Annotated in this window: 57 protein-coding genes, 1 tRNA gene and 1 pseudogene (2 of these 59 only partly in view); 28 read left to right on the top strand and 31 right to left on the bottom strand. The window is 68.4% G+C overall.

Annotation, left to right across the window (positions count from 1 at the left end; all coding sequences use genetic code 11):
* From ACQP0P_RS46865 to ACQP0P_RS46830, 8 genes are all read left to right on the top strand, one after another.
* Window positions 1-941: the 3' portion of a metallophosphoesterase gene (locus tag ACQP0P_RS46865; protein ID WP_433369455.1), read on the top strand. 466 nt of this gene lie to the left of the window's left edge; 941 of the gene's 1,407 nt are visible here — the last part of the coding sequence; the start codon falls outside the window, past its left edge; its stop codon occupies window positions 939-941.
* Between the two features lie 179 nt (window positions 942-1,120).
* Window positions 1,121-3,184 carry a dTMP kinase gene (gene tmk, locus ACQP0P_RS46860; RefSeq protein WP_433369452.1) on the top strand — a complete coding sequence of 688 codons (2,064 nt, stop codon included), beginning with the start codon at window positions 1,121-1,123 and terminating at the stop codon, window positions 3,182-3,184.
* 98 nt (window positions 3,185-3,282) lie between these two features.
* Complete coding sequence (locus ACQP0P_RS46855; protein ID WP_433369449.1) at window positions 3,283-4,464, top strand: DNA polymerase III subunit delta'; 1,182 nt, start codon at window positions 3,283-3,285, stop codon at window positions 4,462-4,464.
* A gap of 51 nt (window positions 4,465-4,515) precedes the next feature.
* Complete coding sequence (locus tag ACQP0P_RS46850) at window positions 4,516-5,037, top strand: SigE family RNA polymerase sigma factor (protein ID WP_433369446.1); 522 nt, start codon at window positions 4,516-4,518, stop codon at window positions 5,035-5,037.
* On the top strand, window positions 5,034-6,350 hold the full coding sequence (locus ACQP0P_RS46845; protein WP_433369443.1) for a hypothetical protein: 1,317 nt from the start codon (window positions 5,034-5,036) through the stop codon (window positions 6,348-6,350). The genes ACQP0P_RS46850 and ACQP0P_RS46845 overlap by 4 nt, the downstream gene beginning before the upstream one ends.
* Before the next feature lie 194 nt (window positions 6,351-6,544).
* Entirely contained in the window at window positions 6,545-7,297 is a 753-nt protein-coding gene (locus ACQP0P_RS46840) for a hypothetical protein (RefSeq protein WP_433369441.1), read from the top strand.
* Window positions 7,294-8,448: a glycosyltransferase family 4 protein gene (locus ACQP0P_RS46835; protein ID WP_433369438.1), complete on the top strand. Its 1,155-nt coding sequence runs from the start codon at window positions 7,294-7,296 to the stop codon at window positions 8,446-8,448. The genes ACQP0P_RS46840 and ACQP0P_RS46835 overlap by 4 nt, the downstream gene beginning before the upstream one ends.
* 174 nt (window positions 8,449-8,622) lie before the next feature.
* Window positions 8,623-8,790, top strand: coding sequence for a hypothetical protein (locus ACQP0P_RS46830; protein ID WP_433369435.1), 168 nt, complete (start codon window positions 8,623-8,625; stop codon window positions 8,788-8,790).
* A 104-nt stretch (window positions 8,791-8,894) separates the two neighbouring features.
* Here the strand turns inward: ACQP0P_RS46830 and ACQP0P_RS46825 are convergent, their stop codons facing one another.
* On the bottom strand, window positions 8,895-9,053 hold the full coding sequence (locus ACQP0P_RS46825) for a hypothetical protein (protein ID WP_433369432.1): 159 nt from the start codon (window positions 9,051-9,053) through the stop codon (window positions 8,895-8,897).
* Between ACQP0P_RS46825 and ACQP0P_RS46820 the strand changes: the two genes are divergently transcribed.
* Window positions 9,054-9,911 (top strand): PSP1 domain-containing protein, encoded by an 858-nt coding sequence (locus ACQP0P_RS46820; protein ID WP_433369429.1) that lies wholly within the window; start codon window positions 9,054-9,056, stop codon window positions 9,909-9,911.
* A gap of 130 nt (window positions 9,912-10,041) precedes the next feature.
* Here ACQP0P_RS46820 and ACQP0P_RS46815 read toward each other — a convergent pair whose 3' ends face one another.
* Genes ACQP0P_RS46815 through ACQP0P_RS46800 form a run of 4 tightly spaced genes read right to left on the bottom strand, consistent with a single transcriptional unit; the run spans window position 10,042 to window position 15,311 of the window.
* Window positions 10,042-11,430 carry a DUF4407 domain-containing protein gene (locus ACQP0P_RS46815; RefSeq protein WP_433369426.1) on the bottom strand — a complete coding sequence of 463 codons (1,389 nt, stop codon included), beginning with the start codon at window positions 11,428-11,430 and terminating at the stop codon, window positions 10,042-10,044.
* The gene (locus tag ACQP0P_RS46810) at window positions 11,423-12,415 is read right to left on the bottom strand and encodes a hypothetical protein (protein ID WP_433369423.1); all 993 of its coding nucleotides are present in this window, start codon (window positions 12,413-12,415) and stop codon (window positions 11,423-11,425) included. The genes ACQP0P_RS46815 and ACQP0P_RS46810 overlap by 8 nt, the downstream gene beginning before the upstream one ends.
* Window positions 12,416-12,432: 17 nt before the next feature.
* Window positions 12,433-14,508: a hypothetical protein gene (locus ACQP0P_RS46805; protein ID WP_433369420.1), complete on the bottom strand. Its 2,076-nt coding sequence runs from the start codon at window positions 14,506-14,508 to the stop codon at window positions 12,433-12,435.
* Complete coding sequence (locus ACQP0P_RS46800) at window positions 14,505-15,311, bottom strand: hypothetical protein (RefSeq protein WP_433369417.1); 807 nt, start codon at window positions 15,309-15,311, stop codon at window positions 14,505-14,507. The genes ACQP0P_RS46805 and ACQP0P_RS46800 overlap by 4 nt, the downstream gene beginning before the upstream one ends.
* Before the next feature lie 125 nt (window positions 15,312-15,436).
* Between ACQP0P_RS46800 and ACQP0P_RS46795 the strand changes: the two genes are divergently transcribed.
* Window positions 15,437-15,955, top strand: a complete 519-nt coding sequence (locus ACQP0P_RS46795) for a hypothetical protein (RefSeq protein ID WP_433369414.1) — start codon at window positions 15,437-15,439, stop codon at window positions 15,953-15,955.
* Between the two features lie 23 nt (window positions 15,956-15,978).
* Here ACQP0P_RS46795 and ACQP0P_RS46790 read toward each other — a convergent pair whose 3' ends face one another.
* Window positions 15,979-16,707: a Crp/Fnr family transcriptional regulator gene (locus tag ACQP0P_RS46790; RefSeq protein ID WP_433369411.1), complete on the bottom strand. Its 729-nt coding sequence runs from the start codon at window positions 16,705-16,707 to the stop codon at window positions 15,979-15,981.
* Window positions 16,708-17,033: 326 nt separating this feature from the next.
* Here ACQP0P_RS46790 and ACQP0P_RS46785 point away from each other — a divergent pair, with 326 nt between their 5' ends.
* Window positions 17,034-18,530: an alpha/beta hydrolase gene (locus ACQP0P_RS46785; protein WP_433369408.1), complete on the top strand. Its 1,497-nt coding sequence runs from the start codon at window positions 17,034-17,036 to the stop codon at window positions 18,528-18,530.
* 62 nt (window positions 18,531-18,592) lie between these two features.
* A tRNA-Thr gene (locus ACQP0P_RS46780) sits at window positions 18,593-18,669 on the top strand.
* 140 nt (window positions 18,670-18,809) lie between these two features.
* Here ACQP0P_RS46780 and ACQP0P_RS46775 read toward each other — a convergent pair.
* The 3 genes from ACQP0P_RS46775 to ACQP0P_RS46765 all read right to left on the bottom strand — a co-directional run bounded on the left by ACQP0P_RS46775 (window position 18,810) and on the right by ACQP0P_RS46765 (window position 20,669).
* On the bottom strand, window positions 18,810-19,490 hold the full coding sequence (locus ACQP0P_RS46775; RefSeq protein ID WP_433369405.1) for a hypothetical protein: 681 nt from the start codon (window positions 19,488-19,490) through the stop codon (window positions 18,810-18,812).
* A gap of 154 nt (window positions 19,491-19,644) precedes the next feature.
* Complete coding sequence (locus ACQP0P_RS46770; protein WP_433369402.1) at window positions 19,645-20,289, bottom strand: tyrosine-type recombinase/integrase; 645 nt, start codon at window positions 20,287-20,289, stop codon at window positions 19,645-19,647.
* Window positions 20,286-20,669 carry an N-terminal phage integrase SAM-like domain-containing protein gene (locus ACQP0P_RS46765; RefSeq protein ID WP_433369398.1) on the bottom strand — a complete coding sequence of 128 codons (384 nt, stop codon included), beginning with the start codon at window positions 20,667-20,669 and terminating at the stop codon, window positions 20,286-20,288. Before ACQP0P_RS46765 ends, ACQP0P_RS46770 begins: the two co-directional genes overlap by 4 nt.
* A 252-nt stretch (window positions 20,670-20,921) precedes the next feature.
* Between ACQP0P_RS46765 and ACQP0P_RS46760 the strand changes: the two genes are divergently transcribed.
* The 3 genes from ACQP0P_RS46760 (at window position 20,922) to ACQP0P_RS46750 (ending at window position 22,161) form a co-directional block, all read left to right on the top strand.
* A complete protein-coding gene (locus tag ACQP0P_RS46760; protein WP_433369395.1) occupies window positions 20,922-21,689 on the top strand; it encodes a hypothetical protein in 768 nt (255 codons plus the stop codon).
* Window positions 21,690-21,813: 124 nt separating this feature from the next.
* Window positions 21,814-21,963, top strand: a complete 150-nt coding sequence (locus ACQP0P_RS46755; RefSeq protein ID WP_433369392.1) for a hypothetical protein — start codon at window positions 21,814-21,816, stop codon at window positions 21,961-21,963.
* A 24-nt stretch (window positions 21,964-21,987) separates the two neighbouring features.
* On the top strand, window positions 21,988-22,161 hold the full coding sequence (locus tag ACQP0P_RS46750; protein WP_433369389.1) for a hypothetical protein: 174 nt from the start codon (window positions 21,988-21,990) through the stop codon (window positions 22,159-22,161).
* Window positions 22,162-22,702: 541 nt separating this feature from the next.
* Here ACQP0P_RS46750 and ACQP0P_RS46745 read toward each other — a convergent pair.
* Genes ACQP0P_RS46745 through ACQP0P_RS46735 form a run of 3 tightly spaced genes read right to left on the bottom strand, consistent with a single transcriptional unit; the run spans window position 22,703 to window position 25,277 of the window.
* Window positions 22,703-23,185 (bottom strand): hypothetical protein, encoded by a 483-nt coding sequence (locus ACQP0P_RS46745; RefSeq protein WP_433369386.1) that lies wholly within the window; start codon window positions 23,183-23,185, stop codon window positions 22,703-22,705.
* Window positions 23,182-24,606, bottom strand: a complete 1,425-nt coding sequence (locus tag ACQP0P_RS46740; protein ID WP_433369383.1) for an ATP-binding protein — start codon at window positions 24,604-24,606, stop codon at window positions 23,182-23,184. Before ACQP0P_RS46740 ends, ACQP0P_RS46745 begins: the two co-directional genes overlap by 4 nt.
* Entirely contained in the window at window positions 24,603-25,277 is a 675-nt protein-coding gene (locus ACQP0P_RS46735; protein WP_433369380.1) for a response regulator, read from the bottom strand. The genes ACQP0P_RS46740 and ACQP0P_RS46735 overlap by 4 nt, the downstream gene beginning before the upstream one ends.
* Window positions 25,278-25,415: 138 nt before the next feature.
* Here ACQP0P_RS46735 and ACQP0P_RS46730 point away from each other — a divergent pair, with 138 nt between their 5' ends.
* Window positions 25,416-25,925, top strand: a complete 510-nt coding sequence (locus tag ACQP0P_RS46730; protein ID WP_433369377.1) for a hypothetical protein — start codon at window positions 25,416-25,418, stop codon at window positions 25,923-25,925.
* A gap of 92 nt (window positions 25,926-26,017) precedes the next feature.
* Here ACQP0P_RS46730 and ACQP0P_RS46725 read toward each other — a convergent pair whose 3' ends face one another.
* A complete protein-coding gene (locus tag ACQP0P_RS46725; RefSeq protein ID WP_433369374.1) occupies window positions 26,018-26,164 on the bottom strand; it encodes a hypothetical protein in 147 nt (48 codons plus the stop codon).
* A 316-nt stretch (window positions 26,165-26,480) separates the two neighbouring features.
* On the opposite strand from ACQP0P_RS46725, the gene ACQP0P_RS46720 reads away from it, so the two are divergent.
* A complete protein-coding gene (locus ACQP0P_RS46720) occupies window positions 26,481-27,503 on the top strand; it encodes an RDD family protein (protein WP_433369372.1) in 1,023 nt (340 codons plus the stop codon).
* Between the two features lie 201 nt (window positions 27,504-27,704).
* On the opposite strand, the gene ACQP0P_RS46715 is transcribed toward ACQP0P_RS46720, so the two are convergent.
* The 3 genes from ACQP0P_RS46715 to ACQP0P_RS46705 all read right to left on the bottom strand — a co-directional run bounded on the left by ACQP0P_RS46715 (window position 27,705) and on the right by ACQP0P_RS46705 (window position 29,355).
* Window positions 27,705-28,010, bottom strand: coding sequence for a DsbA family oxidoreductase (locus ACQP0P_RS46715; protein WP_433369369.1), 306 nt, complete (start codon window positions 28,008-28,010; stop codon window positions 27,705-27,707).
* A gap of 326 nt (window positions 28,011-28,336) precedes the next feature.
* Window positions 28,337-28,486: a hypothetical protein gene (locus ACQP0P_RS46710; RefSeq protein WP_433369367.1), complete on the bottom strand. Its 150-nt coding sequence runs from the start codon at window positions 28,484-28,486 to the stop codon at window positions 28,337-28,339.
* Window positions 28,487-28,710: 224 nt separating this feature from the next.
* A complete protein-coding gene (locus ACQP0P_RS46705; protein WP_433369364.1) occupies window positions 28,711-29,355 on the bottom strand; it encodes a TetR/AcrR family transcriptional regulator in 645 nt (214 codons plus the stop codon).
* A 215-nt stretch (window positions 29,356-29,570) separates the two neighbouring features.
* On the opposite strand from ACQP0P_RS46705, the gene ACQP0P_RS46700 reads away from it, so the two are divergent.
* From ACQP0P_RS46700 to ACQP0P_RS46690, 3 genes are all read left to right on the top strand, one after another.
* A complete protein-coding gene (locus ACQP0P_RS46700) occupies window positions 29,571-29,945 on the top strand; it encodes a nitroreductase family deazaflavin-dependent oxidoreductase (RefSeq protein ID WP_433369361.1) in 375 nt (124 codons plus the stop codon).
* Window positions 29,946-30,170: 225 nt separating this feature from the next.
* Complete coding sequence (locus tag ACQP0P_RS46695; RefSeq protein WP_433369358.1) at window positions 30,171-30,419, top strand: RDD family protein; 249 nt, start codon at window positions 30,171-30,173, stop codon at window positions 30,417-30,419.
* Between the two features lie 355 nt (window positions 30,420-30,774).
* Complete coding sequence (locus tag ACQP0P_RS46690) at window positions 30,775-31,194, top strand: hypothetical protein (protein ID WP_433369355.1); 420 nt, start codon at window positions 30,775-30,777, stop codon at window positions 31,192-31,194.
* 276 nt (window positions 31,195-31,470) lie between these two features.
* On the opposite strand, the gene ACQP0P_RS46685 is transcribed toward ACQP0P_RS46690, so the two are convergent.
* Window positions 31,471-32,235: a maleylpyruvate isomerase family mycothiol-dependent enzyme gene (locus ACQP0P_RS46685; protein ID WP_433369352.1), complete on the bottom strand. Its 765-nt coding sequence runs from the start codon at window positions 32,233-32,235 to the stop codon at window positions 31,471-31,473.
* Between the two features lie 421 nt (window positions 32,236-32,656).
* Here ACQP0P_RS46685 and ACQP0P_RS46680 point away from each other — a divergent pair, with 421 nt between their 5' ends.
* Window positions 32,657-34,255, top strand: a complete 1,599-nt coding sequence (locus tag ACQP0P_RS46680) for a serine/threonine protein kinase (protein ID WP_433369349.1) — start codon at window positions 32,657-32,659, stop codon at window positions 34,253-34,255.
* A gap of 226 nt (window positions 34,256-34,481) precedes the next feature.
* Here the strand turns inward: ACQP0P_RS46680 and ACQP0P_RS46675 are convergent, their stop codons facing one another.
* A complete protein-coding gene (locus tag ACQP0P_RS46675) occupies window positions 34,482-35,369 on the bottom strand; it encodes a hypothetical protein (protein WP_433369346.1) in 888 nt (295 codons plus the stop codon).
* A 260-nt stretch (window positions 35,370-35,629) separates the two neighbouring features.
* Window positions 35,630-36,598, bottom strand: coding sequence for a zinc-binding dehydrogenase (locus ACQP0P_RS46670; protein ID WP_433382454.1), 969 nt, complete (start codon window positions 36,596-36,598; stop codon window positions 35,630-35,632).
* Between the two features lie 313 nt (window positions 36,599-36,911).
* Here ACQP0P_RS46670 and ACQP0P_RS46665 point away from each other — a divergent pair, with 313 nt between their 5' ends.
* Complete coding sequence (locus tag ACQP0P_RS46665) at window positions 36,912-39,077, top strand: transglycosylase domain-containing protein (protein ID WP_433369344.1); 2,166 nt, start codon at window positions 36,912-36,914, stop codon at window positions 39,075-39,077.
* Window positions 39,078-39,116: 39 nt separating this feature from the next.
* On the opposite strand, the gene ACQP0P_RS46660 is transcribed toward ACQP0P_RS46665, so the two are convergent.
* Window positions 39,117-40,019 (bottom strand): TetR/AcrR family transcriptional regulator C-terminal domain-containing protein, encoded by a 903-nt coding sequence (locus ACQP0P_RS46660; protein WP_433369341.1) that lies wholly within the window; start codon window positions 40,017-40,019, stop codon window positions 39,117-39,119.
* Between the two features lie 141 nt (window positions 40,020-40,160).
* On the opposite strand from ACQP0P_RS46660, the gene ACQP0P_RS46655 reads away from it, so the two are divergent.
* Window positions 40,161-41,363, top strand: a complete 1,203-nt coding sequence (locus ACQP0P_RS46655; RefSeq protein WP_433369338.1) for an FAD-dependent monooxygenase — start codon at window positions 40,161-40,163, stop codon at window positions 41,361-41,363.
* A 59-nt stretch (window positions 41,364-41,422) separates the two neighbouring features.
* Here ACQP0P_RS46655 and ACQP0P_RS46650 read toward each other — a convergent pair whose 3' ends face one another.
* The 3 genes from ACQP0P_RS46650 to ACQP0P_RS46640 form a co-directional block, all read right to left on the bottom strand.
* Window positions 41,423-42,319 (bottom strand): sigma-70 family RNA polymerase sigma factor, encoded by an 897-nt coding sequence (locus ACQP0P_RS46650; protein WP_433369336.1) that lies wholly within the window; start codon window positions 42,317-42,319, stop codon window positions 41,423-41,425.
* Between the two features lie 237 nt (window positions 42,320-42,556).
* Window positions 42,557-42,829, bottom strand: a complete 273-nt coding sequence (locus ACQP0P_RS46645) for a DUF6295 family protein (RefSeq protein WP_433369334.1) — start codon at window positions 42,827-42,829, stop codon at window positions 42,557-42,559.
* A gap of 14 nt (window positions 42,830-42,843) precedes the next feature.
* Complete coding sequence (locus ACQP0P_RS46640) at window positions 42,844-43,587, bottom strand: dienelactone hydrolase family protein (protein ID WP_433369331.1); 744 nt, start codon at window positions 43,585-43,587, stop codon at window positions 42,844-42,846.
* A gap of 140 nt (window positions 43,588-43,727) precedes the next feature.
* Here ACQP0P_RS46640 and ACQP0P_RS46635 point away from each other — a divergent pair.
* Window positions 43,728-44,919: pseudogene (locus tag ACQP0P_RS46635) on the top strand (RNA-guided endonuclease InsQ/TnpB family protein); the annotation flags it as partial.
* 510 nt (window positions 44,920-45,429) lie between these two features.
* Here the strand turns inward: ACQP0P_RS46635 and ACQP0P_RS46630 are convergent.
* The 4 genes from ACQP0P_RS46630 to ACQP0P_RS46615 form a co-directional block, all read right to left on the bottom strand.
* On the bottom strand, window positions 45,430-45,825 hold the full coding sequence (locus ACQP0P_RS46630) for a hypothetical protein (RefSeq protein WP_433382532.1): 396 nt from the start codon (window positions 45,823-45,825) through the stop codon (window positions 45,430-45,432).
* 45 nt (window positions 45,826-45,870) lie between these two features.
* Window positions 45,871-46,395, bottom strand: coding sequence for a hypothetical protein (locus ACQP0P_RS46625; RefSeq protein WP_433369328.1), 525 nt, complete (start codon window positions 46,393-46,395; stop codon window positions 45,871-45,873).
* 868 nt (window positions 46,396-47,263) lie between these two features.
* Window positions 47,264-47,932, bottom strand: a complete 669-nt coding sequence (locus tag ACQP0P_RS46620; protein WP_433369326.1) for a GNAT family N-acetyltransferase — start codon at window positions 47,930-47,932, stop codon at window positions 47,264-47,266.
* Window positions 47,933-48,091: 159 nt separating this feature from the next.
* The gene (locus tag ACQP0P_RS46615; RefSeq protein ID WP_433369324.1) at window positions 48,092-50,440 is read right to left on the bottom strand and encodes a transketolase-like TK C-terminal-containing protein; all 2,349 of its coding nucleotides are present in this window, start codon (window positions 50,438-50,440) and stop codon (window positions 48,092-48,094) included.
* Window positions 50,441-50,588: 148 nt separating this feature from the next.
* Between ACQP0P_RS46615 and ACQP0P_RS46610 the strand changes: the two genes are divergently transcribed.
* A complete protein-coding gene (locus ACQP0P_RS46610; protein ID WP_433369321.1) occupies window positions 50,589-51,047 on the top strand; it encodes an Lrp/AsnC family transcriptional regulator in 459 nt (152 codons plus the stop codon).
* Window positions 51,048-51,053: 6 nt separating this feature from the next.
* Here ACQP0P_RS46610 and ACQP0P_RS46605 read toward each other — a convergent pair whose 3' ends face one another.
* Window positions 51,054-51,308: a hypothetical protein gene (locus ACQP0P_RS46605; protein ID WP_433369318.1), complete on the bottom strand. Its 255-nt coding sequence runs from the start codon at window positions 51,306-51,308 to the stop codon at window positions 51,054-51,056.
* A gap of 295 nt (window positions 51,309-51,603) precedes the next feature.
* Between ACQP0P_RS46605 and lepB the strand changes: the two genes are divergently transcribed.
* A complete protein-coding gene (gene lepB, locus ACQP0P_RS46600; protein ID WP_433369315.1) occupies window positions 51,604-52,059 on the top strand; it encodes a signal peptidase I in 456 nt (151 codons plus the stop codon).
* A gap of 24 nt (window positions 52,060-52,083) precedes the next feature.
* Entirely contained in the window at window positions 52,084-52,239 is a 156-nt protein-coding gene (locus ACQP0P_RS46595; RefSeq protein WP_433369313.1) for a hypothetical protein, read from the top strand.
* Between the two features lie 60 nt (window positions 52,240-52,299).
* On the opposite strand, the gene ACQP0P_RS46590 is transcribed toward ACQP0P_RS46595, so the two are convergent.
* Window positions 52,300-53,547, bottom strand: a complete 1,248-nt coding sequence (locus ACQP0P_RS46590; protein ID WP_433369310.1) for an alkyl sulfatase dimerization domain-containing protein — start codon at window positions 53,545-53,547, stop codon at window positions 52,300-52,302.
* Window positions 53,548-53,636: 89 nt separating this feature from the next.
* Between ACQP0P_RS46590 and ACQP0P_RS46585 the strand changes: the two genes are divergently transcribed.
* Window positions 53,637-53,975 (top strand): DUF418 domain-containing protein, encoded by a 339-nt coding sequence (locus ACQP0P_RS46585; protein WP_433369307.1) that lies wholly within the window; start codon window positions 53,637-53,639, stop codon window positions 53,973-53,975.
* Between the two features lie 117 nt (window positions 53,976-54,092).
* Here the strand turns inward: ACQP0P_RS46585 and ACQP0P_RS46580 are convergent, their stop codons facing one another.
* Together ACQP0P_RS46580 and ACQP0P_RS46575 are read right to left on the bottom strand one after the other, a co-directional pair.
* Window positions 54,093-54,665, bottom strand: coding sequence for a maleylpyruvate isomerase family mycothiol-dependent enzyme (locus ACQP0P_RS46580; protein WP_433369304.1), 573 nt, complete (start codon window positions 54,663-54,665; stop codon window positions 54,093-54,095).
* Window positions 54,652-54,833, bottom strand: the 3' end of a protein-coding gene (locus tag ACQP0P_RS46575; RefSeq protein ID WP_433369302.1) for an SRPBCC family protein. The gene runs 301 nt beyond the window's last position; only the last 182 of its 483 coding nucleotides appear in the window; the start codon falls outside the window, past its right edge; its stop codon occupies window positions 54,652-54,654. Before ACQP0P_RS46575 ends, ACQP0P_RS46580 begins: the two co-directional genes overlap by 14 nt.

Below are 54,833 nucleotides of genomic sequence, written 5' to 3'. Positions count from 1 at the left end.
CGGACCGTGGGGAGTCCGCGGTCGGTGGGCTGGTCGTCGTACCGGGCCCTGGAGGCACACCGCGCGGCGGAGGGGCGAAGGACACGGCAGGCGGGCTGAGCAGGAGGCTGTTCATCGCCCGTACGGCGGCGGTCGCCGCCGGGGCGGGGGCGCTCGGCACGATCGGGTTCGGGATCAGGACCGCCCTCGGCGACCCGGTGATCGAGTCGGCCGGGGTGGTGCTGCCCAGGCTGGATCCGCGCCTGAACGGCCTGCGGTTCGCGGTTGTCAGCGACATCCACCTGGGCCCGCTCACCGGTACGGAGCACACCCGGCGCATCGTCCGCATGATCAACTCGCTGGAGGCCGACGTGGTCGCCGTCGTCGGCGACCTGGTCGACGGCACGGTGGCCGAGCTCGGCCCGCTGGCCAGGCCGCTGAAGGATCTCGAATCCCGCTACGGTGCCTACTTCGTCACCGGCAACCACGAGTACTACACCGCAGGCGGCCCGCAGGAGTGGATCGAGGAGCTCCGCGAGCTCGGCATCCGCCCGCTGGGCAACGAGCGGGTGGAGATCGCTCACGGGGGAGCCGTGCTCGATCTCGCCGGGGTCAACGACGTCGGTGGTGTCGCGTCGGGTGACGGTCCGGACTTCGAGCGGGCGCTGGGTGGCCGTGACCGCTCCCGGTCCACGGTCCTGCTCGCCCACCAGCCGGTCCAGGCGGTCCAGGCGGCCACCTACGGGGTGGACCTCCAGCTGTCCGGCCACACGCACGGTGGGCAGATGGTGCCCTTCAACCTGATCATCCCGATGCAGCAGCCGGTCGTCTCCGGTCTCGGCGAGGTGGACGGCACCCAGGTCTACGTGACGCGGGGCGCGGGTTTCTGGGGGCCGCCGGTGCGAGTGGGCGCCCCACCCGAGATAACCCTGCTGGAAGTCAGGAACGAGAAGCTCCGGTAGCCCGGCACCGATCGGGAGGTAGGCATATCACTGGAAACACGAGCATCTGACGCTTCTTTTCGGGTGTGGCACCTGCGGGGCACAGGGCGGAGGCATTACCCTCATGCGACGGGCAGCCGGGCATTTCCGCCTGGCTCATGTTCTCCCCAGCCCAGCGAGCACCTGGATACGCTGACACTATGACCACCCTTGGCCGGAGCACCGCGCGACGCAAGCCCCCCCACGTGCTGGCCAACACCCCGTTCCGCAAGCTGTGGACGGCGATGTCGGTGTGCAGCCTCGGAGACTGGCTCAACCTGCTGGCACTGACCGCCCTGGCGGGCAACCTCACGGCGGGGTCCGGCTACAAGGTCCAGAGCCTGGCCATCGGAGGCGTCTTCGTGGCGAAGATGCTCCCCGCCATCCTGCTGGGCCCGCTCGCCGGCGCGTTCGCCGACCGGTTCGACCGGCGGATGACGATGTTCTTCTGCGACTTCCTGCGCTTCGCGCTGGTGTTGTCGATCCCGCTGATCGGCAACTACCAATGGGTGATCATCGCCACCTTCCTGGTCGAGTGCGTCAACCTCTTCTGGGTTCCGGCCAAGGACGCCACGGTGCCCAACCTGGTGCCCAAGGAGCGACTGGAGGAGGCCAACCAGCTCAACCTCCTGGTCACCTACGGGACCGCGCCGATCGCCGCGCTGCTGTTCGCGGTGCTGTCGGTCGCCGACGACGTCCTGGGCAACCTGGTGCCGTTCTTCGCCCAGCGGGAGACCTACCTGGCGCTGTTCATCAACGCGCTCGCCTACCTGGTCTCGGCCTTCATCATCCTCTCGCTCAAGGACATCCCGAAGGCCGGCGCGCGGGCCGCGACCTCCACGCCGTCGGTGCTGCGGCAGATCTTCGAGGGCTGGCGGTTCGTCGGCGGCAACCGGCTGATCCGCGGTCTGATCATCGGCATGCTGGGCGCGTTCGCCGCCGGCGGCGCGGTGGTCGGGGTGGCCAAGATCTACGTGGACGCGCTGGGTGGCGGCGACGCGGCGTACGGCGTGGTCTTCGGGGCGGTCTTCGTCGGCATGGCGTCCGGCATGTTCTTCGGGCCGAGGCTGCTGCGGGAGCTGTCGCGGCGGCGGTTGTTCGGCCTGTCGATCGTGGTGGCCGGGGTGGTCCTCGTCGCGATCGCGCTCGTCCACAACCTGGTGATCGTCGTCCTGCTGACCGTGCTGCTCGGCGCGTGCGCGGGAATCGCCTGGATCATCGGCTACACGATGATCGGGCTGGAGGTGGACGACAACCTGCGGGGCCGCACGTTCTCCTTCCTGCAGTCGCTCGCCCGGGTGACCCTGCTGCTGGTGGTCGCGGTCGCGCCGACCCTGGCGGGTCTGTTCGGCGAGCGGGAGATCAGGGTCGGGCAGGAGCCGGTCTACCAGTTCGACGGCTCCAACCTGGTGCTGCTGGTCGGCGGGTTGCTCGCGGTGGTCGTCGGGACCGTCGCGCTACGGCAGATGGACGACCGCAGGGGCGTCTCGATCGCCGCAGACCTGATCGCCGCGGTGCGCGGGGAGCGGTTCACCCCCGAGAGCGTCGAGCAGGCACGCGGGATGTTCATCGCCTTCGAGGGCGGTGAGGGGTCGGGTAAGACCACCCAGTCCAGGCTGCTGGCGATCTGGCTGCGCGACCAGGGGTTCGACGTCGTACAGACCCGTGAGCCGGGCTCGACCAAGGTGGGCATGCGGCTGCGCGCGATCCTGCTCGACGCGGTGCACCAGGGACTGTCCGCGAGGTCGGAGGCCCTGCTGTACGCGGCCGACCGGGCCGAGCATGTGGAGAAGGTCATCCGCCCGGCCCTCCAGCGGGGCTCCATGGTGATCTCCGACCGGTACGTCGACTCGTCGCTGGCCTACCAGGGCGCGGGCCGGGCGCTGGACATCGAGGACGTCAAAAGGATCAACGGCTGGGCCACCGGTGGGCTCGTTCCCGATCTCACCGTGCTCATCGACACCCCGCCGTCGGTGGGGCTGACCCGGCTGGGCGGGGCCGCCGACCGCATCGAGTCGGAGCCGCTGGAGTTCCACGAGCGCGTCCGCCGCGAGTTCCGGGCGCTGGCCGCCGCAGAGCCGGATCGCTACCTGGTCGTCGACGGGACCCTGACCCAGGAACGGATCTCCTCGCTCATCTACGACCGGGTCCGCGAGATCATGCCCGACCCAGTGCCACAGGAGTCGGAGGACGTCACCGGGACCATCCCGGCGATCCGTGACTGACCCGGTGCCTCCGCGAGCCGTGAGCGGAGCCGAGGTCGCGGGGAGTCCTCTCCGTGAGCTCCTGACCCGGCGATCGGCACCGGCGGTAGGTTGGGTCCGTGGGAGTCTTTGATGATCTTGTAGGGCAGGAGCGGGCCGCGGTAACGCTCCGCCGGGCCGCGGCGGCCGGGGCCGACCTGCTGGCCGGGGGGCGCGGCGCCGGGATGACCCACGCGTGGCTGTTCACCGGGCCGCCCGGGTCCGGGCGTGAGGAGGCCGCGCGGGCGTTCGCCGCCGCGCTGTTCTGCCACGAGCAGGGGTGCGGCCACTGCGACATGTGCCATCAGGTGTCGGTCGGCTCCCACCCGGACCTGGAGATCGTCCGCCCGCAGGGACTCTCGTACGGCATCAAGGACACCCGCAGGCTCATCCTGCGCGCGGCCGGGGCGCCGACGCTGGGCCGCTGGAGGGTCGTGCTGTTCGAGGACGCCGACCGGGCGACCGAGGGGGCGTCCAACGCGCTGCTCAAGGCCATCGAGGAGCCGCCGCCGAAGACCGTCTGGCTGCTCTGCGCGCCTGCTCCGGACGACATGATGATCACCATCAGGTCCCGTTGCCGGATCGTCACGCTCGTCACCCCGCCCACCTCGGCGGTCGCCCACGTGCTGGCCACGCGCGAGAACGTGCCGCCGGCGATGGCGGAGTTCGCGGCCAGGGCCGCCCAGGGGCACATCGACCGCGCCCGCAGGCTGGCCCTGGACGAGGAGGCGCGCTCGCGTCGCGAGGCGGTGCTGTCCATCCCCAGGTCGCTCACCGGCGTCGGCGAGTGCGTGATGGCCGCCGAACGCCTGGTGAAGACCGCCGAGGACGAGGCCGCCGCGGTCACGGCGGTGCTGAACGAGGCGGAGATCACCGAGCTGCGCCAGGTCTACGGCGAGGGCTCCACCGGAAAGGGGCTCAACAGGGGGCTGATCCGCGGCGGTGCCGGGGCGCTCAAGGACCTTGAGGACCGGCAGAAGTCCCGGGCGACCCGCACCAAGCGCGACGTCATCGACGCGGCACTGCTCGACCTGGTGGCGTTCTACCGCGACGTGCTGGCCGTGCAGTTCGGTGCGCACGTGGAACTGGCCGGCGAGGACCGCCGTGCCGATCTGGAAGACCTGGCCCGTGCCTCCACCCCGGAGGACACCCTGCGCAGGATCGACGCCATCATGCGCTGTCGGAGGCGACTGGCGGCCAACGTCAGCCCGCAGATGGCCGTCGAGTCGATGACCCTCTCACTGCACCGGCCAGGCGTCTGATCCGCCTCGCGACGGGAGGCAACCCGGGGACGGTTTTCGCGTCTCTTGGTCATGCAGGCCGAAATGTTGGAACTGGGCAGAGCGGAGCCCGTTGAGACGATCAGCGGGCTCTACGCCGAGCACGCGCTCGGGCTGACCCGGCTCGCCCTGGTCATGATCGGGGATCGCGAGTCCGCCGAAGACGTGGTGCAGGAGGCGTTCCTCGGCCTTCATCGCAGATTCGGCCGGTTGAGGGACCCGGAGAAAGCGCTCGTCTATCTGCGCAGCGCCGTGCTGAACAACGCGCGCACCGTGCTGCGCCGCAGGCGGCTGCCCTCGTGGTTCGCCGGTACCTACACACCGCCCGTCTGGTCGGCCGAGTCCGAGGCGATGCTCGGCGCCGAGCGCCGGGCCGTCATCGAGGCACTCCACAGGCTGCCGAGGCGGCAACGCGAGGTGCTGTTGCTGCGCTTCTACGCCGACCTGTCCGAGGAGGAGACCGCCAATGCCATGGGGATCAGCCGCGGCACGGTCAAGTCCACCACGCACCGGGCGCTGAACGCGCTCGGTCGTCTCCTGGGAGAGAACCAGTGAACGAGATCGTCAACCGGCTGCGGGACGCGGCGGGGGCCCTCGGGGAGACCGTTCAGGACGTCCCCGACTTCAGGCGGTACCCGTCCCATACGAGAAGACCCTGGGCTATGCCGCTGGTGGCCGCGGCGGCGGTGACCACGGTGGTCGCCGCCGGGGTCACGGTGGTCCAGGGCGACGGGCGAGGGGACGGCGGCGTCGTATCGGCGGTGGGCACCGCTCCGGAGCGCTTCGCCGTGGTCGGTGACAGCTCGGTCACCTTCCACCGGTCGGACACGGGTCACCTGGCCGCCAGGCTCTCACTGGGCCCCGAGCAGCGCTTCTCACTGGTGGACGCCGCCAGAGGTGCCTTCTACGTCACGGTGAGGTCGGGTTCCTGCGAGACGTTGTTCCTGCGCGTGACGTTCCAGCCGGACGGGGCGTTGCGCAGGGAGACGCTGCCGATCACCCCGCCGAAGGGTAGCGTGCCCACGTCGCTCGCGGTCAGCGCGGACGGCACCAGGCTCGCCTACGGCCTGGTGCCGTGCCAGGGCGGCACCCTTCCCGCGCGGCTCGGTGTGACCGATCTGACCACGGGGAAGAGCCGGGTGTTCGGCTCGCCGCGCGGGGGCGACGTCAGAAACGTGTCGATCACCGCGGACGGCGGCTCCGTCGCCTTCCAACGCGGTCCGGGTACGAACCCCACGAGTCCACCCACCCGGCTTCCCGCTCCGGCGAAACCTCCCTCTTCGAGGCCGGTTCTCGAGGCGACGCCCATGCCAACGGTGACGGTCACGCCGGCGCCTCGCCGGTTGGAGGTTTCGCCGTCCGCGGTGCCGAGGCCGACTCTGACCGTGACGGTCACGCCGGTGCCCGCCGGCCGCCGGGTGTCTGGCGGGGACGGGCCCGAGGTGACCTTCCTCGGCCCCGATCCCTCGGAGGTGTGGGTGCTCGACACCGCGGCGGAGGGCGACGATCTGGACGGGGCAAGGAAGGTGCTGCTCAGGACCGCTTCCGGTACGCCCGCCGGTGTGCAGGGGGTGCGGATCGGCGCCGACGGCCGCTCGTTCGTCGCGGCGCTCGGCCGGATCGTCGAGAGGGCCGCAGGTGGGGGCTCCCAGGTTGTGGCCGAGATCGCGCGTTTTGGCGCCGGGGACGGCAGAAAGACGGGGGCGCTCTACCACGACGATCGGGGTGGTCTCCAGCTGGTCGACACGGATGGTTCGGGCGAACACCTCCTGGTCCGGCGGGGGCCGGAGTTCGGGGTGGTCAACTCTGGCCGATATCGGACACTTCGGAGTTTCCGGCAACCTGCTATGGCGGATATCGGCTGGTGAGGGGATGGGGCCGTCGCGACTGCGCGGCCCCATCCCGTCTTTTTTCGATTAGATGGAACCATTCCTCGCTAAATCACCTCAAAGCATGAGTGTGGGTCGTTAGGATTCACGGGCAAAAATCAATGCTTTTGTTATAAAACAACGGGAAGTGTCCTGCTCTACGGGGATGAGCAGCGAAGGCCGGGGGAATTTTGGTGAGCACCGAGGCGCGCCACGGGGGGGTTCCGTCCGTGAGCGGGCGGGCCGTCACAAGCCGGGTAGGCGATGACGACACGCTGAGGATCGAATGGTCGGTGCCGACGGACGCGGAGATCGTCCTGCGGCACGTGGAGACCGGTGAGGAGTGCGGGGCGGCGGACCTGACGGTGCTGGCCCCAGGTCTCTGGATGGCCTCGTACCGGGGCGAGCCCGTCGCCACCGACGACCCGGGGTTCTCGCTCGACGGGCTCTGGTCCTACGCCGAGACCCGCCGCAACCGGGAGATCAGGGCGTTCCGCACCTCCCTCGGCACGCTGGGCCTGCGGGTCCGCGAGGTCGAGCCGTACGTCGAGGTGATCCGGGTGACCGCGGACGACGGGGTGATCGCCGTCGAGGGCGCCGTCGCGTACGGCGACCCGATCCGGGGGGAGGCCAGGCTGGTGGCGGTGGCCCGCCGGGGACCGGAGCCGGTGAGCGGGCCGGCGACCTTCCAGGGGCGGTGGTTCGAGGGAGCGATCGAGATCGCGCCGATGGCCGAGGCACAGGTGCGGCGCCGGGTCTTCTGGGACCTGTACGCGGAGATCTCCGGGGTCCGGCTGCCGCTGGCGACCCGTCTTGATGACATAACAGACAAGAAGATCAAAGTTCGTTTTCCTGCCCAGCATGTCGGGCAGGTGAGGGTCCGCCCGTACTACACCGAGACCGACAGCCTCGCCGTCGCGCTCAGCATCGAAGAGGAGAAGTCATGAAGATCTCCTTTCTCATTCTCAACGCCTACGGCATGGGCGGCACCATCCGCGCCACCTTCGACCTCGCCACCGCCATGTCCGAGCGGCACGAGGTCGAGATCGTCAGCGTCTTCCAGCACACCGACACCCCCTTCCTGCCGCTGGGCTCCCGGGTCAGGCTCCGTTCGCTGGTGGACCTGCGGGAGAGGGCCAGGGTCCGCTGGCCGTACACGAAGAGGGCCGAGCGGCTGGGCGCGCGGGAGAGCGCGCTGATCCACCCCGAGGAGCGCGCCTACGCGTCCTTCAGCGCCTGGAGCGACGAGGTCCTCGTCCGCGAGCTGCGCAGGCTCCGCAGCGACGTCCTGATCACCACCCGCGCGGGGCTCAACATCATGGCCGCGAGGTACACCCGCAGGAAGGTCGTCACGATCGCCCAGGAGCACCTGCACTTCGAGGCACACCAGCCCGGGATCTTCGAGGAGATCCGGACCTGGTACCCGAAACTGGACGCGGTCGTCACCCTCACCGAGGCCGACGAGCACGACTACCGGAACATGCTCAACGGGTCGCCCACCCGGGTGTTCACCATCGGCAACGGGCTGCCCGGCGGGCCGCGTCCGCGCTCCAGGCAGGAGAACCGGATCGTGCTGGCCGCGGGCAGGCTGGTGCCGGTCAAGGGGTACGACCGGCTGCTGAAGGCGTTCGTCCGGGTGGCCAGGGAACGTCCCGACTGGAAACTGCGGATCTACGGCGAGGGCCGGGTCGGCGACAAGCTGGTCAGGCAGGCGGTCAAGCTGCGGCTGCACAACAACGTCACGTTCATGGGCCCCACCGGTGACATCGAGGGCGAGCTCGCCAAGGCGTCGATCCACGCGGTCAGTTCCCGCTTCGAGGGCTTCGGCATGACCATCATCGAGGCGTTCGCCTCCGGGGTGCCGGTGGTCAGCTTCGACTGTCCCCGTGGACCTCGCGAGATCATCACACCCGGGATCGACGGACTGCTGGTTCCCGCCGACGACGTGGACGCCCTGGCCGACGGGTTGATCCAGATGATCGACGACGAGGAGGGCCGCCGCAGGATGGCCAAGAACGCCATCCAGACGGCCCGGAGCTACGACATCTCCATGATCGCCCAACGCTGGGAGAAGTCCTTCGCCGAACTCGGCCGCTGAGCGGGGGGCGGGCGCGGTCGTACACCGACCCGGACCGGTCGCCGCCGTTGAGCCGAGCCGGTGCGCCGGGTGGAACTCACCGGATGGGACACGTGGGCCGGACGGGGTTTACGAGCCCGCCCGCTCGCAGCCCCCGCCCGCCACCGCTCCAGCGCTTCCTTCCGGATCGCCGCTGTGGCCCTGGCCGTCGCCGTGACGGTCTTCGGAGTCGTACGGCTCACCGCGCCCTCCCCGCTTCTCCAGGAGAACATCGTTGCCGTGGCGATGAGCGTTCCTGAGCAGTCCGGAGACGCCGACGTGTCGGTCTTCCTCTGCAAGCGGTCGATGTCCCCTGCATGCTGAGAAGGGCGTCGCTGTGGTCGCTCGTCGAGCGCGTCCTTCCGTGGTCGAACGAGCCGGAGCAGTGCTCGTTCCCGGGGGTCAAGCCCCCGGAGTCCTGAGAGGGGTCAGAGCGAGCGGCTGACGCTGGTACGGGCGGTTCGCGAGCGCGGCCGGGCGATGCCGAGGTCGGATGGCTTGTCCGTGATCGTCCCCGGGTGGCACCGCACATCCGGGGGCATGACACATAGGGTGAGCACGAGCCGTACCCCCAGGTTTGGAGCCATATGGGCATGATCATGGCGGTGAGTTTCACCCGCTACGGCAGGCTGTACTACCTCGACCCCGGTGAGCACAGCCCCAAGGTCGGCGACAAGGTGCTGGTGCCCACCGAGGCCGGGCCCGAGGTCGCCGAGTGCGTCTGGGCGCCGCAGTGGACGAGCGAGGAGATCGACGGGCTGCCGATGTGCGCGGGCATCGCGACCGAGGAGCACCTCACCCGCGACGAGGGCAACAAACGGCGTCGCGCCGAGGCCCGGAGCGTCTCCAAGCGCCTGATCAAGCGGCACACGCTGCCGATGAAGGTCGTCGGCGTCGACTACCTGGACGCGGAGAACGTCTACACGGTCTACTTCTCCGCCCCGCACCGGGTCGACTTCCGCGCCCTGGTCCGTGACCTGGCCCGCAACCTGCGCGCCAGGGTGGAGCTGCGCCAGATAGGCCCGCGCGACGAGGCCCGCCTCCAGGGCGGCATCGGCCCCTGCGGCCGTGACCTGTGCTGCGCCACCTTCCTCAAGGACTTCGAGCCGGTCTCCGTCCGGATGGCCAAGGACCAGGACCTGCCGGTCAACCCGCTGCGCATCGCGGGGGCATGCGGGCGGCTGATGTGCTGCCTGAAGTACGAGCACCCCCTCTACCTCGACGCCCAGAGCAGGATGCCCCGGATCGGGCTGAAGGTCGACACCCCCGAGGGCGCCGGAACCGTCGTGGGCCGCAACGTACCCTCGGACTCCGTCGTGGTCCGCCTGGATGACGGCGGCCGCCGCTGCGCCTGCCCGTCGGCCTCGGTCTGCTCCCCGCGCAAGCAGCACGACGAGGCGTACGGTGGCGCGGTGCGGGTCGCCGAGAGCGGACCGGAGGGGTGACCACCCGCCCGCGGGGCCCTGCGGGCGGGTGGAGGTATGAGAGCCCTTCATCCCGAAGGGTTCCCGGTTCTGTCGGAAGGACTCGGTCCTGTTCGAGGGCTCGCCCGGACGGGATTCCGTCCGGGGGCGGTCAGTTCTGAGAACCCGTCAGATCGGTGTGCGGGTGGGAGCCGTTGCGCCGCTCTTCCTTGACGACGTTCTTGATGTCCTGGAAGCGCAACTCCTCGGCCCGCTTTTTGATCATTTTTTCCACTGTGGCCCGTGCGTCGGCGTCGGCGGCCTTGCTGTCGATGTCTATCAGCCGGCGTCGCCGGCAGCGGTCCTCGGCATCGCGGTGAGCCTGGAGCTCTAGCTCGCCGATGCGCGTGTCCGCGTCGAACTGCAGACGCTTCTCGTGGGTCCTCTCCTGGACGCGGTTCGTGTGCTCCACCATCCGGTCATAGGGGGTGGTGCCGCCCATGAGCTTGACCAGGACGGGCAGGCAGTCGATCAGGATCAGGAAGAGCCGGAGCAGCCAGCTCGCCCCGAACAGGTAGACGTTCTCCGCCGTCAACTCGTGCAGCGCCCGCATGCGTTCCAGGAGCCCGACGGGGTCGTCCTTCCCCGGTAGCGCGTCCACCCGCTCCCGTATGCCGGCCTCGACCTGTTGCCCGAAGTCGGCCTGCTTGTCGGCGAGAGGCCCGCGCAGCGCGGATATCCGATCATCCAGGGAGCGGAGCCTTTCCTGGTTCTCGGCCAGCTTGCTTCGGGTGTCGAAGGCCTTCACCGCCGCGTCCAGGCGTTCGCAGAGCGGCCCTATGCCTCTTCTGCCACTCGTTCCGTCCACCTTGACGCCTTGGCACTCGTTCGTCGCCTGGGTGGAGAGCCTGTCGCGCCGCGCGTTGTCGGCCTTGACCCGGGTGCGGAGTTTCTCGGCGTCACCCTCCAGGGCACGCAGTTCGGCCTCGTCCGACGCGGCGGTCGGGGCCAGGAGTCCGGCGTTCCGGCAGTCCTGGGACTCCCGGACATCGGCGGGCTCCTGCGGGTTGCACTTCAGGAGCAGGGCCCGTTCCGCGCTCCGGTTCGCCTGACGTTCGTCCAGAACGTGCTGGACCACCGCGGTCTCGAAAACCCGCAGGACCAGCGGCTCGGCGATGATGAAGCCCAGCACCATGGCGACGAGCAGGCGGGGAATCAGCATCAGGAGCTTGCGCTGCCACATGCCGGTCACGGTCGAGACGAGCCATCGGTCGAGGTTGAGCACGATGAGCATCCAGATCACCGTGGGGACGATCAGTCCGATGTGGGAGCCGCCCAGAACCTGGCTCAGGGCGAACCACATCGAGATCGCGGCGACGACCGCGGTGCCCAGCACCACGCCGCCGAGACCCACGTACCGGGTCCGTTCCAGCGGCACCTGGTCCAGGATGCCCTCGTCGACCCCGGAGAGGACCCGAAGCCGCCGCCCCAGGTCGAGCCGCCTGCCCGGCCTGGCGTGCGGGGACTTCGAATGTCTGCCGAGCAGCCCGTCGTCAGTCATCGAGCTCCTCCAGCCCGATTCTGCGCGGGCCGTCGTTCCCGTTCTGGAACGACCTGCCGCCGCCCAGCACGGGCGGCTCCGAGGTCTTCGGTGTCTCGACGAACGGGTCGTCTCCGGCGACCGATGTGATCATCCTGTTGATGAGCTTGTGCGTGTCGATGGGCAGGAAGTCCAGCGCCCCTTCGGGCATGCGGTTGATCAGTTCGGACAGCGCCCTCAGCCGGGTCTCCTGGGCCTCGCGGGTGATGCCGACGGCGTCGGCCACCAGCAACTGCTCGCGGCTGACGCCGAACGCCGCGGTGGCCTCGACGCCGCGCTTGAAGATCTCCTCGATCCTGGAGACGTCCCGGTTCTCGATCGCCCATCGCAGTTCCCTGCTCTCCCCGTCCCACTTGAGCTGTTTGATCCGCTGACCGTGGGTGAGGATGTCGTTGGGCGCCAGGAGGGCCACGTTGACCAGGACCACCTCCAGCCCGTCGACCTGGGGCGGGTAGAACTCCAGATAGGCCCGGATTCTGTTGGTGACCTCCACCGACAGCAGGTGCACCTCCTCGATCGGCCGCGTCGTGCCGAGCTGCATCAGCTGCGCGTCGTTCCGGAGGTGGTTGGCCAGGACGTCCGTGGCGTTCTCGACCCCGGCGGAGACGACCGCCTCCGCGTCGGTCACCTTGCACCTGAAGGCGACCTTCAGCAGGAAGGCATAGCCCATGTCCTGCGACGGCATCTCGATCGCCACCGTGACCTGCCGGTTGCGCATGTAGACGACGCTCACGGACCTCGCCTCCACGACGGCGTCCTCGGACCCCCTCAGGTGCTGACCCTCCGTGTACGCCTTGTAGCCCCCGTTCAGGGCGAAGACGAGGACGGTTCCCACCGGGGTCTCGGGAAGCTCGCCGGGGTCGCGGCGAGGGAAGAGTCCCAGCCGTCGCCGGGGAGGCCGGAGGGCGCGTTCCTCAACGATCGGGTACTCGCTGTGCGCGGGCATCACTGTTCTCCTTGATGTCATGGGTGGTTTCGCCGTGTGCCCGCGTTGAGCAGGGCGAGGACGATCTCCTTGGCGGGAGGGGAGTCCCGCCGCACGTGGCTCCCACTGCAGGCGCGATCGATCGCGCGCTTGACCAGCACCGTCACGGCACTGGGAAGGGTCGACCAGATCGCCTGGCCGAGCGCCTCCGCGGCGGCCACGGCGCCGTCCTGGTCCTCTAGGGCGAGGAGGGTACGGCAGAGCGCCCGGACCGCCTCCGCGCGGTGGTGGGCGTTGTGGAGGGTCCACGCCCACAGGACGCCGATCGGTCCGGCACTCGACGGCTGGGCCAGGAGCAGCCATGCCATGAGCGGCCTCTCGCTCTCCAGCCGGTCGGAGCTCAGCACACCGAGCACGGCTTCGAGGGCCCTTCTGACCAGCCGGTGATCCATGCCCTCGCCCAGGTCGCGCTCCAGGTGCCTGGCGAGCAGTTGCAATCCGGTGAGCGCCTCGCCGTCCCGCTCCGCGGCGGTCTGGAACATGAGCGTCAGGGCTCTCTGGGCGACGTTGCTCACCCGGATGCCGCGCAGTGACAGGTACCAGAGCCAGTCGACGGCCTCGGCCGGATACCGGATGGAGAGGCCGCCCGCGAAGGCGAGCGCCGCGGTCATGGCCTGTGGTTGCCCGGCGTTCTCCACCCATTCCAGAGCTGTGCCGAAGGCGACGGCCGCGGTGGTGTCGTCGACGCACATCATGGAGAGCGTGTTGGCCGCGGTGAGCCGCTCCTGGACCAGGCCCCCGGCCCAGGGGCGCAGGAACGACTCCCGGACCTCCTCCGGCCGGGTCCTGGCGAGCAGGGCGAGCCCCGCCGCGACCTGCACCTGGATCTCGGGAAGTTCCATGGCCAGCTCGCGGATCCATTCGCGCAACGGCTCCCACACCCTGTACCCGTACTGCAGGCAGAGCTGGGTGATCACATGCTCGCGGTGGCGGGGGCCACAGAAGACCACCCTGGGTTCGCCCTCCCCGGTGGATATCCCGATCAGCGGGTGCCGGCTGTTCCACAGCTTCCGGCTCCGCGGGAGCTCCTCATCGATCGGGCGTGTCTCGGGTTCGGCTCCCTGGCGCTCGACCTCGTCCGCGATGCTCGTCAGCCGTACCACCAGGCGCTCGAAAACCCGCTCGGGCAGGCCGTACGCGAAGGCGAGAGCCGCCACGACCAGCACGTCGGAGCGCTTAGGCCCGCCGTCGAACCACTGGGCGACGGCACTGCCGTCCAGGTCGGCCAGGATCTCCCACGCGGGCTGGGTGCTGCCGAGCATCTGCCCGGCGAGCTCGACGACCTGCCGCGGTGAGCGCAGCCCCGCGACGTGTTCACAGAACTCGGGCTCCAAGAGGGCGGAGTGGTCCGAGCCGAGGTGGGCGTCGAGCAGTTTCAGGGAGTCGGGAGGTTCCCAACCGATCTCGAAGGCCTCGAGTTCGCGGCGCACCTCCGCGCGGTTGAGGGTGATCACCAGATGCGCCTCCGCCTGGGTCAGCCTGGCGCTCAGGGTGTCGAAGGTGAAGCGCCGCAGGCTCTTCTCGGCCCTCCCTCCGCTCCAGTCATGGATGAAATAGACGCGGTCCTTCTTGAACGAGGTCGCCAGCAACTCCTCCGGGTCGCGGCTGGGAGAGAAGACGACGACCTTGTCTGCGGGCAGCTTGACCTGGGCCAGGAGCGCGGTCCCGCTCGTCCACTTGCCGATGCCCTCGCTGCCGACGAGAACCACCACGCGCCGTTCGCGCAAGGTTCGTGCGGCAGCGTCGAACCCCGGAGGCCTGACGAAGTGCCTGAGAGCACGCTCGATCTCCTTCTCATCGAGCCGTCTCGATGTGGAGCGGGCGGTTTTGGTGCCGGGCATCCCGAATGTCGCCTTCTGTGCCTGGACCTCGGCGAAGAAGTTGTTGATCACGGTGGCCGTCTGGCCGAGGGCGCCCTCGTCGAAGTCCTCGTCCACGTGCTCGGCGGCCGGTTCGCCTGGGCCGGGCTGTTGTGCTTCCCCCTGTTCCTGCTCCGGCTTGGCGGGAGGGTCGGCCGGTGAATCGTCGATCGGAGGATTTTCCGGTGTCGTCATTTACGGTTGATCCCGAAGATCGCGCGGCGCGCGTCGACGGAGCCGCTCAGGTTGTTGATCACTTCCGCCTGCTGGGAGGTGTCGGCCCTGATCTTTTCAGCCTGACCTTCCTCCGTGAAATCGGACAGTAGGCACAGATCTCCGGAATTAAATTCCGGACTCCATACCCATGCCGGGCCGGAGAACTCCTTCTCCTGGACCGTCACCCTGTGGAAATCGCCGGTTTTGTAGGAGGTGTGCCCCTGCTGCACAACGTCCTCGAAAACCCGCTGGGAGAGAATGAGAGCGATGTTCATGTCCGCTCTCTTTTTGAAGATCCTTTTGAGTGGCTGCCAGTCAACCAGCCGGCTCGCCTCGACGACCGCCTGGCCGGCATACCCGTTGACCGAGGGGTAGGCGGTGCCGAAGGCGAGGGCCACCCTGAGCCGGAGCCGTTCCTTCTCCGCGCGCCCTTCGTTGTGGCCGGTGAGCTCCTGGTGAAGTGCGCGTATGTACTGGTCGACGACGAGGGGGTCGGGTTCGCTTGACGGCAGCACCGCGAGTTCGCCGTCGCCTCCCGGTTGGATCGCCCACCGATCCCGATTGAGCCCCGCTCGGGCGGCCGCGTGCTCATGGATATCAACGAAGCCGTGCTGCATGGCCTCGTGGCGTTTGTCGGTCCCCTGCCCGTAACCTCTTAGATCGCTCGTCATGATGAGGGCGCGTCCGAAATCGCCGCTTTCCATGGATTCTTCCGATTCCTTACGGTCTGGTAGTAACTCCAGCTTGAAGCCATCAGTATGGGGGAATGTCGAGTGCCACATCCCCTATCAGTAGGGGATGTGGCCCTAGCAAATATGGATAATAGGTCTCAAGGTGGATTAATCCATACTCGCACCCTGGTTCGCATCCTTTCCTGGAGTCCGATCTCAAGAGACGAGGGCGAAAAATGATGCGCTGGGTGCGGCAAAAGCCCCATAAGTTCACTAAACAGGATCTAGATGACGCGCTGGCGGTGACAATCTCATTCCAGAACTACGTTCAGCACGCAGACGGGAAGGTGGGTGTCCTTGTCGTGTCGCACGCGGGGGCCGCGGCGATGGTCACAGCCCAGATCGAAGCGGCTACCAAGCTCGGCCACGTGGGGCTCGTCCTGGGCTTGGTGCTGCTCGGTCTTTTCCTACTGGGTTTCCTTGTGTCCGGGTATCACATGCTCCAGACCATCAGGCCGGTTCTTCGGGCGCCGGACGCACGGAGCCGATACGGCATCACCGGGGTCGGCGCTCACGTTTCCACGATGGCTGTCGAAGACGTCGAAACCAGGATCGGCGAGGCGCAGGCGATGACCCGCCTACTGGCTCGGATCGCCGAGCGCAAGTACCGTCACGTGTCCAGGGCCCTGCCCTGGACCGGATTGATGCTCGTCTCGGCGATGTCGTGGACGGTACTCGTCGCGGCGTGGCGGTGACGGCGGTGACACCGTCACCGGGCTCAGCTCGCGAAGCCGAAAGCGCGGAGTGCCGCGAGATCCGTGATAACGATCTTCCTGTAGTCGGTCAGCAGCAGCCCGTTCTGCTTGAGAAGCCGGACCGCGTTGTTCACCGCGGCCTCTTTCGCCCCGATCAGCCGTCCCAGTTCGGGCTGCGACAGCCTGATGCCGAGATCCGTACCGCCATCGACGGCGAATCCGTGGCGTGCCGCCAGGTCACCGAGGACTCGTGCCAGCCGGACCGGGACCTCGAAGGCACCGAACTCAAGCCTGCGCTGGTTGGCCCATTCCAGCCGTTCCGCGATCATGGAGGCCAGCGCGTGCCAGAGGTGTGGGCGCTCGTTGAGATAGGCGAAAAACGTGGCCGTGGGGATCCTGAAAGCCACCAGCGGGGTGCATGCCATGACCGTCGCAGAGCGGTCCATCCCCCTGAGCGTGGCCATCTCGCCTACCAGGTCACCGCTCAGCCTTATACCGAGCAGTGCCTCCGCACCGTTGTCGAGAATCGCCGTGATCTTCGCACAGGCGGGCGACGTGGACCGGATGGAACGCAGTAGCAGAACATGATCGCGCCGAGGGTCGCCCTGCCGGATCAGGATCGCCCCCGCTTCGTGGCGCTGTGGTTCGCCCAGGTTGAAGAGCTCGTTGCGCTCCAAGCCGTCAACGGCGGACATCAGGGTCCCCGCGGGCCAGTGAGGGCTGAGGTCCCGGCGGGATGTTCTGTCAGACATGGGGCCTCCTCGACGGTGAGGGTGCACGCTCCGTCCGGTCGTCGGTTGTCATGCTCGCCCAGAGGAACGCGAAGGACAACCTCTGGTATGAGGCTGATTGGCTAGGATGCAACCGGTACGCATTCAGCCAGTGGTCACTGGAAGGACATACTGCTCTTCTGAGGGACGCATGGCGACCGTCTTCCACAACCGGAATACTGCATCTTCGGGAAGGCGAAGGGGCTGGGTGCGTCTCAGAGGTACGGAGGCACACAGTGCCGGGAGTCCTGTGATCAAACACCCTGTGCCGGATGGGCATGCGACTCGACCTACGGAGCGGACAAGGCGTGAGATCCCGTGTGACCGCCGTACTGGCGGCGGTGGCCCTGCTCGCGAGCGCGTGCACCGGCACCGACGTCCCCGCCGACGCCAGTGGCGGCACCGGAGCCGGCCGTGGTGTGGCGGGAGCGGCTCTCGGCTGGAACGAGTGCGAGGACGGTTTCGAGTGCGCCAAGCTCGCCGTACCGCTCGATCACAGCAAGCCGGACGGTGAGAAGATCGAACTCAGCGTGATCCGGCTCCCGGCCTCGGGGGAGCGGATCGGTTCGATGCTCCTCAATCCCGGCGGGCCGGGTGCCTCCGGAGTGCAGTACGCGCGAAGCGCCCGTACCGCGGTGAGCGAGGCGGTTCGCGAGCGCTTCGACGTCGTGGGCTTCGACCCGCGCGGGGTCGGCGAGTCCGCGCCCGTCCGGTGCCTGTCGCCGAGCGAACTGGACACCTTCGTCGGCCTCGACAACTCGCCCGACTCGCCGGGGGAGGCCACCGTGCTCCAGGAGGGGGCGCAACGGTTCGCCGCCGGATGCGAGACCCGATCGGGCAGGCTCCTGCCGTACGTCGGCACCGCCGACGCCGCCAGGGACATGGACCTGCTGCGTGCCGCCGTCGGTGACTCCCACCTCACCTACCTCGGCAAGTCGTACGGCACGCAGCTGGGCGCCGTCTACGCCGATCTCTTCCCCGACCGGGTCCGCGCCCTCGTCCTGGACGGCGCGGTGGACCCATCGCTCGGCCCGCTGGAGCTGAACACCGCGCAGGCGCGCGGTTTCGAGGTCGCCCTCGACGCGTTCCTGGAAAACTGCCTCGCGGCCACCGACTGCCCCTTCCAGGGCTCCGTCGCCTCCGCCCGTGCGGAGATCACCGCGCTGCTCCGCAGGGCGGACACCGCTTCCCTGGCCAACAGGACCGGCGACGACCGTACGGTGACCGAGGCCTGGGCCATGCTCGGTGTGATCACCCCGCTCTACGACCGGCAGGCATGGCCGGTCCTTCGCCAGGCGCTGGCCCAGGCGCTGAAGGGTGACGGCACCGTCCTGCTCCGCATGGCCGACCTGCTGGTCGACCGTGGGGAGGACGGTGAGTACACCAACCAGACCGAGTCCAACCTGGCGGTCAACTGCGTCGACAGCATCTACCCCCGCGACCCCGCCGCCTACGCCAAGGCCGCCGAACAGGCGGCCAAGGTCGCCCCTCTGTTCGGCGCGTACGTCATGTGGAGCTCACTGCCCTGCGCGTACTGGCCGGTCAAGGCGGGGGCCCGGGAGAAGATCGACGCTCCCGGCGCCCCGCCCATCATGGTCGTCGGCACCAGACGTGACCCCGCCACGCCCTACCAGTGGTCAGAGGCACTCGCCTCCCAGCTCTCCTCCGGCGTTCTCGTCGGTTTTGACGGAGACGGCCACACCGCCTACCTGACCGGCTCGGCGTGCGTGGATCGCCTGGTGGACGACTACCTGATCGATCTGACCGTCCCCGCCGACGGAACCCAGTGTCCCAAGATCGGCTGATTCGGGGGCGCGGGGGCCCTGGGAGCCTGTAGACTGCCGTAGGTCGTGGTGAAACACGGCACGCCGCCTTAGCTCAGTCGGCCAGAGCACTTCACTCGTAATGAAGGGGTCTGGGGTTCGATTCCCCAAGGCGGCTCCAGGTCGAAAGGCCCTCACCGGGTTCCGGTGGGGGCCTTTTGCTAACACCCTTGCTGACAGTGCTGTGGACCCGGTGGTTTCTCCCTCGGCAGGGTGAGTTTTTGGGAATCGATCAGTCTTCAACACCTGAGACTTCAGCGTTCATAAACACGGTCTGCCCGAGGTGGTGTGCCGCCCGCACAGTGAGCACCAAACCTCCCTCAGCTGCAGCAGTTCGGTCACCTCGTTGAGCAACGCTTCCCTGATCTGGTTCAGGGCTGTGGTGTCTCGGCTGAAGCAACGGGCCACCCAGATGTCATGATCCTTTGTCCACCAGTTGCTGAGGTGAAGGTGCACGGCGGATGCTCCGTCGAACCACCACAGGTCCGTCGGCCCCGAGGCCTCATCGACCCATGGCAGAAGGTCCGTACCTACCAGGACCGGTGTTGTTCCCTGTGGGAGGGCCAACTCCAGCGTCAGGTGTGGCCGGCGGTGGACAGCCAGGAGCAGCGCGTGTGCCTCAAGCCGCTGGTCAATGCTCCGGTTGAGGATCCTGAGCGGCTTGTCGGCGAGGGTCATCCCTGCACGACCGTCCAGTAGAACCTCCACGCCCCACGTCCAGTCGCCGTCCACGATTCCGTAAAACACCCATCCCTGGGCCGTCCAGTAGACCCTCGCATCGCCATCCAGTCCGTACTCCATTCCATTGGGTCCCAAAGCCGGGCACCACAGTCCGCCGTATCTCTGCTCGAAAGCGATCATCGCCTCAACGGCTTCAGCGGGAGCCTCGGCCTCGACCCCGTCATGATCAACGGCACGGGCAGTCCGTTCGATCCAGTCCACAGGCGTCGGTTTATGCCAGCGTGCGTTTTCGTGAAGGAAGGTGTGGAGACGAGGCGATATCGAGCGGTCAGTTCGTATGTGCACACCTCAACGTAAAGTCCCCGAGCCTGCACAGGGCAGGATCAGGGACCTTTGTAAGAGCCCGAACCATCTCTTATTCGAGAGCTTTGGCGAAGACGTTGGCGGCGGCGGTCTCCGCTGAGCGGATCACGTGGGCATAGACGCGCAGGGTGATCGCCGGATCAGCGTGGCCGAGCCGGGATGCGACCACGTGGACGGGGACGCCCGCCAGGAGAAGCGTGGTCGCATGGATGTGCCGTAGGTCATGAAGTCGGACGTAGGGCAGAGGTTCAGTGGGGGCCTGGTCCATGCCCTCGGGCTCTTTGTGCGCCTTGATGAGCTTGCCGGGTAGTGCCGTCACGGTGGTCGGGTAGATGGGGCCGCCCCAGGCGGTCGTGAAGACCCGTCCATTCTCGTCTTTCCAGGAGTTACCGACACGGAGCTTCTCGGCTTCCTGAGCCTTCTGGTGCTCTCGGAGAACGGTCACCGTGCCGTCGTCGATCGTCACCACCCGAGTCCGACCGCTCTTCGTGGTGCCCTCGGTGTGCTCGCCGTCGACAACGCCCGTCGAACCCTTGATAGTGATCTGTCTGCCGTCGAGGTCGACATCAGACCATCGCAAGTTCAGCAGCTCACCGCGACGCGCGCCCGTGTAGGCGGCCAGGTGGAAGAAGGCGAACGGCCGATGTGAGCGAGCCGGCCCGAGGAACGTCCGGAGCTGGGCCGGGGTCCAGATCATGCCTGGCTCTCGCCAGTCCTCACGCGGACGCTTGGCCTTGTCGACAGGCGAACTGCTGAGGTACTCGTGGACTTCGACGGCGTCACGGAAAGCCCGCCGCAGAATCGCGTGAGTGTGGACGACGGTGGACACCGCCAGTGGCTTCCCACCGCGCCCACCCTGGCCAGCAGATCCCGGTAGAGCTTGGTGATCGTGGAGGGTCGAACCGCCTGAAGCTTCGTTTTCCCGATGTGGGGCTTGATGTAGAGGCGAATGGTGATCCGGTAGTCCTCAAGCGTCTCCGGCTTGATCTCCAGGGCGTGATCCTCGATCCAGTCATCGAGGTATTCGCTCACTGTGATCTCGTTCCGGTCGACGTACTCGCCGCGCCGAGCGTTCACACGTGCCTCGTCACGAGCGGCCTTATGGCGAAGCCACCCACCCACTTCGGCTTGCTCTCGCTCGTCTCCGGATCCTTGACGCGGATCACGTAGGACCAGGTGTTCCCGCGCTTCATGACTTCGAAGATCAGTACAGGTGCTGATCGAGTGTCCAGTTCCATCAGATGCCGATGTAACCAGGCGACCATGGGCCCGGTAAAGTAGCGATCTTCGGCTGGCGCAGGCTCCCGGAGTCCTTGAAGGCGAACACACATGACGAACCTTGACCGGACGCCCGCACGCCTTCGTCTCGACGCCGCGCTGGACCGAGTGGCCGTCACTTTCCGCGGCATGACCGCTCATCCCGACGAGCAGAACTGCGAGTGCCACTGGGGCAGCGCAGAAGACCTCGCCCGGTTGAAGGTGCCGGATGTGGAGTTGAGTCCTGACCTTCTGCGTGCCGCCTGGCAGGCCAAGGACTGGGATGACCACGCATCCGTGCTGCGCCGCATTCTGCCCCAGCTCTCCACAGCCCTCGTCAGCGGCCTCGTCGAGTCCTTGTTCGGTATAGAGGAGGTCGGGTATTCACTTGCTTTGGGCCAATGGCAGCAGTGGCCTGCCGAGCAGGCCGCAGCGGTACGGGAATTCCTGCACGCCTGGTGGGCCCACACTCTCACCGACCCTGATCCCGCTGTGCCCGCGCACGAGGTCCTCGCCCTGTGCGCCGAAGCCTCCACCACGCTCAGCCCATGGCTGCACACCTGGGAAGCACAGACGCACGCCGTGGCCGACCGGCACCTAGCCGAAGCGGTGGCGCACTGGGAGTACGACCTACTGGGAGACCGGCTCCCTTGGGAAGCCTGGAACTGGAAGGACGAGGAAGCGACGCGTACCGAGTTGACGGCCTGGCTGATCCGTCACGCCCCTGCCCGGCTCCGCGCCCGGAACGCTCCCGAAGAACTGCTCCACCGGGTACGACTGCTCGGCCTCGCTGACCCCGCCCGCTGGGAGGACCCTCACTGGCCCAACCACACCTACTGAGTCACCGTCTACCGCTGATTTCCGTACTCAGCCTCCCCGAAAGACCACTGTGCTGATCGAGTCTAAAACTGACGAACATCGCAAGGTCGAAGACACCATTGGCTCCCGCCCGCTGCTTGGCATCGTGCGGCAACAGCTCGGCGTGGTGGTCGAGCTCGCCCAGGGCGCCCGCGGATCGCTGGCCGACACGGTGGTTGACCTGGCCTCGCAGTACGCCCAGTTCGTCGCGTGGATGTCCCTGGACATCGACGACCAGGCCGCCGCGCTCGCCTAGTACGACCGTGCCCACGACTGGGCGTTGGAGATCGGTGACGTGAACATGGCCACCACCACGCTCAGCATGAAGGCCCACCAGGCATGGAGTGCGGGCAACGCCCGCAGGTGTGTCCGGCTCGCCGACGCGGCCCGCTGGCACGATGGCCGGGTGACACCGGGCGTGCGGGGGATGGCACGGAAGGACTGCCCGGCCTGACGGGGAGCTACAAGCGGGATCGTGCCTGGTACGCCTCATGTCTGGCCAAGGCCCACGCCGAGGCCGGAGACGCGGCGGCGGCCGTACAGGTGAGCCTCCCCGTTGTGGCTGACGCCGTCGAGCTGAACCGCCACGCGAGTAAGGAACTGGTCGATGTCGCGGCCTTGCTCACCGAGCGTAAGTCGTCCCAGGCCGCTGTCTTGAAGGAGGCGCTCACGGCTGCTGGTCGTACGGACGGAAGCGCGCTCTGACCTGCCCGAGGCAGTGGATATCTGCGTGACAACGATCCTGGACAAGCACGGACGATGGTGGATTACCGTGGACCGTATGCGCAGGTGGGGGCGGGTATAAACCAAGGTCCCGCCCCCTCCTGGTTTCCCTCGTAATGAAGGGGGCTGGGGTTCGATTCCCCAAGGCGGCTCCAGGTCAGAGGCCCTCCGAGATCCTCTCGGAGGGCCTTTTGCATGCCGTATAACAGCGAAATACAGTAACGGCGTCAGCCAGCCATGAATGAGGCCAGACACCGGCCGTCCCGGGCAACTCATCTAAAGTCCGCACAGCGCACCTGCCCCTTGTCCGGTACGGTCACCCGCACGTCATCCACGTCCACGCCGCGCTTGGCGGCGGTGGCGGCGGCGATCGTGCAGACGAGCTGCCCGGTCGCCATCCGCGACAGGCGGGAGACCGGCGGCAGCCATCGGCCGCCCACCAGCATCGGCACGCTCTTGTCCAGCGCGAACCCGTCATCGTTCACCCGGACGGCCATGTTCTTGGGCAGGCGGGTGACGAAGGAGCGCTCGTGTTCCTTCGAGGTGGGCCCGCCGGCCAGCAACTCGACGGCTTCGGTGGCCTCCAGCGGGCCCTCGGGGCGGCTGACAGAGACGAGGCGGTCGTCCTGCACGAAGTACAGAGGAGTGCCCTGGATGAAGCCGCGGGCGGGCTCTCCGGCGCCGATCACGCTGGTGGGGCCGACTCCGCAGGCCGTACAGGCTGCCAGGAGCAGGGTGAGGGGCCAGGTTCTCACGGGTAGTTCCCTGATGGGCTGGTTCTGACGGGCGGTTCCCCGGCAGGGTGGTTCCTCGGCAGGGTGAGGGTGAAGACGGCTCCGGGGCCGGGGGCGACGGTCAGGTCGCCCTTGTGCAGGAGGGCGTTCTCGCGGGCGATGGCCAGGCCCAGGCCGCTGCCTTCGGAGCGGGCGCGGGCGGCGTCGGCCTTGTAGAAGCGCTCGAAGACGTGCGGGAGGACGTCGGCGGGCAGGCCCGGCCCATGGTCGGCGACCTCGATGGCGACGGCCTGACCGGTGGCGCGCACCCGGACCGTGACGGGCGGCGCGCCGTGCCGAAGCGCGTTGCCGACGAGGTTGGCGACGATGACGTCCAGACGGCGTGGGTCGAGGGGAACACGGATGTCCGGCGGTAGGTCCGTGGTGACACCGGAACTCCAGCCGCGTGAGCGCAGGCAGGCGGCGACCGCGGCGCCGACGTCCACGTCGTTGAGGTTGAGCACGGCGGCTCCGGCGTCGAAGCGGGAGATCTCCATCAGGTCGTCGACGAGCTTGGTGAGCCGGGCGACCTCGGCGGTGATCAGCCGGGCGGCGGTCCCGGCGTCGGCGTCCAGCCGGTCGGCGCCGGCTTCGAGGACGTCGGTGACGGCGGTGGCGGCGGCCAGCGGGGTGCGCAGCTCGTGGGAGACATCGGCGACGAACCGCCGCGACCTGGCCTCCATCTCACGCAGCTCGCCGACCGAGCGTTCCAGCGCGGCGGCGGTCTCGTTGAACCGTCCCGCCAGCCGTGCCAGCTCGTCGCCGCCGCGCACGGGCAGGCGGGTCTCCAGCCGCCCTTCGCCCAGCCGCCGGGCCGCGCGGTCCAGGTCGGCGACCGGGCGCAGCACGCCGCGCGCGGCCAGCAGCCCGGCCAGCACCGCCAGCAGCACGACGGGTAGGGCCGCCGCCTGCGCGGCGCGCAGCACGGCCGCCTCGTCGGCGGCGGCCTGCGCGAGCGACTCGACGAGATAGACGGTGATCCCTGACGGCGTGCCGCCCGCGCGGAGCATGACCCTGCTGCCGCCCACGAGGTACGGCACGCCGTCGCGCACCACCCGCTGCCAGGCCAGCTCAGGGCGCCGCAGAACGCTCGCGCGCAGTTCGGCGGTGATACGGGCGTCGCTGGGGATGGCGCCGTCCCTGACCACGTACACCTCGCGGTCGCCCACCTCCAGGTCCTCGGCCAGCAGGGCGAGCTCCTCGTCACCGGCGGGCAGCGCGACGTCGCGCGACAGCAGCAGCACCCGGTTCCTGAAGTCCTTCAGCAGCCGGTCCTGCACCCCGCCCAGCAGATTGTTCTGCGCCTTGTAGTAGGTAAGCCCGGCGGCCCCCACCGCGCTCAGCCCGCCCACCAGCACGAACGTGATCACCAGCCGGGCCCGCAACCCTCGCAGCCAGGTCATATCGGCCCGAAGCGGTAACCGAATCCGCGTACGGTCTGCACGTATCTCGGTTCGGCCGGCACGTCCTCGATCTTGGCGCGCAGCCGCTGCACGCACGCGTCCACCAGCCGCGAGTCGCCCAGGTAGTCGTGCTCCCACACCGACTCCAGCAACTGCTGCCTGCTGAAGACCTGCCCGGGCGCGGCCGACAGATACAGCAGCAGCCGCAACTCCATCGGCGGCAGCGCGACCTGCCGCCCGCCCCTGCTCACGGTCAGGGAGGCGCGGTCCACGCACAGCGCGCCGTAGGTCTCCACGGGCGAGGGCACACCGTCGGTACGGCGCAGCACCGCCCTGATCCGGGCCTCCAGCACCTGCGGCCGCACCGGCTTGACCACGTAGTCGTCCGCGCCGGCCTCCAGCCCGCCGACCACGTCGAAGTCGTCGCCCCGCGCGCTCAGCATCACGATCGAGGTGGAGGAGGCCGCGCGGATGCGCCGGCAGACCTCGAACCCGTCGATGCCGGGCAACATGAGGTCGAGCACGACCACGTCGGCGGCGAAGCGTGCCAGCCGCTCCAGCCCTTCCTCCCCGGATGCCGCCGATTCGACCTCGTGCCCCCTGCCCTTGAGGGCGAGCGTCAGAGCGTCCCTGACGTTCGGGTCGTCCTCGATCAGCAACACGCGAGCCATGCGTTCCAGTATCGGCGGCTCCGACTCGCGATTTGTCCGGTCTTGGATGCTATTACACGTTCATGACATGGCGCGGACGGGCCGCTCACAGAGGAGGGCCAGGGTGTTGGGCAGTCGTTCGACCCATCGGAGGAAACCGTGTTGATCACCAAGCGGCGCCTCGCCGTTCTGGCCGTCCTACCCACCCTGGCGCTGAGCACGGCGTGCGGAGCCCAGAGCTTCGCCAGTGCCTCGAGCCCTTCCGCGAGCTCTGCCTCAGCCAAGCCCAGCTGGCACGAGGCCGCGGTGAAGTTCGCAGGGTGCATGCGGGAGAACAAGATCGACATCCCGGACCCGGTCAGGGGACAAGACCTCGACACCAATGCCGTCACCAAGAGCACCCAGGCCCAGCTCGACGCCGCCATGAAGGCCTGCAAGGAGTGGGACTGGGTGATCCTCGGTGGCTCCGAACCGTCCTCATCCGAGGACGACGTCAAGTTCGCCGCGTGGGCCCAGTGCCTGCGTAAGGGCGGCGTCTGGCAGTCCATCGACAAGGATGAGGAGAAGCCTGCCGACTTCAAGGAGGTCAAACCCAAGTCGGCCGCCTGGGAACGGGTCCACGAGGGGTGCGCCTCTCTGCAGCCGCCCGCGCCGTACGAGGAGAACTAGCCACCCGCGCATTCTCGCCAGGCCATGCTCTTTCCTTCCTCGGGGGTGAGGGAAGAGTTGGCGAGAACACGGGCCGGTCCCGGCTCCTCGCGTCAGGAGCCGGGGCCGGCCGAGGTGACCGGTAGTGCGACGGGGTGGTAGGTCAGGCCGTCGCTCCACTCGACGTTCTCGGCCGGAACGGCCGGCCGCGGCCCCGGCCGTTTGACCACCAGCGCCCTGACGGTCTCGGTGAGCTCCACCCTGGCCGGCGCGGCGGCCAGGCAGCGGTGCGGTATGGCTCTTGCCGATGGGGGATGGATGGTCGGTGATCATCTGGTGGCCGGCATCGGCAGGGGACGGGCGGCCGGCCTCCGTACGGTCTGGGCCGACCGGGGGACGAGGCGGACCACGTCGTCACGGACGTGCTACCGGCGATGGAGATCCCGCACGGCGAGCGCTGACCGCGTCGTAGTCCGTGGGAAACCGGCTCTGTGGTGTGGTGCCAGGCCCGGCCGTCGGGTCTGTGCTGCGTGCCGGGGCATCGTAGGGTGTCGCTCCCAGGGCGAAAGGAGCATTGTGCCGCAGTTCTCCCGGTTATCGCGATCAGCGCTGTCGGTATGGGTGGCGGCTGCGGCCGTCGCCGCCTTGCCGACCTGGGAGTCGTGGCGCGAGCGCCTCGCTGCTGAGGAGTTCACCCGGACCCATGCGGGGGCCGACCCGATCTACGGGGTCGTGGGCCTGTACGACAGCGGAACGACGCTGTCGCCGTTTGCCCCGCTGGGCCGTGATCTCGAAACGGTCATGACGATCACGGAGGACTGGGCGGTTCCGGCTCTCGTGGTCCTGCTCGGCCTCCTTGCGTGTCTCGGCCGCAGGGATCCCCGGGCGACAGGCCAACGGGTGGCGGGACTCCTCGTCCTGATCGCGGGCATCGAACTTCTCGCCTGGTTGTACAGCGGGCGGGGAATCTACGGCGGGACGATCCCGCTGTTCAGCACCGGCGGGTGGGGGATCACCCAGCTGTGTCTCCTGGCGGCCGCGGCGCTGGTGTTCGCCGCGTCGCGCGAGATGCGGCCTGTCACCGAGGACGAGCCGACTGCGTTACGGGCCGGGATGGTGTGGCGGCGGCCGGCGGCGGCCCTGGTCGACTATCTGATCGCCGTTGCCGTCCTGGGTGTTGTCGTGGGACCGGTCTGGCCCTTGATCGGCTTCGGCTCCGGGTTCCGGATGGGGTTCGGGCTTTTGGTGCAGGTCGACCTGTTTCAGGTCGGTACGGACCTCGAGGAGCTGGTCATCTTGTCCGGGCTGTTCCTTTACTTCGGGGTACAGCACGCTCTGTGGGGGCGGACACTTGGCAAGCGGCTGCTGGGTGTTCGGGTCATCGCCGCGCGGACGGGCGGACGGCTGGGCGCGGGCAGAACCGCGCTCCGCACGCTGACCTTCCCCCTCCTCGCCTTCGTCCCCGACGTCGGGCTGTTGTGTCTCCTCCTGGGTGGGCTGTGGATGCTCCTTGATCCCGAAGGCCGGGTTCTTCATGACCGCTGGTTGGGTGCCGCAGTGGTACGCGACCGGGTACGGGGCGCTCAGCCTCAGATGTAACCGGCGACCATCGGCATGATCTTGCTAACGCGGGTGCTGGCCACAGGTCCTGGACGACCATGGACTGAGGAACCCCAAAGGCCCACCCCACCAGGTCTGGAAGACAGCGATGGACGGTTCTGGACGATCGTGTTTTAACTCGTAATGAAGGGGGCTGGGGTTCGATTCACCCCATTAGAGGCCACTCCCGGTTGGTCTGGGCTACGCGTGCCTTGGTACGGCATGTGACGCGGCCAAGGCGTCCTCCAGTAGCCGCCGGAGCTCGGCGGGCGACTGGACACCCGAGACGGGGGGTCTTCCGTCGATCACTATCGAAGGAACACCGATGACGCCCTGCTCGGCGGCGCGGCGTTCATCGGCCCTGACGTCCTGGGCGTAGGCGTCACCGGCCAGGGTGGTGCGCACCTCGGTGGTATCCAACCCGGCCTCGACCCCCAGGCGCTCCAGTGTCTGCGGGTCGGCGATGTTGAGCCCCTCGGTGTGGTAGGCGCGAAGCAGACGCTCCATCACCTCGTCGGCCAGACCGTTGGGCCGGGTCGAGGCCGGCGCCCTTGATGATCAGCCGGAAGGCCCGTCGCACGTTGGCCGCGTCCAACGGAGTGTCCACCGCCGACGCGAACACGAGGTCGTGCTCCTGCCATCGTTCACCCGCCGAGGCGCGGTCCTTGTCCTGCTGCTCCCGATGGGGCATGAGCGCCTTCACACAGTGGTCGGGCAGCGCCGGCTCTGGGTCTTCGTGTGCCCACCGGTCCGCATGGAGCGCCACACGGTCACATGTGGCGGCACCCGTGGGTTGGCCTTTGTCCTGCTCTTCAGATCCACATGTGACCACGTCAGCGCCCGAAGCTCCTCGGTTCGCGCTCCGGTGAGCAGAGCGACCACGATGAGGCGTGCATCCGGCTGCCCCCGGACGCCTTGAGCACGGCTTCCGCCTGAGCCAGGGTGAGCGCCTTGGAGGGGCGGCCCTCCTTAACAAACAGCATGGCGCGAGTCGTTCCAGGACTCGGGCGACATGGGGGCGGACTCGCAGCAGGCAAGCGGGAGCCTCCTGGTCATGATGTCGTGGCTGTCCTGGCGCGGCGCCGTACGAACCGGGTCTTCTTCCTGGTGGAAGGTATCAACACGAAGCCGGATGCTTGCCACTCGCGTCACGGTCCGGGTAGTTGTCACCGCGGTTGTTCCCTGGAAGGAACGTGCCCCGCGGCGATCACGATCGAGATACACCGTTAACTGGGCTCTGCCTCCGGCGAGCTTCGAGCGCATCCAGAATGAGGGCCAGGCCGTAGCCGAACTCGCTCGTGTGGTCGTAGCCCGGTTGCAGGGCATGGTCGACGATCATCTCTGTGAGGTACGGAAATTCGTCCGCCGGCAGGTGCTCGAGGATACTGCCGGCCACTTCCTCGACATCGTCCGGCGTCGTCACCGGCAGGTTCGCCTCCTGAAGGACAAACCCGCCGATGTAGCTGTCGATGAGCGAGACGGCGTGCGCGGCCATCGGCAGCGTGAACCCCGCCTTCCGGAAGACACCGAGGACGGCGTCGTGGTGGCGTAGCGTCGCCGGCCCCGGGGCGCGACGGGAGTCCATCAGGCCGAGAGCCCAGCTGTGCTGCGACAGGACCGCACGCGCGGAGGAAGCGCGCGCACGGATCGCGTCGCGCCAATCGTCGCACTCGGCACCGGGTAGCTCGATCGCCGCGAACACCATGTCGACCACGCCATCGAGGATCGCGTCCTTGTCCGGTACGTGGTGGTAGAGCGACATCGCCTGCACGCCCAGTTCCTGCGCCACCCGTCGCATCGTGATCGCCTCCACGCCGCCACGATCCGCGACCCGGATCGCGGCTTCCAGCACGCGACCTCTGCTGAGCGGTTGCCGTGGCAGTAGCGGTGGTGAGGGTGACATGACGGCTCCAGGGTACGGGTGGATTGACAACCTTACATTTGTAAGCCAACCTTACGCCCGTAAGCTACCTTACGGGCCTAAGTCCTCCCGGTTGGGGTCAGCTGGGAGCTCGGCGAACGCCTGACCCGCGACGCGCCCCGCTGGGGTGAGACAAGGAGATCCCGATGCCGATGCCGCTGTGGTGGGGGCACGTGAACAAGCGGGTGTTCAACCCTCGCGTGATCGCGAGGGGGACGTGGCCGGTGCTGACTCACGTCGGTCGCATCTCTGGCACGACGTACCGCACGCCGCTCGATGCGCACCCTGTCGACGGCGGCTACCTGTTCGTTCTGGTGTATGGATCGCGCTCGGACTGGGTGCGGAACGTCCTGGCGGCCGACGGGGCGCGGCTCCGGGTCGACGGGAGGGAGGTGGAACTCGCCGTCCCACGCCTCGTCGGGAAAGACGAGGCGTTCCAGGCTCTCTCCGATGAGGTGCCACGCCCACCGAGGCTGCTCCGCATCACCGAGTTCCTCCGCATGGACCTGGCCGCAGGCTGACGATCGACGTCCAGCGCGGAGCCAGGTGGCGAGCGAGCACGTCGATCAGGGATGAGGGCACGCGGACACGGCCCCTGTTCTTGATCGACCGACCTGGACGACCGACGAACAGACCGTCGCGTTCTCCTTGTATGAGCAGCCGAGCCAGGAGATGCCGCTGACCGCCGACCGGGGCTTCTGCGGCTTCTCCACGCCTGAGGCCAGGACCGCCGCAGCGGCGCCGAGTTGCTGTGGGGGCGGACGCTCGGCAAGCGACTGCTGGGCATTCGCGTCATCGCCGCGCGGACGGGTGGACGGCTGGGCGCGGGCAGGACCGCGCTCCGCGCGCTGGTCTTCCCCCTGCTCGCCTTCGTCCCCGACGTCGGGCTGTGGATGCTCCTCGATTCTGAAGGCCGGGTTCTTCATGACCGCTGGCTGGGTGCCGCGGTGGTGCGCGACCAGGTGAAGAACGCTCAGCCGACATCATCTGCGTGATCTTGCTAACACGGCTGCCACCACAGGTCTGGACGACCATGGACTGAGAGACCTCACGGAGCCTGTCCGACCAGTCCCGGAAGACGGCAGGATCGTCCCCTAACTCGTCATGAAGGGGGCTGGGGTTCGATTCCCCAAGGCGGCTCCAGATCAGAGGCCCTCTCGGTTTGTTCGGGAGGGCCTTTGTCGTATCCGTGCAGCAACGTGCTGTCGGCGCAGTGGAACTCCGGTGCGGCTTCCTGGCGTTGATCGAAGAAAGTCCCGTTTCTTACAGGAACGCCCCAATAGGGGATGTGACCTAGGCCGTACACTTAGGTGGGATTGCCGGTGATCTCCTACCCCTCAAGAGGTTCCCGTGGTTGAGACGGGCAAGACCCAGCGCATGCCGCGCGTGATGAAGATCGCCGAGTTCATTGTGTCGCTCCAGGCAGTGCAAGCGCTGGCGGGTGGTGCACTGCTCCTCTTTGTCTTCGTGAGCTCAGCTGACGACATGAACTCCGGGCTTGTGCTGTTGTTCGTTGGCTTCTGCGTCGTTATCGCAGTCCTGGCCGGTTGGTTGGCAAGTAAGTGGGTCTATCGTGAAAGGCGAGACCGAATCGCCGTGCTCGCGCTCGAAACCCTCATGGCGCTCGGCTTCGTCTCCATGCTTGCTCTGGATTCCGATCTCAGCATGCGTAGCTTGCTGAATATCAACGTGGTTCTGCCGGTCATAGTGGTCGTTCTACTGCTTCTCCCCTCCGCGAGAGCGTGGTTTAACCGTGTCGACGCCGCCTGAAAACCGGTTCAGGCACACATTCCGGGAAACCGGCAGGGCTGGACGATCGACGGGGCCGTCGACGCGGATCAGGGCGGTTCGCTCGCAGGACGGGCAGAGCCCTCCACGAAATGTGTGCCAGAAAGGGTGTCACGGCGTGATCAGGCTGGTGTGAACTACGAGGGCGTCAGGAGGCCTGGGCGGTCATCCGCCTGAGCCGGGTGCGGATCGGACCGCCGAGTTGGGCAAGGGGGCAGGCGGCCCGATCGCTCAGCACGCCGTGCCGACCGACCGGCCTCACTGCGTCGCCATGACGATGCAGCGCCGCAGTTCCTCGACCGCCTCAGGGGCGCCCTCGACCGTCACGCCGCTCGGCTCGCCGGTACTCTCCCGGTTCCACATCCAGCGGAGCACGACCGTCGGCGGGCCGCTCACGGTCACGTCGGCCGCGTCGTCGCCGGCGCCGTCTTCGACGGCGAACAGCCCTGGGCCGGTCCGCACCCGCCACGCCGCGCCGTCGGTCCGCACCGTGTACGTCCGGCCCGGCGAGCCGGCCAGGATGTCGGTGAAGTAGTCGCCCCACTCGGCGACGCTGTATGCCACGAAGACCTTGAGCAGCTCGTCGATGCCGTCGACGGCGAGGTCTGCCGGGACCGGCGTGACCGGCTGCCCGGTGCCGAGCTCGGCGTCGATGCGGTGGATGACCGTCTCCTGCGCCATCCGCCGGATCCAGAAGCCGACGGTCTGATCCGGGGTGTACCAGGAGCCGGCCGGATCCCCCGGCTTGCGGGCGCCGAACTCGTCGAGCAGCCCGGCGTACGCCCGGTCGAGCAGCGCGAGCGGCTCCTCGTCCGCGAGCTCCTTCGGCGGCCACGGGTCGGGCTCGGCGCCCTCGCGCATGGCCAGAGTCTTATGCAGGTACACCTCGCCGATGTGACGGGTCAGGTCGGCGACGGTCCAGTCGGGACAGCTCGGCACCACCGCGGTTGGGTCGGTCGGCACGACGGCCCGCAGGCGGCCGAAGTCGGCCGCGAGGCAGTCAAGGAGTCGGGGATATTCCATGCCGAACAGTTCAGCACACGCTCACGACTCGTTCGGCCCGCCCGGCGACGGGCCACCAGCCGCCGAGTATGCCCGCAGACGCGTCCCGGCGGCCATCGCCGACCACCCACGCGCGAGAGTGCGGATCAGCCTGCGTGGACAGCCTCCACTACGACTAACCAAGCGCGTTGGCCCGAAAAGTCGCTTTTTAGGTTCCGGTACACATTTCGCAGAGGGCTCTGCCCACCCTGGGGACATGTCGTTCACTCGTCATGAAGGGGGCTTGGGTTCGATTCCCCCAGGCGGCTCCAGGCCACTCGATGGCTCCCATGGCCTGATCTCCCTGCCGTTCCGGTTCCCTGGCCATCGCCCCGATGGAGGACCATGGTGGGCCGGGGCTCGCATCGCTAGTGTGTGGAGACGACCGTGCATGGAGGAGCCGATGCCCGCTGGCCCGCTGGAGCCGGGAGACCCGCGAGTGCTGGGGGAGTTCGAGGTCGTCGGGCGTCTGGGCGAGGGCGGGCAGGGGATCGTCTACGAAGGGTGGGGCCGGTCCGGCGAGCGGGTGGCGATCAAGGTGCTACGCAGCGGCGCGGACCCGGCCTCGCGCCGCCGGTTGGCCAGGGAGTTGCAGTCGGCACTGCGGGTGGCCCCTTTCTGCACGGCCCGGGTGTTGAAGGCGGAGACCGACCGGCCGGACCCCTACGTCGTGAGCGAGTTCATCGCGGGGCCCTCACTGCAGGATCGGGTGCGTGACGAGGGTCCCCTGCGTGGGGGCGACCTCGATCGGCTGGCGGTCGCCATGGCTACCGCGCTCGCCGCCATCCACAGTGCGGGAGTCATCCATCGGGATTTCAAACCGGCCAACGTGCTGCTCGGCCCGGACGGCCCACGGGTGGTCGACTTCGGCATCGCCCAGTTGCTCGACGCGAGCACGATGCCCTCGGCCATGTCCGGCACCCCGCCGTACATGGCTCCCGAGCAGCTCAACGGCGTGCACGGATCGCCCGCGGCCGACGTGTTCTCCTGGGCCGCGACCATGGTCTACGCCGCTACCGGCAGGGCGCCGTTCGGCAGCGACACCGTTGCCGCGGTCTTCAGCCGGATCCTCAACGCCGAGCCCGACCTCACGGACATTTCATCGCCCCTGCGGGAGACGCTGGCGGTCTGCCTGGCCAAGGACCCCGGGGTACGCCCCTCCGCCCGGGCGCTCATGATCCGCCTGGTCGACACCGGAGCCCCCACCGTCACGGTCCCCGACGTCGGCCCGGTGCCCACCGCCTACCTTCCCGCTGACTGGAGCGGGCGGGGGGATCAGGTTCCGGTCGCGGCCGGTCTGGGGCCGACCAGGTTGCTTCCAGCCGATTCGTCCGGAGCGCAGGGTCCGGCCGGACCAGCGGACGGCCTGGCCCCCACCCGCCATCTCGGCGGTTCCGACACGGCGGTGCGGGAAACGGCACCGCGGCATGATGCGCCGGTGCCCCGACGGGTGCGGAGGCCTGCCGTCCTGATCGCGATCGCCGGTGCCGCCGCGGTGCTCGTGACGGCAGCGGCGCTGTACGCGACAGGGACGTTCGGTGGCTCCTCCAGCGACGGCGCGGCGAGGCCGGAGGCCGTTACCAGTAGCGGCAGGGACTCCGGATCACGCACGGCCGCAGGCGGGCAACCGGCTTCCCCGCCACCGTCGACACCGCCATCGACGCCGCCCTCGGTCCAACCGGGAGGCGGAGTCCCGGAGGCGTTCGCCGGAACGTGGACGGGCCAGGTCGTCTCGCAGGACGATCGGAAGAAGACCGTCGACGTCACGCTCACCCTGCTGAGTGACCAGTCGGCCGGCACATGGCGGGCCGATGCGTGCGAGCAGCAGGTCATGCTGACCCGGGTCAGGCCCGAGAACGTGCTCGACCTGACCCGCATGCAGCGGAATCAGTGTGTGGGGGGAGACATGACCCTCACTCTGAAGGACCCGGCGACGCTGGACTTCGTGGGCCAGGAGGGCGCCGGCGCGCTGGAGTATCGCGGGAGCCTGAGCCGGTCCTGACCCGGGACCGGCACGTGACGTCCTCCCCGGCCTGTAGGACTCCGTTGCCTGCTTATCTCTGGTCGATGTCTGGCGGCCCCGCACCGAACGCTGACCGGGAAACCCGTGGGAGAAGCCCGGTCAAGGTTCGGAGACGCCTCATCCGGTGCCGGACATACAGGTCACGGAGAGCGAAAACGAGTTGGGGTCCTGAAGGCCGAGGCATCCCCAGGCGTCCGGTCGACGTTCAACCCGCTCGCGCGATCTGGAACGAGTATGCCCCGGTCTTCGCCGTACCTGATCTGACCACGAGCGCATACCTGCCGTCTCCATTGGAGAGCGGGATGTCGAACTCGTATCCGCAGAGTGGGATGGGCTGCCGTGGGCCGGCGACGTTCTTCTCCGCGGCATCTGTGAGCTCCAGCTCGATAGCCGTGCACGCCCCGGCCCCACCGAGGATCTTGATGGCCGACGCGCCGTCCGCGTCGAACTCGAAGCGGTCGATGCGTCCTGGGACATCCAGCCGTCCCGCGCCGTCCGGGTTGCCCCCGCCGATCTGCAGGCCGATCGTCGCCGGGAACGTGCGGACCTTCACCGTCGCGATCCTGAGACCGTACGACCCGATGACGTTGGTGTTCCCGAAGACCTCCAGCCGGTGCCTGCCCGCCTTGGTCAGCTTGACGACCGAAGTGCCCCAGCTGAGAGCGATGCTGGACGGGTTGACCGGCAGGCCGTCGACCTCGGAGAACACCAGGAGCTGGATATCGTCACCGGTCATGTCGGTGATGTAGAACTCCCTGGTGTCGCCCAGGTCCAGGGTGAACTTGTCCCGCTGCCCGGCGCGGGTGAGCTCGGCCGCGACGGTGCTGCCGTCGACGAGGGTCCCACCCGGCTGCACAGCCGCCTGGGCCTGGGCCGGGTCGCCCGTCTCGGCCTCGGCCTCGGTCGGCTCGCTTTTCTCCGCGGGTGGGGTGGTCTCGGTGGCCGCCGTGCTGGTCACGCGTGCCGGAACGGGTTGATCGTTCTGGGGCGTGTCAACGCCGGCACCGCATCCGGTGATGGTCAGGAGTACGAGGGTCGCGCCGGCGGCGAGCCGGAGAGGCATGCTGAGGCGTCCGGTGGGGGAGGCTTTCATACCAGCCATTGTGTGAAGCCCGCTTGCAGCCCGCTTGCCGTCGTGCTCGTTAAGGACATTAGTGCGACGTTCCTTACCGGAAGTACAGATCCACCTTGGGCCCGGCATCAGGAAGGCAGACCCGACAATCCCAGGTTCCCTGCAGCGCGTTCGCAACCTCCGTTGAGGAACGGAGCATTAGCGGGGGAAGGGCCGTATCGGTCATGACCGAGTTGTCGGCCTGGTGGTTTGTGGTCAGGGACATTGTGTGCCGCGTGTTCTCAGATGAGCAGCAGCGACTTGCCGACCGTGCTGCGTTCCGCGAGTGAGGTGTGGGCGTCCCTCGCCTGGTCCAACGGGTAGGTCGCGCCGATGGCCGGCCGGATCCGTCCCTCCGCAGCCAACGCGAGTGCCCGCGTGAGCAGTTCCCGTACGATGGCCTGAGCGGGTGGTCCGGCCTCCAGCGCGTTGGTCACCCGGACCTGTCGCTCCTCGGCAGCCCGGGGGTCGATGTCGGCGAACCCGCCGCCTGCGGTGCCGTAGGTGACGAACCGGCCGGCTCTGGCCGCCGCCTCGAACGCCGCCCTGCCGAGATCTCCGCCCGCGCCGTCGAAGACCAGGTCGACTCCCGCGCCGCCGGCCGCCTCGCGTACCCGGCGCTCCCACCCCTGTTGCGAGTAGTCGACCGTGACCTCCGCACCCAGCTCGCGGGCCAGCGCCAGCTTGCGCTCGCCCCGGGCCGCCGCGACGACCCGGGCGCCCGCCTCGCGTGCCAGTTGCACCAGCAGCGAACCCGCCCCGCCGGCGGCGGCGGTCACCAGCACCCACTCGCCCTTCTCGATCCCCGCCACACGGGCGAGGTTCAGCGCGGTGACGCCGTCGTGCAGTACGGCCGCCGCCTCCCGAGCCCCCAACCCCTCAGGCACCTCCACCGTCTCCTCCACGGTGGCGACGATCTGCTCGGCGTAGCCGGTGGACGTCCTGGCGACGACGCGGCGCCCGACCCAGCCCGGATCCACCCCCTCCCCGACGGACAGCACCCGCCCCGCTCCGCCGCCGCCGGGTACGTACGGAAGTCGGCGGGGGAAGAAGTCCTGCCCCCAGCCTCCGCGCAGCAGCGTGTCGAGGTAGATGACGTCGGCGACGGTCAGTCCCACCACGACCTGTCCCGGACCGGCCACCGGATCGGGAACCTCCTCGTACACCAGCACCTCAGGACCACCGAACTCCCGCACCTGGATCGCGCGCATCATGACCTCTCCGTCTCGATCAGCCTCGTATGCGCAGCCTCGACCCTGAAGTTAAGTTGAGGTCAAGATGGAAATGGCGATCTCCTACACCAGGATGGCCGTTCAGCGGTGATCTGTCCGGAATGATCTCAGCCCCTCAACCTCCGACCCGGGATCGCATCGCGACCATCCTCGTTCACGGCCTCGGCGGGGTCCCCTAAGCTGTCTGTTCACGGGTGATCCAGAACTCTCCGGAGATAACCGGCACTGTGCACTATGTGAAAGAAAGCGCTTTATGTGCACAGAACAGAGTTAAAGCCTAGAATCTCCGCTTATGTCAGAACGGGGTAAGGGGAAGCCGGGGGCCGCGTCGAAGATCATGCGTCTTGCCGCCGTGGGGACGGCGGCGGGTGTGCTGGTCGCGGGGATCGCACTACCGGCCGTGGGGGGTGCGGGGCTCGGCATCGTGTCGGCGACCAACGGGTTGAACCTCAACCCCGAGGAACTCGTCGAACCTCCGCCGGCGGAGGTCACCGTCGTGCAGGACGCCAGGGGCAGGGAGATCGCACGGTTCTACGAGGAGTACCGCGAGGTCGTCAAGCTCGACAAGGTGGCCGAGGTCATGAAGACCGCGATCGTCTCGATCGAGGACTACCGGTTCTACGAGCACGGTGCGATCGACATCGAGGGCACCCTCCGCGCGTTCGCCAAGAACCTCCAGGCGGACGGGGTGAGCCAGGGCGGCTCCAGCATCACCCAGCAGTACGTCAAGCAGGTGCTGCTCAACTCCGCCGAGACCGACGCGGAGAAGGACAAGGCGCTGGAGGCCAGCTACGCGCGCAAGCTCAACGAGCTGCGCCACGCGATGGCGGTGGAGCAGAAGTACTCCAAGGACGAGATCCTGGAGAAGTACCTGAACATCGCCTACTTCGGCGCGGGTGCCTATGGCGTCGAGGCGGCGGCCAAGCGGTTCTTCGGCGTGACGGCGGCCAAGCTCACCCTGCCGCAGGCGGCGACGCTGGCCGGCGCCGTGCAGGACCCCAACGCCACCGACCCCAACCTGGGGGCGAAGCAGCGTGAGCGGCTGCTGAACCGGCGCAACGTGGTGCTGAACCGGATGGCCGAGCTGGGCAAGATCACCACGGCCGAGGCGGCCGAGGCGAAGGCCACCAAGCTCGGCTACAAGGGTACGAAGCTGCCCGGTGGCTGCGAGGCCGGCGACTATCCGTACTTCTGCGTCTACGTCCGCAACGAGATCCTGAAAAATCCTGACTTCGGGAAGACGGGCAAGGAGCGTCTGGCGTTCCTCAACCGCGGCGGTCTGACGATCAGGACCACCATCGACCCGACTATGCAGGCGGCGGCGGACCGGGCGATCAGGAAGTGGGTCAATCCCGCCGACAACCCGGTGGCGGCCGAGGCCCTGGTCCAGCCGGGCACCGGGGCGATCAAGGCCATGGCGGCCAGCCGGGCGTACGGTCAGCGCAAGGCCAGGAACGAGATCTCCTACAACGTCGTCGCGGACGCCGCGCACGGCGGTGGCGTCGGTTTCCAGGCCGGCTCGACCTTCAAGACGTTCACGCTGCTCAACGCGCTGAACAAGGGCATAAAGGTCGACGACGGCTTCAACGTCGGCGCCGGTTACCTCGCCCCGGGTTATTCGGCGTTCAAGAACTGCAAGGGTGAGAACATCGGTGACCCGACCCACACCGTGACCAACGACGAGGGCTCACCCGGCTGGCGGACCCTGCAGACCGGTACCTGGAGTTCGGTGAACACCTTCTTCATGACCCTGGAGCAGCACGTCGGGCTCTGTGACACGGTCAAGATCGCCAAGTCGCTGGGTATCCACCGCTCCGACGGGCTCGCGCTCCAGGAGTACGAGACGTTCACGCTCGGCATCAACGAGATGGACCCGGTGACCGTGGCGAACGCGTACGCCGCGATCGGCGCGCGCGGTAAGTACTGCGCGCCGATGGCGATCACCCGGATCACCGACCGCGACGGCAAGGTCACCGACTACGAGCCCAAGTGCCGTCAGGCGCTCGACCCCGAGGTCGCCGACGCGGCGGCGGACGTGCTGTCCGGGGTGTTCACCAAGGGCACGATGCGGGCGGTCGGCGGCATCGGCCGCGACGCGGCGGGCAAGACCGGCACCACCGACGGCTACGCCACCGCCTGGTTCGCCGGGTTCACCCCGGACCTGGCCGGCGCGGTCAGCATCGGCGACCCGCGAGGCTCGCAGAAGTACAAGCTGACCGGCGTCACGATCGGCGGCCGCTACTACGGCTCGGTCTTCGGTGGCAGCATCCCGGGCCCGATCTGGAAGGACACGATGCTGGCGGCGCTGAGGAACGTCGAGCCGACGTCGTTCACCCCGATCAACTCGGCACGGTTCGGCGGCTGCGGCCAGAGCTGCCGGCCCGCGCAGCCCCCGTCGAACGACGACGGCCCCGACAACAGCGAGGACGTGAACATCCCCCCTGGCCAGGACTACTGACGCGGCACAGGGATGCGGCGCCCCGAGCCCGGTTCCTGGTCACCGCATCTTCGACCGGGGGGCCTCGATGAACACCTCCAGGCCGTCCAGCAGGCGCCGCAGGCCGAACTCGAAGAGCGTGTCCAGGTCGAGAGAGTCGGGCGGGATGCTCGACAGCAGCGGGAATTCCGCCATGCGCGGGAGCACCGCCGAGTCGAGCCACTCCTGGTCGGTCATGCCGGTCTGCTGCGCGGCCTCGGTCTCGGCCTCCAGGTTGATCGCGGTTCCGCGTACGTAGTTGGCCACGGTGACGTACACGTGGACCATCGTGGCCGGGTCGAGGCCGAGGCCGTCCACCGCGCGCATCGCCCACTCGGCCTGGGCCATCGCGTTGGGCGTGGGCAGTGGGCGGGTGAACGAGGTGAGCTGGGCCAGCCAGGGGTGGCGGTGGTAGAGGGCCCACTGCGTCCTGGCGGTCAGCTCCAGCCGGGCCCGCCAGCCCGGTGGCGGCTCATCGAGCGCGCACTCGGCCAGCACGGTGTCGGTCATGAGCATGATCAGCTCCTCCTTGCCCGACACGTGCCGGTAGAGCGACATCGCCGAGACCTCCAGGCCGGTCGCGATCCGGCGCATGGACAGGGCCGCCTGCCCCTCGACGTCGGCGATCCCGATCGCGGCGCGCACGATCCGTTCCCTGGTGAGCTCGGGCACGGGCCTGCGGGAGGGGCCGGTGTCCGCGACGGCACCGTCCGCGACGAGGGTCCCGACGCCGGGTGCGACCCGCACGAGCCCCTCCCGGCGCAGGGTCGCCAGCACCTTGCCGGCGGTCGCCATCGCCACGCCCCACTCCTGGATGATCTGCCGGGTCGAGGGCACCCGGTCGCCCGGGCGTAGCCGCCCCGTCGCGATGCGCCGCCGCAACTCGGCGACGATCCGCAGGTACGGAGGCTCTGTCTCGTCCACTGTCCGCCCTCCCGGTGCCCTAGTGCACCATTTCCTCAACGACCTGGTCACATGCTGCTGTAATTTTGGTGCACTAGGGCATAATTTACAAGGTAAGCGCACTATGCGTACGGTATACGCATCGCCAAGCAGGGAGCGCTTATGAAGAGCATTCTGATCTCCGGTGCCGGTATCGCGGGGCACGCCCTGGCCTACTGGCTACATCGCCACGGCTTCACCCCGACTGTGATCGAGCGAGCCCCGGCTCCGCGCGCCCAGGGCCACACGGTCGACCTGCGCGGCGTCTCCGTCGACGTGGTCAGGCGGATGGGGCTCCTTGACGAGGTCCGACGCGCGGCCGTCGACTCCGGCGGGATGTCCTACGTGGACGCCACCGGCAGGCGCGTGGCCGACATGCCCGCCTCCTTCCTCGGTGGAAACGGCCTGGTCGGTGAGGTGGAGATCCTCCGCGGCGACCTGGTCGACATCCTCCACCGGGCGACCGGGGACGAGGCGGAGTACGTCTTCGACGACACGATCACCTCGCTGACCCAGACCCACGACGGTGTACGGGTCACCTTCGAGCGGTCCGCGTCGCGCGTCTTCGACCTGGTGGTGGGCGCGGACGGCGCGCACTCGGTGACCCGGTCCCTGGCCTTCGGCGAGGAGGCGCGCTTCGGCCGCGAGCTCGGCTGCTACCTGGCGTACTTCACCGCGCCCAACGTCTTCGGCATCCAGGACTGGGAGCTGTTCCACAACATGCCGGGCAGGAGGGTGGCGGCGCTGCGCCCGTCCCGGCGGGCCGAGGAGGTCAAGGTCCTGTTCGGCTTCGCCTCGAAGCCGCTCGACCACGGTGATGTGCGGAGGCAGAAGCAGATTGTGGCCGAGGTCTTCGCCGGAGCGGGCTGGCAGGTGCCCGCCATGCTCAGGGAGATGGCGGCGGCCACCGACTTCTATTTCGACGCGGCCACCCAGGTCGTCATGGACACCTGGTCCCGCGGCAGGGTCGTGCTGCTCGGCGACGCCGGATACAGCCCGTCGCCGCTGGGCGGCGGCGGCACCGGGCTGGCGGTGGTCGGCGCCTACGTGCTGGCCGGAGAGCTGGCCGAGGCGGGCGGGGACCATCCGGCCGCCTTTGCCGCGTACGAGCGGGAGATGCGCGGCTTCGTCCAGCAGAGCCAGAAGCTCCCGCCGGGCGGCGTCAAGGGCTTCGTGCCCAAGACGCGGTCGGTCATCCGGCTGCGCAACCTGTCGATCAGACTGCTACCCCACATGCCATGGGCCGGTCTGGTCGAGAGAATGGCCGACAGGTCCGACGCCATCACCCTCAAGAACTACGGCTTCGCCGCCACCCCGCGACCCTGAGCGTTCCGTACGGCCCCTGGGCCGCCTCTGGCTACATACCAGGCCCGGCCGCCCAAACCCTAGTGGTCCAGGCTCGCCGGGAGGCCGAACGCGCTGAACAGGCCGGGTGCTTCGAACACGTCCATCGCGGCGAGGAGGCCCGCCTCCGAGCGCAGCACGATCAGCACGAAGGGGCGGAACACGGTGTCACCGGCGCCGCGGACGTAGGCGGCGGCCGCCGGCTGGCGGTTCGCGGCCGTCGGCAGCATCCGCCACCGGCCGAGGGAGTGCATGTCCCGGCGCAGCGCCCGGGCGACCGCGGCCTTGCCGGTCCACTCGCCGATGCCGGGCTCGATGGTCAGCCGGACGTCCTCACGCAACAGGTCGACCAGGGCCTGCGGGTCGGCCCGTTCGTGCGCGGCGATGTACCGCTCCAGCAACTCGCGCTGCGCCGGGTCCGGTTCGCCAGCGGGTGACCACTCCAGACGACCGCCCGGCCACCGCTCGCGCAGCGTCGCCCGGGCCCGCTGCAGGGCGCTGTTGACCGCCGGCGTGGTCGTGTCGAGCAGCGCCGAGGCCTCGCTCGCCGGCCAGGACAGCACGTCGCGCAGGATGAGCACGGCCCGCTGGCGGGGCGGCAGCAGCTGGATTGCGGCGAGGAACGCCAGGGAGATCGTCTCGCGGCCGACGGCCATCGTGTCGGGGCCGGGGCGCTCGTCGAGCAACTGGTCCGGGTACGGCTGCGGCGGCGGGGTCGTGCGCCGCAGGGTGTCCAGGCACGCGTTCGTGGCGATGCGGTACAGCCAGGTCCGGGCGCTGGACCGCTCCTCGAACGTGTCCCTGGACCGCCACGCCCGCAGGAACACCTCCTGCACGTGGTCCTCGGCCGCGTCGAACGATCCGAGCATCCGGTAACAATGGACCTGCAGTTCATGGTGGTAGCGGCGGGTCAGGTCCGCGAACCTCGTGGCGTCCACAGCAATGTTCATACCTGTACCGACGAAAAAAGTCGGCCGAATCATCGGTGACATTCCGGCCGGAGTGCGTCTACCCGGGCATGACAATCGTTGAGGCGGACATCTCGATGTCGGTGGACGGCTTCGTCACCGGTCCCGACCTGGACACATGGCCCGGTTTCGGCAAGGGCGGCGAGCGGCTGCACGCGTGGCTTGAGCACGACGAGGGGCGGCGGCAGGACCCCCGCGAAACACGCCTCAGCGGCGGCCGGAGGCGAGTCCCGGAGGCGCCGCGGCCAGGGCCTTCTGGATGGCGTCGATCAGTGCCAGCGCCGACTCCTCGGTGAGCTCGACCGCGACCCGCGCCGAGGGGCCCTCGGCCGGGTTGGTGAAGTCGATGTTCACCGTGTGCTCGTGACAGGCATGGTAGGGGTGGTCGACGTAGACCGCGCCCTGGCTGAGCGTGAACCAGCCGGTGCCGCCCTTGCCGGCGCCGTCGAGTTCGATCTTCTCGGTGAGATAGGTGCACATGCTGGTCGCTCCGGTCAGGCGCTGAGGTGACGGCCGTAGAAATTGAAGATCTTCTTCCAGCCCTCCACCGCGGCGGCGGGCCGGTACGCGGGCCGGTCGGTGGCGAAGAAGGAGTGTCCCGCGCCCTCGAAGGAGTGGAACTCGTGCTCCTTGCCCAGCCTCTCCAACTCGGCCTCCAACACCGCGACCTCCTCCGGCCCGGGGAACCTGTCCTCGGCGCCGAACAACCCCAGCAGCGGGCAGGACAGGTCGGCGGCCATGGAGATCAGCGGCTTGTGCTGGAGCGGGAACTCCGCGGGCGGGGTGTTCACCACGAAGGCGCCGTAACAGTCCACCGCCGCGTCGATCCGGAGCGAGCAGGCCACCAGGAACGTCTGCCGCCCGCCCGAGCAGAATCCGATCACACCGATCCTGCCGTTGGCGTGGTCGAGGGAGTTGAGGTACGCCGCAGCCCTGGCGACATCCCCGACGAGCTGCTCGTCCGGGACCCCGCCCTTGGCCCGCACGGCGGCGGCCTGGTCGTCGGGGCTGACCCCGGCCCCCTCGCGGGAGTACAGGTTCGGGCAGATCGCCGCGTACCCGCGCGCCGCGAACCTGCGGACGATCTCCTTGGTCGCGTCGTCGTACCCGGGCAGGTGGTGGATCACCACCACACCGCCGCGCGGCTCTTCGCCCAGCGGCCGGGCCAGGTACGCCTCCAACTCGGCCTGCTCGTGCCCGGTGATCGTGACCGTCCCGGCCCATATCGCGTCGTTCATCTAATAACTCCCGTGGATACCCCGGCCTTCAGGCCGGGGAGGAAACGGGAGCGGGAAGGCGCTCTAGCGCCTGAGCGTGCCTGGACCCGCACGACCCACCCCACCCAACACTTAACTGATCTTGCAGTAGGGTGTGAAACATGGCGCAGATCGTGAAGCGGGCATTCAAGTTCCGCTTCTACCCGACGGACGAGCAGGCAGCGGAGCTGTCTCGCACGTTCGGCTGCGCCCGCCTCGTCTACAACAAAGCCCTCGAACACCGCACCCGCGCCTACACCCAGGAAGGCCGCCGCGTCTCCTACGTGGAGTCCTCGGCCGCGCTCACCGCGTGGAAGAAGACCGAGGACCTCGCGTTCCTGTCCGAGGTGTCCTCGGTCCCGCTCCAGCAGGCGCTTCGCCACCTGCAGGCCGCGTTCTCCAACTTCTTCGCCAAACGCGCGAAGTACCCCACGTTCAAGTCCCGTAAGAAGTCCCGGGCGAGCGCCGAGTACACCCGTAGCGCCTTCCGATGGAAGGACGGCCGGATCACCCTCGCGAAGATGAACGGGCCACTGGACATCGTGTGGTCGCGTCCGCTGCCCGAGGGGGCCGAGCCGTCCACGGTGACCGTGTCGAGGGACGCGGCCGGGCGCTGGTTCGTGTCCCTGCTGGTCGAGGAGCGCATCACCCCGCTCCCCCGGCCGCGAGTACGGTTGGGGTGGACGCGGGCCTCACCGCCCTGGTCACCCTCTCCACCGGGGAGAAGATCGTCAACCCCGGGCACGAGCGGGCCGACCGCAAGCGCCTGGCCAAGGCTCAGCGCAGCCTCGCCCGCACGGAGAAGGGGTCGAACAACCGGCGGAAGGCGAAACTCAAGGTCGCCCGCGTCCATGCCCGGATCGGTGATCGGCGCCGTGATCACCTGCACAAGGTCACCACTCGTCTCGTCCGTGAGAACCAAACGGTCGTGATCGAGGACCTCACCGTGCGCAACATGGTGAGGAACCACAGCCTGGCCCGCGCGATCTCGGATGCGAGCTGGCGTCGGATGCGGTCCATGCTGGAGTACAAGGCCGCCTGGTACGGGCGGGAACTCCTCGTCGTGGACCGCTGGTTCCCCTCCTCCAGGCTGTGCTCGGCGTGCGGGGCGATCCAGCGGTCCATGCCGTTGGGCGTCCGGGACTGGGTGTGTGCCTGCGGCGCCGCCCATGACCGGGACGTCAACGCCGCGAAGAACATCCTCGCCGCCGGGCTGGCGGAGAGGTAAAACGCCTGTGGAGCCGGTGTAAGACCTCAAAGGGGATTTCTCCTGGCGGGCGACTGGCGGTGAAGCAGGAACCCTCACGGGCGACCGTGGGAATCCCCCTCGTTTACGAGGGGGAGGATGTCAAGTCGCTGTCTCCTCGTGCTCCGCCGGAACGGGCGCGGAGTCCGGATCCGTCAGGTGCCTGGAGCCGATCTTATTCAGCGGCCTCGCCGCGCCGTGTAACCGGGAGACCTCCTCAGCAGCGGCGGAGTCCGGCCACAGGTCCACCAGACGCGATCGTCGACGACGACCGCTTACCCAACTCTGCTGCCACATCGGTGCCTGGAGAATCGTCTTTCTGTTTCGTCGAGGCCGGAGGTGCCGAAGCTTCAGGCCGCCCGGCGAACGGCCTCGGAGTAAGAGCGGCCGATTCACCCGGCCGAAGCCTGGCCTGGAGCGGGCCGGTGGACGATTTTCCTGGTGGAGCGGCCGGGGAAGAGCACGAACAGGTGCTCCTCGGCTTCCCCCTCAAGGGAGACGCCTTCGGCTCACTGGCCGAGCGAGCCAAAGGCATCGTGCGCACTTCGGGGTTAGCCTCTCCGGCCGCCACCGGACGGCTAGTTGTTGTCGCCCTTCCACGCCGAGCAGGTGTTGTAGCCGGCGTCGTCCACGCACACGCGGTAGGAGATGGCGAACCGGCCGGTCTGCAGGTTGAATCCCTTGGTGGTCCCGCAGCCGCCGGAGTTGTACTTCTGGTCCGGGTCGGGGTCACCGTTGATCGCGTACTCGACGTACACGTCGTTGGCGTCGCACTTGGCGTCGTACACGTCGAACCACGCTTTGTTGGCGTGGGTGCCGTTCGAACGGTTGAACCAGGCCTCGGCCGCGCGGGTGCCGTTGGTGTTGACGATCGCGCTGGAGGAGGCCGCCGCCTGTGCCGGTCCGGTGACGGTGACCATGGCGAGCCCTAGCACGGACAGGATCGTCATGGCTCTTCTGGGTAGGTTGCTCATCGAGCTCGGCTCTCCTTGATTCTGTTCATGGGACGTCCGGCATGACTAATTGCGATCTGTCTTCCAGCCTGAGCAGGTGTCATTGAGGATGGTCGAGTTGTCCACGCAGACGCGGTACTCGATGTTGAAGGCGCCGGTCTGGAGATTGATGCCCGCCGTCGTGCCGCAGCCGCCGTCGTTGGTATCGGTCCGGGCTCTAAACTCACCGTTGATCTTGTATTGGACGTAGACCGGGGACGCGTCGCACTTCGCGTCGTACAGGTCGATCCACGCCTTGTTGCTGTGCGTGCCATTGGAACGGTTGAAGAACGCCTCGCCGGCCCTCGTCCCGCTCGTATTGACGATGGCGCTGGACGAGGCCGCCGCCTGAGCCGGGATCGCCAGGCTCACCGTGCCGACCGTGACCAGCGAGAACACCCCAAGGGCCGTTCCTGCGCGTTTCCAGATCCTTTTCATCGTCACCTTTCTTAGCTCCCCCGAAAGGGAGGTGCGGTTGGTCCGAAAAGATGCCAGGGAGCCGACGATCGTGGGCGCGCGAGATATCCCCTCGGCGCACACCAGCCAGATCAATGCGCGCAGCCAGGGGCGAACGATGATAGAACACCGACTCCTTCCGGCCGCGATAGCCGGCCGACGAGTTACCCCCACTGAACGACACCGCAGACGCCATCGTGTGACGTCTGGGTTAAACACCACCCGTCATCCTGTCTTCGGCTGACCATAACCGACGGATCGGTTTGATTCAATAAATTCCAGCCTCACGCAACCGCCCCTCAGGGTGAGCTTTCCAACCCCCGTATCTCCCCAAAAAGAAGATGCCTTTGGCCCGCTGGTTAAGCGGGACAAAGGCATGGGCACCTCAGCGGCGAGCCTCTCCGGCGCTGGTTACTCGACTGTACGCTCCTTCACTACATATATCGACCTGGCGGCACCCTATAACCTTATAGGTTCCCAAGATCCCGGCTAATCGGTGATCATTGTCCAGGTTCCGTGCGGTCCAGATGCGGACCGGGATCGGCGTCGTAAACGTCAAAAGACCCGTTGGTCGCCAGTCGGGCATCGCGACATTGTCGCTGTTCGCTGTTGGACGGTAGACCCCTCTACAAGGGAAAGGAAAGAAATGCGTCCATGAATCGCATGTCTCTCACCGTCCTGCGTGACGGGGATCGCGGAAACCGCATTCACGGTCGCTCCTGCCCATGCTTATCCGACCGACTGTTCTGCGGAGCCGCCTCGCGGACTGCCTACATCGCGGCCTGCCAGAAGGGGACACGTTCCTATCGGGCGGTCGCTTTCTGTGATTGTCCCGGCGGCACCTACGGATCGGTGTAAGGCAGCTGGGTGTACATGCCGTCCCGTTCGTATTCGACGGCATACTGCCCCAATAAATCCGTGTATGGCGGACAGGGCGTTTCAAGCGGGGCGTGCGGGGCTCTCGTTACGCGTCCGCCGGGTTCGGTTCGGGGATGTACGCGGGCGTGAGCACTTCACACAGGGTCCATCCCAGGGTGCGGTAGAGCGCGAGGCCGTCCGGTGAGGCGCCCAGGACGCCGGTCGTGGCGCCCTGCTCGGCGGCGGCGTCGCCGAGCGCGGTCATCACGACGCTGCCCAGGCCCCGGCGGCGGTGTGCCGGATCGGTCAGGATCTGGTCGGCCACGGCTGCCGGGCCGGCCACTCCCATCCGGCCGCTCGCGGCCGTCGTTCCGTCGGCGTCGTGTATCCGTACGGTCGTGATCCCGCCGGCCGTCGCGGTGTGCAGCGTGTAGCCGTCCGGAGCGAGCGCGGTGGCCCGGCGCAGCGGCACGGTCATCAGGTACTCCGGCTCGCCGACGGTCCAGGCCGGGGTGAGCAGGGGCACCACCCGCTCGGCGGGCGCGGAGGTCTTGATCCAGGTGCCGGGGGCAGTCCTGGTCAGGGCCAGTTCGGCCACCTGGTCGACGTCGAAGAGGATGTAGCGGACGCGATGTCCGGGCAGTCCGACATCCAGCCGGAATCCCCCGGTCACCTTGATCGGGGGCCGTACCGAGCGGGAAACGGCCCAGCCACCGACCCAGGCCCGGACCACGTCGGGCACAGCGGTGGGCTGCTCCTGATCGATCACGCTCATGTACGTCCTCCTGAGGGATGGCTTCCTGCCCTCGACAGCTTATTGCAAGTAAGTTGCATTAAGGATGGACGCTCCGCCGATTTCCCGGATGACCGCCCCCGTCAGAGCGGGTTCGTATTCCGGACGGACACCGGACCGTCCGTCACGGGCGCACGACGGTCAGCGGCCGAGCAGGGTCAGGGCGGCGTCGACGATGGAGGCGGTGTCGATGCCGTGGATGCGGTAGGCGTCGTGCAGGTCGCTGGACTGGCCGAAGCCGGAGACCCCGAGGTTGCGAATCCGGTCGCCGCGTACGCCGGCCAGGAAGGACAACGTGTGCGGGTGTCCGTCGAGCACCGTGACGAGGGGCGCGGGGTGGTCGGCGGGGAACAGGACGTCGACGATGCCGCTGCCGGACGCGCCGAGGGAGCCCCGGGCCTGGAAGGAGCGGTACACCAGGTCGGCGCTGGTCAGGCAGACCACGCCGGTGACGATCGAGCGCTCGGCCAGGTGCTCGGCGGCGGCGATCACCTCGGGCATGACGGCTCCGGCGCCGACGAGGGTGACCTGCTCGGTCGCCGGGTCGTGGTCGGTGATGCGGTAGCCGCCCGCGACGGCGTGCCGCCGGCGCCGTTCGAGGAGCAGCTCGTCCTCGGGCACCCGCGCCAGGGCGGGGTCCAGCGGGCGGGTCGACAACCGGAAGTACGAGGAGGTGCCGCCCTCGACGCCGACCCGTTCCATGGCGGCCAGCATCGTCCACTCCAGGTCCCTGGCGAACGCGGGCTCCCAGGCGATGCAGCCCGGCTGCTCAAGACCGATGGACGGGGTCGTGATCGACTGGTGCGCGCCGCCCTCGGACGACAGCGTCACGCCGGACGGCGTACCGATGATGATCGACTGCCCGCCGGCGTAGATGCCGTACGACCAGGGTTCGAGCGCGCGTGAGATGAACGGGTCGTAGAGCGTGGCGATCGGGATGAGACGCTCGGCCCAGCGACTCCAGGTGGCGCCGAGCTCGCCGAGCAGACCCACCAGGTTGACCTCGGCGATGCCGAGTTCGATGTGCTGGCCGCCGGTCCCCTCCGACCAGCGCAGCAGGCGTTCGGTGTCGTCGGCGAACCAGTCGTGCCGGTCCTCGATCGACCACACTCCGGTCTTGTTGATCCACCCGCCGAGGTTGGTCGAGGAGGCGACGTCCGGGCTGCAGGTCACCACCCGCGCGCCGGCCTCGGGGGCGGCGCGCAGGAAGTCGACGAGGAAGCGGCCGAGGGCGGCCTGGGTCGAGATCGGCGAGCGGTACGAGCGGCCGAGCGTCTTCGGCAGCGGGCCGAGGGCCTTGCCGGTGACCTGGGGACGGCGCAGCGCCACGCCTCGGGTGGCGCACAGGTCGGACGCGGCGGTGTCCGGCTCGAAGGCGTGCCAGGGGTCGGCGAGGTCGGTGCCGCAGGAGGTGGCCAGCGCGAGCATCTGCGCCTCGGTCAGCAGCGCCGAGTGGTTGTTCGGGTGTCCCTCGGTCGGCAGGCCGCGTCCCTTGACCGTGTAGGCGAACACCACCGTGGGCCGGGTGTCGTCCACCTCCCGGTAGGTGTCGAGCAGCAGGTCGAGGTCGTGGCCGCCGAGGTCGCGGATCGCCCGCGCCAGCTCGGCGTCCGGCAGGGACGCGACCAGGGCACGCAGCGCGGTGCCGCCGTGCTCCCCGACGAGTCGTGGTCCCACCTCGGTGGCGTCGACCCGCAGCAGGCGCTGGTACTCCTCGTTCGGCATCCGCTCAAGCCGCTGCCGCAGCTCGTCGCCGCCCGGCCGCCCGAACAGGTCGGTGATCGCGCGTCCCCACTTCAGGGTGATGACCTGCCAGCCGGCCGCCTCGAACATCGCTTGCAACCGGTGGATCTGCACGTCCGGCACCACCCGGTCGAGCGACTGGCGGTTGAGGTCGACGATCCAGAGCAGCTCGCCCATCCGGGCGACGGACGGGTCGGCGACGGCCTCCCAGATCGCACCCTCGTCGAGCTCGGCGTCCCCGAGCAGGCTGACGAAGCGTCCCGCCGCCGGAGCCGACGCGAAGCGCGAGCGCAGGTAGCGGTGCGAGATGGCGGCCCACAACGGCGCGGTCGCGCCGATGCCGACGGAACCGGTCGAGAAGTCGACGGTGCCGGGGTCCTTGAGCCGGCTCGGATAGCTCTGCAGCCCGCCCAGCTCGCGCAACCGCGGCAGGTAGGAGGCGTCGAGGTCGCCCAGCAGGTAGTTGATCGCGTGCAGTACCGGCGAGGCGTGCGGTTTGACGGAGACCCGGTCGAGGTGGGTCAGCTCGGAGAAGTACAGCGAGACCATGATGTCGACCATCGATGCGCTGGAGGCCTGGTGACCGCCGACCTTCACGCCGGTGTCGTTGGGCCGTCCGCGGTTGGCGGCGTCGACGACGGCCGCGGAGAGCCAGAGCACCCGCTGCGAGACTTGCCGCAGCACCTCGGTCTGCGCGGACGCCCCCGCGCGCTCGTCGGCGGGCGGGGTCAGGTGGATCGCCATCATCTGTCTCTTTCCTGCGGAGACGTTCATTGCACCCGGAGGTGCCCCACAGGGCAAGAAAGACGCAGGAACCCACCCGCTGGCGCCTGTTCAAGCGGTCAGGCAGCCTGTAGTGCGCATCTTTCCACCCTCTCGGCGCTACCATCCACCCATGCCTCCGAACGCCGAACTGGACTCGATCGACCGCCGGATTCTGGACCTGCTCGTCGAGAACGGGCGTCGGAGCGTGCGCGACATCGCCACCCGGGTGCAGCTCTCGCCGAGCCCGGTCAAGCGGCGGATCGAACGGCTGGAAAGGCTCGGCGTCATCGTCGGCTACACCACACTGGTCGACGAGGGCCTGCTCGGTGACACCATCGAGGCCTTCGCGGAGGTCCGCTTCAGCGGCAACACGGACGTCGAGTCGATCACCGCCTCGGCCGGCCGTATCCCTGGGGTCACCGAGGTGTTCACGGTGGCCGGCGATCCCGACGCCCTGGTGCACTTCCGGGTCGACAGCCTCCAGCACCTGCACCGGCTGATCGACCAGATCCGCCGCGACGAGAACGTCATCGGCACCAAGACCCTCATGGTGCTGGACTCCTGGCGCCGGGTCGAGCGACCGTCCTGAAGCGGATCAGGCGATGCCCGGCTCCGCACGGCGCCACAGACGCAGTCGCAGGTCCATCACCACCCTGTCGTCGGGGTCGTCGAGGCGGTAGCCGCTCACCTGCTCCAGTCGCGCCAGGCGGTAGCGGAGCGGCGAGCGGCAGGCCGGACGGCGCCTCGGTCTACTGGTTGCCGACCCGAACCCGGCACGCCCGCCCCGCACGGTTCCCCCGCGCTCCCAGCGTGCCGGCGTCGCCGGACAACCGGCACGTCTCCGTGCCATGAGCCCGTTCGACGGCTCGGTCCAGGCGACCTGGACGAGGCGCGGCGGGTAAGACCGGCGGCCCCGGCGGCAGCGAGTATCCCTCTCGGCCAGGACCGGGACGCGGCGCCCCGAACCCGGCGCCCGTATCTCTGGGGCGCCGGTAGGGGATCGCGCGAAGGGTGAAGGAATGATCTTCCCGCGTACCCGGAATAATGCTGAAATGCCGCCTTGTGGGTTACGTGCCCTGATCATTTCGTTTGTTGCCGCAGCGGTTTCCGCGTGTTCGGTCATACCCGCTCCGTTGATCTCCAAGATGACCGGAACGGAGACCTATCGCGAACCGAGCGAGGCGATGATGCCCACGCTCAAGATGGACGATCTGGTCACCGGCACGGTGACCGACGGGACATACGTCCCCAAGGCGGGTGACGTCATCGCCTTTCTGCCGCCGGAGGCGTGGGGTGGCAGCGGTGGCTACATGATCAAGAGAGTCATCGGCGTTCCGGGGAGCACAGTCGGTTGCTGTGACTCGCGGCATCGGATGGTCGTTGACGGCGAGCCACTGAACGAGCCGTACGTGCTCAATGAGCGGGCTTCGCGGAAGAGCTTCGGGCCGGTGGCCATTCCGGAGGGGCACGTCTGGGTTCAGGGCGACAACCGCGATATCTCTATTGACTCAAGTAGCCACCACAGCGTGGGAGTTGACGGCGCCGTCCCGGTGTCCAGGGTCATCGGAGTCCTTGACGTCAGCACGCGAAGGGGAGCGTAAGAAGAACTCCCTTCCCGCCCGCCCATGTGGGACCCCACCCTGGTGGACGGGGTCGTTCCGATCCCCACCGCCGACGCGGAGGAGATGGCCGGGCGCCTGGCCCGGGAGGAGGGCCTGTGCACCGGAACGTCCTCGCCGCGATCCAGCCGGTCACCCGCTCAGACGACCGCACAGTCATGAGCAGAACATGCTGGTACCTTCGCGCCCCCACTGGATTTCCGGAGCCACGTGGTTCCGAGATCAGGTGTCTCCAGCGGCCTTCCTGGACTCCTCTGCCGCCCAGGTGAAGACGCCCTTCGACATCAGGGACGCCTCCGACTCCGCTCTGGTCGCGTACACCTCGGCCCGGACCCGGTGCAGCGCCGCGTCGTCGGGCGCGGCCTGTACGGCCATCTCCGCCAGGTGTCCCGCCAGCCGCTGCTCTCCGGAGGCCAGTGCCCGGAGCGCGGCGTCGGCCAGCTTTTCCGCGCCGCCGGCCAACTCCGCGATCGCCGAGGCCAGCTCGGCGTCGGGGGCGGGCTTGAGGCGGGCGGGGTTGCCGTCGTACCAGCCGCCGTACAGCCGCCAGATGTTGCGGACCACGAACTCCGGCTCGTCGTAGTGCGGGCGCAGGTAGGGCCGCTCCGCCGGCTGAGCGGGCGGTTGTACGGCGCGCACGATGTCGTCCAGCCGGGCGCCCTCGTTGAGCATCTCCAGGGTGCGCTCGACCGTGGACTCCAGCCACTCGGCGGTCTCGGTCAGCGCCTGCTCGACCCGGTCGGCGCCGAAGATCGGGGCGCCGTGGCCGGGCAGCATGATCTCCGGCCGCAGCGTGGCCATCCGGCGCAGCGCGATCGCCCACTCGTGCGGGTAGCGCTGTGCCTTCTGCGGGTTGCCGCAGTTGGGGGTCACCCAGATGAACAGGTCGCCGGGGAGCAGGATGCGCCGGGAGGGGATCCAGCCCACGCTCGCGTCGTCGGTCTCGCCCTTGGCGTGGAAGAGCTCGACGTGGCCGGCCGTCAGCTCGTCGCGGTAGGTCACGTCGGGGTAGCGGTACTCGGTGGGCCAGGTCAGGTCGGGCGCCTGGAACTGCCGCCGGTTGATGACGGCGTTGTAGCCCGCTGTCAGCACGTAGCGCTCGAACCGGGCGGCGATCGCCTCGTGCCCCACCACCATCGGCCGGGGCCGCCCCGCCGCCTCGGCCTCCGCGTCGAGCGGCCCGACCCCCGAGACATGGTCGATGTGCCCGTGGGAGTAGATCGCCGTGCTCACCGGCTCGTCGGTCCAGGCCCGCAGGTCGGCGTGGAGCCGGTCGGCGTCGAACGGGTTGCCGGTGTCGAACAGCGTCACCTCCCCGTCCTGCCGGAGCGCGATCACGTTGCCGAAACCGCTGCGGAAGCCGACTCCGTCGACGACCTCCACGAAGCCCTGCCCGGCGAGCCCCACGTGCACGATGCTGTCGGGGGCCTCACCCCGCCACACGGTGTCGGCGTACTCGACGATGTTCATGAGGAAGCCGGCCTTTCCTTGTCCCGCTCGGGGTACGACGACCCCTACCACCATCATGAGCGCGCCCGCTTCGCCTCCCGCCGGTCGAGGTGCGGGTCGAGGGTCAGGGCCGCGACGAGGACGGCGGCGGGTGGTCGATGATCGCCCTCAGAACGCCGCTTCGCCCGGCGCTTCAGCGGGTTTTCGCACCGCTGGGCCGGATGGCTCTGACCAACTACCTGTCCGCCACGGTCCTCGCCCTGGTGGCCGCCCGCCTCGTCGGCGGCTCGCTGGACGGCTGGTCCTCGGCGACGGTGTTCCTGATCGCCGGAGCCATCCTCGTCCCAGTGGCTGGTGTCCACGCTCTGGCTGCGCCGTTATCGCCAGGGCCCCTACGATGGCTCTGGCGCTGGTCCACCTGGACCCACCGTTCACCCCTTTCGTGCTGAGACCGGTTATCCCCAGCTCGTCGAAGTACTCCCGAGCGTTCCGCACCCAGAATCCGGGAATACAGGGAAAGACCTTGCCCATTCTTGATCTCCGACACGCCGCGATCAGCGTCCGGCTCACCGTCCCGACCAGAACGGGTCCCGGCCGATGAAACCCAGCAGTTTGGTCTGGGTATCCGCACCGCCGGGTACCTCGACCCGGGCGCCGTACTGGCCGGAAGAGCGGAGAACCTGCTCCATCTGCTCCATCGGACCGAGGAGTTGGGCACAGAAGTCGGGGTCCAGCCGGTCGTCCTGGCCGGTGGCCCTGGAGAGATCCCAGGTGTGCATGAACACGTCGGCGGTGTAGAACCGGTCGATCGCGGTCTCCACAGGCAGGCTGCCGACGTGTGGATTGACGAGTTCCCGGTGCGCCGTCTCCGCATCGTCCAACACCGCCTGCACACCGTCGCAGTGAACCTGCCACGCGGCGACCGGGTCCTCGTCCACCGACGGTCCGCTGGGCAGTTCGATGCCGGCACCGGAGGCAAGAAACCCGGGAAACCATTCGGTCAGGTGACGCACGACGTCGCGAGCGGCCCAGCCGGCGACCGGGGACGGCGCGTCCCAGAACCTGGTACCGCGAACCCGGTCCGTGAACAGCCCGGCAACCTGCAGGTGTCGCTCGGCTGGGCGCTCAGACAGTGCCATCGATGAGCATCCTCTCCAGCTTCGCGTAACCCTCGTTGACACCGACCTCCATACCGCTGCGCAACCACGCATCGCGGCCTTCGAAGCTGTCGGCCAGCGACTGTGTCCGCAGCCGCGTACGGCCGTCGCCCAGGTCCTCGAACCACAACGTCTCCAGCGTGACTCCGT

The organism is Streptosporangium sp. CA-115845, from assembly GCF_050943795.1.
GTDB lineage: Bacteria > Actinomycetota > Actinomycetes > Streptosporangiales > Streptosporangiaceae > Streptosporangium.
This window is presented reverse-complemented; position numbering and strand designations above follow the sequence as displayed.

Excerpts from the sequence above, each read along its gene's own strand:
- tmk (WP_433369452.1), top strand. The coding sequence starts at position 1,121 with ATGACCACCCTTGGCCGGAGCACCGCGCGACGCAAGCCCCCCCACGTG.
- ACQP0P_RS46810 (WP_433369423.1), bottom strand. The coding sequence starts at position 12,415 with ATGCCCGCGCACAGCGAGTACCCGATCGTTGAGGAACGCGCCCTCCGG.
- ACQP0P_RS46685 (WP_433369352.1), bottom strand. The coding sequence starts at position 32,235 with ATGGAATATCCCCGACTCCTTGACTGCCTCGCGGCCGACTTCGGCCGC.
- ACQP0P_RS46825 (WP_433369432.1), bottom strand. The coding sequence starts at position 9,053 with ATGGCTCCAAACCTGGGGGTACGGCTCGTGCTCACCCTATGTGTCATG.
- ACQP0P_RS46760 (WP_433369395.1), top strand. The coding sequence starts at position 20,922 with ATGACGAACCTTGACCGGACGCCCGCACGCCTTCGTCTCGACGCCGCG.
- ACQP0P_RS46605 (WP_433369318.1), bottom strand. The coding sequence starts at position 51,308 with ATGGCACGGAGACGTGCCGGTTGTCCGGCGACGCCGGCACGCTGGGAG.
- ACQP0P_RS46610 (WP_433369321.1), top strand. The coding sequence starts at position 50,589 with ATGCCTCCGAACGCCGAACTGGACTCGATCGACCGCCGGATTCTGGAC.
- ACQP0P_RS46665 (WP_433369344.1), top strand. The coding sequence starts at position 36,912 with ATGTCAGAACGGGGTAAGGGGAAGCCGGGGGCCGCGTCGAAGATCATG.
- lepB (WP_433369315.1), top strand. The coding sequence starts at position 51,604 with ATGACCGGAACGGAGACCTATCGCGAACCGAGCGAGGCGATGATGCCC.
- ACQP0P_RS46640 (WP_433369331.1), bottom strand. The coding sequence starts at position 43,587 with ATGAACGACGCGATATGGGCCGGGACGGTCACGATCACCGGGCACGAG.
- ACQP0P_RS46590 (WP_433369310.1), bottom strand. The coding sequence starts at position 53,547 with ATGAACATCGTCGAGTACGCCGACACCGTGTGGCGGGGTGAGGCCCCC.
- ACQP0P_RS46655 (WP_433369338.1), top strand. The coding sequence starts at position 40,161 with ATGAAGAGCATTCTGATCTCCGGTGCCGGTATCGCGGGGCACGCCCTG.
- ACQP0P_RS46615 (WP_433369324.1), bottom strand. The coding sequence starts at position 50,440 with ATGATGGCGATCCACCTGACCCCGCCCGCCGACGAGCGCGCGGGGGCG.
- ACQP0P_RS46790 (WP_433369411.1), bottom strand. The coding sequence starts at position 16,707 with ATGTCTGACAGAACATCCCGCCGGGACCTCAGCCCTCACTGGCCCGCG.
- ACQP0P_RS46670 (WP_433382454.1), bottom strand. The coding sequence starts at position 36,598 with ATGCGCGCGATCCAGGTGCGGGAGTTCGGTGGTCCTGAGGTGCTGGTG.
- ACQP0P_RS46675 (WP_433369346.1), bottom strand. The coding sequence starts at position 35,369 with ATGAAAGCCTCCCCCACCGGACGCCTCAGCATGCCTCTCCGGCTCGCC.
- ACQP0P_RS46835 (WP_433369438.1), top strand. The coding sequence starts at position 7,294 with ATGAAGATCTCCTTTCTCATTCTCAACGCCTACGGCATGGGCGGCACC.
- ACQP0P_RS46805 (WP_433369420.1), bottom strand. The coding sequence starts at position 14,508 with ATGACGACACCGGAAAATCCTCCGATCGACGATTCACCGGCCGACCCT.
- ACQP0P_RS46820 (WP_433369429.1), top strand. The coding sequence starts at position 9,054 with ATGGGCATGATCATGGCGGTGAGTTTCACCCGCTACGGCAGGCTGTAC.
- ACQP0P_RS46715 (WP_433369369.1), bottom strand. The coding sequence starts at position 28,010 with ATGGAGCGTCTGCTTCGCGCCTACCACACCGAGGGGCTCAACATCGCC.
- ACQP0P_RS46645 (WP_433369334.1), bottom strand. The coding sequence starts at position 42,829 with ATGTGCACCTATCTCACCGAGAAGATCGAACTCGACGGCGCCGGCAAG.
- ACQP0P_RS46680 (WP_433369349.1), top strand. The coding sequence starts at position 32,657 with ATGCCCGCTGGCCCGCTGGAGCCGGGAGACCCGCGAGTGCTGGGGGAG.
- ACQP0P_RS46795 (WP_433369414.1), top strand. The coding sequence starts at position 15,437 with ATGATGCGCTGGGTGCGGCAAAAGCCCCATAAGTTCACTAAACAGGAT.
- ACQP0P_RS46770 (WP_433369402.1), bottom strand. The coding sequence starts at position 20,289 with ATGATCTGGACCCCGGCCCAGCTCCGGACGTTCCTCGGGCCGGCTCGC.
- ACQP0P_RS46630 (WP_433382532.1), bottom strand. The coding sequence starts at position 45,825 with ATGAGCAACCTACCCAGAAGAGCCATGACGATCCTGTCCGTGCTAGGG.
- ACQP0P_RS46620 (WP_433369326.1), bottom strand. The coding sequence starts at position 47,932 with ATGAGCGTGATCGATCAGGAGCAGCCCACCGCTGTGCCCGACGTGGTC.
- ACQP0P_RS46815 (WP_433369426.1), bottom strand. The coding sequence starts at position 11,430 with ATGACTGACGACGGGCTGCTCGGCAGACATTCGAAGTCCCCGCACGCC.
- ACQP0P_RS46595 (WP_433369313.1), top strand. The coding sequence starts at position 52,084 with ATGTGGGACCCCACCCTGGTGGACGGGGTCGTTCCGATCCCCACCGCC.
- ACQP0P_RS46850 (WP_433369446.1), top strand. The coding sequence starts at position 4,516 with ATGCAGGCCGAAATGTTGGAACTGGGCAGAGCGGAGCCCGTTGAGACG.
- ACQP0P_RS46700 (WP_433369361.1), top strand. The coding sequence starts at position 29,571 with ATGCCGATGCCGCTGTGGTGGGGGCACGTGAACAAGCGGGTGTTCAAC.
- ACQP0P_RS46580 (WP_433369304.1), bottom strand. The coding sequence starts at position 54,665 with ATGGCACTGTCTGAGCGCCCAGCCGAGCGACACCTGCAGGTTGCCGGG.
- ACQP0P_RS46735 (WP_433369380.1), bottom strand. The coding sequence starts at position 25,277 with ATGGCTCGCGTGTTGCTGATCGAGGACGACCCGAACGTCAGGGACGCT.
- ACQP0P_RS46800 (WP_433369417.1), bottom strand. The coding sequence starts at position 15,311 with ATGTGGCACTCGACATTCCCCCATACTGATGGCTTCAAGCTGGAGTTA.
- ACQP0P_RS46710 (WP_433369367.1), bottom strand. The coding sequence starts at position 28,486 with ATGCTGTTTGTTAAGGAGGGCCGCCCCTCCAAGGCGCTCACCCTGGCT.
- ACQP0P_RS46740 (WP_433369383.1), bottom strand. The coding sequence starts at position 24,606 with ATGACCTGGCTGCGAGGGTTGCGGGCCCGGCTGGTGATCACGTTCGTG.